Here is a 57,006-nt window from a genome sequence, read left to right as displayed (position 1 = left end):
TCTGGAGCAGATAGGGATAGATGTCAGGTGCCAGCCTGGGCGGCCTGCGCTCGGCCGAGCACAGGACGGGTGCTTCAGTGACATCGACCGATCGACGCCCGGTCAGTGCCTGCTTCACGGCTGCGTGCAGGTCGGCCAGATCGAAGCTTTCCATCAGGCGCAGCGCGCGCAGCGGGCGCGCCAGCCCTGTTCGTCGCGACCTCCATGAGACGGCGCAGTGTGATCGAACGCCTCCGGCAGTTGGCTGCTGCAAGGACCGCCCTGGTCGAGCGCGTTGATCTTCTGCTCGATCAGCGGCAGGTAATACAACGGATCGAAGACAACCTCTTCGCGCTCTAGCTGCGCGGATGGCGGGCAATGATGTCCCCGCCGCAGCCGATCACCACCCGCGTCGAGCGGCCACGATTCAAACGTCCCGCATGTGTGGGCGACGGAACTGGGGTGCGATCGTTGGTCCTGGCGACGCACCAGCGCCTGCAGGACGACGCTGGCCTGGTCGCAGGCCTCGAAGGGCGATGCCGGCAGCGGCCGCATCGCGGCAGATCGCGCAGCAAGCGTTCGCCGATGATCGTCGCCTCGTGCCCGCAGCCGGTCGCTCTGGCGCTTACGGCACTGCTCCTCAAGCCACAGATTGAACCTCGTCCCACGATGCAAAGCGCGGGATCAGCACCGTGAAGTTGCGCCAGGCATGGCGACCAGTCCTTCAACGCTGCCTTGTCGTGTTGCCTTGCCGGGACGGGCATGGCGATCCCGGATCAGATGAGTGGGACAGGAAGCCGCTGAACAGCGCCGCCCGCTGCGTGCCGTCGGGCAGGATCTTCGCCACCGGGCAACGGTGGACCTGTCATGGAAACGTCGACTGCGGCACGGCGCCGAAGAAAGGCGAAGGCATGGATATGGCCGTCCGCAGGCCTCAGGCTGCAGCCGCAGGATAGGCGCGAACATAGAACGGTCGCTATGCGGCAGATCGAGCACGAAGAAGTGCGCCTTCTGCTCCACGCCGCCGATGACCACCATAGCCTCGCCAAAGTCGGCCTGTGCGTGCCCGGCCGGGTGCCGTATTAACCGCGTGAACATCTCCTAACGCGTCATCGATGTTTATGTAGTCCTTGATGATCGTATAGCCGCCGGTGATGCCCGTGCCAGCTCGTGTTGATCGGATCCGTTTGGCCGTATGGCGCTGGCATACGCGGAACCGCCCAGTCCGCCTCAAGCCAACGATCGATGATCGCGATGAACGCGTCCAGCTTCGGACATGAACCGGAGCCTGCCGCCGATAGCCGGGCGGAACCGAATAGAAAGCCATCATCTTGCGAACCGTGTCGCGTGAGATGCTTGAAATGCCTGGATGCCTCGCGCTGGCTCATGCCCCCGTCGCAAGCAACCCGAACCTTCAGATATAATTCCACGGTGTAGATCCCTCATCCCTCCCTGCGCTGCGCAGAAGGGAAATAGGTGGCCGGATTTTACGCCGCCCGCAGCAGGACTATCCCGCCGCTACCGTGGTCTAGTTTTCCACCGCCGTTCTCACTGTGGCAGGACGACTTCGTCGCCTTCGTCATCGGCTGCTCGCTCTCCTTCGAGCAGGCCATCCTCGACGCGGGCGTGCCGATGCGGCATGTCGAGAGCGGCGTCGACTGCCCGATGTACATCACCAACATCGAGACCAAGGCCAGCGGCCCGTTCCGCGGCGGCATGGTCGTGTCGATGCGGCCGTTCTCCCCGGCCAACGTGGTGCGGGTGACACAGGTCACGACCCGCTTCCCCTCCGTCCACGGCGCGCCGGTCCATATCGGCCGGCCCGACCTTCTGGGCATCGACATCGACAAGCACGATTTCGGCGTCGCCTCGGACATGCGCGACGACGAGATCCCGGTGTTCTGGGCCTGCGGCGTCACGCCCCAGAGCGCCATCCGCCAGGCGAAGCCGCGCATCTGCATCACCCACAATCCGAGCCACATGCTGGTGACGGATCATCTGTCCGCAACCCAGGCAATCATCTGAACCGGGCTGTCCCGGCCGCTCCACGGCGACCGGGATGCCTGCCCCGTCCCGCAGGCCGTCCACCCCGGAGGAACCCCATGACAACGCAATTCGACACGGTGATCCGCGGCGCGACGGTCGTCGGCAGGGGCGGCGAGGAAAGGCTGGACATCGGCATCCGCGACGGCAGGATCGCGGCGCTGGGCGCGCTGTCGCCCGACGCGGCGGCGGCGATCGTCGACGCGCAGGGGCTGCACGCCCTGCCCGGATGCATCGACCTTCAGGTTCACTTCCGCGAACCGGGAATGACGCACAAGGAGGACATCGAAAGCGGCTCGCGCGCCGCGATCCTCGGCGGCGTCACCTGCGTCATGGAATCGGCCAACACCAGCCCGCCGGTGGCGGACGCGGCCGGGCTCGAAACGAAGATCGCGCTGGCCGAAGGCCGGCTTCATTGCGACGCCGCCTTCGCCTTCGCCGCGACCGTCGACAATCTCGACCTGCTCGCCGGGGCGGAGGCGACGCCCGGCTGCGCCGGCATCGAGATCTTCATGTCGACGACCACGGGCGGCATCGTCGTCGACGACGATGCCCTGATCAACGCGATCTTCCGGCGCGTCGCCCGGCGCGTCATGGTCCATGTCGGGGACGAAAGCCGGCTCAACGCCCGCGCCGCCGAGCACATCCGCCCCGGCGACGTGCGCTCGCACGGCGACTGGCGCGACCCGCGCATGGCCTGCATCGGTCTGGAGCGCGTGGTCGCCGCCGCGCGGCGCCACGGAAAGCGCGTCCACGTCATGGGCGTGTCTTCAGCCGAAGAATGCGCCCTGCTGGCGCGGAGCCGCGACGTCGCGACGGGCGACGTGACGATCAACCACCTCGCATTCGCGGCGCCCGGCGTCTACGACCGCTTCGACGTGCTGGCGCTGATGAACCCGCCCATTCGCGGCGAAGAGCATCGCAGCGCGCTGTGGGACGCGCTGAATGCCGGGGTCATCGATGCCATCGGCACCGACCACGCGCCGCACCTGCCCGAGGAGAAGCAGGTGCCCTATCCCAAGGGCGCGGCGGGCATTCCCGGCGTCCAGACGTCCCTGCCGTTCATGCTGACGGCGGTGGCGCAGGGGCGCATCACGCTCGGGCGCGCCGTCGCGGCCCTCTCCTCCACGCCGGCCGCTATTCTCGGCTTCGAGGACAAGGGCGAGATCGCCGTCGGCAAGCATGCCGACATCGTCCTCGTCGATCTCGGCAGGACATGGCGCGTCGACGAAACATGGCTCCGCAGCCGTTGCGGCTGGTCGCTCTTCGACGGCGAGGACTTCACCGGCCGGATCGAGGCGACCTTCCTGCGCGGCCAGCTCGTCGCGAGCGGCGGCGAGACCGTCCTGCCGCCGCAGGGCCGCACCGTGGGGCGCTGAGAAGCGCGCGACGGAGCCGGCCCGGTTCGCCGTCGATCCTCAGGGCTGGGGCTTGCGGGCGATCATCATGTCGCTGAAGCCGGTCTGGATCACCTCGTCGGCGGGATCGAGGAGGTCGAACCGGCGCTCGATGATCCCGGTCGCGCCGGACGAGACGAGCCGCTTGCCGGTTATCTCCATCTGCACGATCAGCGTGGTGCCGATCAGGATCGGCTTCCTGAACTGCCAGTCGCGGATGTTGAGCATGGCGAGCGCCGAGGTCTCGAATATGCCCCACTGGTTCATCGCCCCGGTGATGAGCGACAGGCCGAAGATGCCGGCGACGATGCGCTGGCCGAAGCGGCTCCGGCGCGCGTAGTCCTCGTTGCAATGGATCGGGTTCCAGTCGCCCGACAGCATCGAGAACATGGTGCTGTCGGCCTCGGTGACGGTGCGGCCGGCCGTGCGCCAGCGCGCGCCGGTCTCGATGTCCTCGTAATACAGCGTGCTCATGCCTGCAGCTCCCCGGACAGTTCCAGCTTTCCGCCGATGATCGTCTCGCCGCGCTGGTTGCGGACCCAGACGCTATAGTCGCCTGTCCCCTTCGACAACTCGCCCCCGGCCGTGACCGTGTCGCCGGGCCGGACCGGCGCCGTGAACCGCACGCGCAGCCGCGCGGGGCAGACATTGCCGGGGCACAGGTCCTCGATCATGATCCACAGCAGCCCGAGCGACATGGTGCCGTGCGCGATCGTGCCGCCCATCGCCGTCGACGCCGCGAAGTCCGGGTCGGTATGGATCGGATTGGCGTCGTTGGTCAGCCGGGCGTAGAAGTCGATCTCCGCCTGGGTGATCGTCAGGCTTTGCGGTTTCATCGTGTCGTCCTACCTCGCCCAGGCGATCTTCATGGTGCCCGTCGCGTATTCGCGGCCGCTTTCGCCGTCATAGGTGCGGGTGCGGATGTGGATCCAGCGGCGGCCGTTGCGCACCTCCTTGCGGGCGCACTCGACGTCGGTGACGACGGTGTCGCCGATCCTCGGCAGGTCGCCGATGTCGTAGCTCTGCTCGCCATGGATGTTGCCGGGAGGCCTGACCGGGCAGGCCTCCATATAGGCGCACATCTTGATGATGGGCAGGAACCCGATCGGGATGCGCCCGCCCGCGGCGGCGCCGGACGCGCGGCCGTAAAGGTCGCGCCACTGGGCGACGAGGTCCGGGCGGATCCGGTAGCGGCTCTCGCCGAGCTTGCGGTTCTCGACGAAATCGTCAAACAGCATCGGGGCTCTCCACGGCGGCGAAGGGCGCGGGCTGCCCGTCCGGCGTGTCGGCGGCGAAGCCGACCGTGACCGCGGCGCCGATCGCCACCCGCCCCCTGCCCTGCATCATCAGCCGCGGCCCCTCGTCGAGGTCGACGAGGCAGATCACGTAGGGCGTGCGCGCGGCGAAGAAGGCGTTTGAGCCGCGATGGACCTCGGTGAAGGAGGCGACCGTGCCGCGCCCCGACGCCGTGGCCGGTGACAGGTCGCGGCCGCCGCAGGCGCGGCAGGTGAAGAAGGCGGGGAGCTGCCAGCTCGCGCAATCGTCGCAGCGCGCCATGACGAGGCGCTGCTCGGCGCAGCCTTCAAGGTAGCCGCTGTAGGGTGGCGCGTAATCGTCGGGCGCTGGCATGCTCAATCCCTCGCAAGAACAAGGCTGCAATGGGCGGAGAGGATCCCGCCGTCATTGTGCACGAAGCCGATTTTCTGCCCCTGCGCCTGCCGCGCCCCTGCGGTGCCGCGCAACTGCTCGACCACCTCGACGACGTGGAACATCCCGCCCGCCGCGCCGGAATGGCCGAAGGAGAGAAGGCCGCCATGGAGGTTCAGCGGGTGCTTGCCGTAGCGCGAGAAGACGCCGGAAGCGACGGCGCGCCCGGTCTCGCCGGGCTGGACGAAACCCATGGATTCGAGCTGCACCGCCAGCGTGATGGTGAAGCTGTCATAGATGCCCAGCACGCCGATATCGTCGTGGCGCACCCCCGCCTCGGCCATCGCCCGGGCGGCGGCGTCCTTGCAGGCGAACTCAGTCAGCGACCGGGCGGCGACGATGTGCTCGTGGGTGTGGGCCTGCCCCGCGCCGATGACGCGCACCGCCGGGCGGGCGGCGTCGGCGCGCCCGTCCTCGGCGCTGACCACCACCGCCGCCGCGCCGTCGGAGATGAGGCAGCAGTCGAGCATGTGCAGGGGGCTCGCGATCATGCGCGAGGACAGGACGTCGTCCCGGCTTATCGGCTCGCGCATGTGCGCCAGCGGATGCAGCGCGGCGTGGGCGCGATGCAGTACGGCGATGTCGGCGAGGTCTTCGCTGGTGGTGCCGTAATCGGCCATGTAGCGCTGCGCCACCAGCGCGTAGGCCGCCGGGACGCTGATGCCGAAGGGCTGCTCGAACACCGGATGGCCGATGCGCGACAGCAGCGCCACCGTCCCGTCGCGGCCCACCCCGGTCAGGCGGTTGTCGCCCAGCGCCACCAGCACGTTGCGGCAGCGCCCCGAGCGCACGAGATCGACGGCCTGCATCACCAGGATGGCCGCCGTCGCGCCGCCGGCCTGCACGGCGGCGCAGACCTTCGGCGCCAGCCCCAGCCCCTCGCTGAGCACGGACGCCAGCATCAGGTGCGGATAGCTGATGGAATAGGCGGTGAGGAAGCCGTCGATGTCGGCGGGCCCGAGCGCGGCGTCGCGCAGCGCCGCCAGCGCGGCCGAGGAGATGAGGCCCGGCGCGTTGCTGCCTTCCAGCCGCCCGACCGGCGTGATGCCGACGCCCGAAACGAAGGGGGAGATCATCCGCGCGCCCCCCTGCCGTCAGGGCGCGCGGCGGGCCCGGCGCTCAGCGCCTGTCTTCGTAGTCCGGCACCGCGCCGTTGCGGGTCAGCTCCGCGGCAAGCTCCTTGAGCCGGGTGCCGATGGCATCCAGCTGCGCCTCGGAAAAGCGGTTGCCCACCCAGATGGTCGACAGGCCCATGGACGGCACGCCGCTGCGGCTGTCGATCATGACGCCGATGCCGTTGACGCCGATCTGGAAGTTCTCCCGGTCGGTGCCGTAGCCCAGCCGCCGGGCGCTCTCCACGCCCTGCCAGTATTCCTCGAAGGTCGGGGCCGCCTGCCAGCGCAGCGTCCTGAACTGCTCCTGAAGCCCGGCCCGGTCCATGCCGATGCTGGCCGCGAAGCTGCGCCCGATGGCGCCGATGAGCGCCGGGAAACGCTGGCCGATGACGAGCTGGACCCGGATCGCCGCGTCCATCGGCTCGGTCTTGTCCACCAGCGTCAGGCGATAGGCCGACGTCCGCTGCCACAGCAGCACGGTGACGCCGTAGGCCTGCGCGACCTGCTCCATATAGGGCCGGATCAGCGGGATGGCGCCCTGCCTGAGCAGGCTCGACGCCACCTCCAGAACGCCCAGCGCCAGCGAATAGTGCTTGGCGACGGGGTCGAAGCGCAGCCAGCCGAGATGGGTGAAGGTCTTGAGAATGTTGAAGCAGGTGCTGGGATTCAGCCCGAGCGACTGCGATATCTGCGCCACGCGCAGCGGCTCGTTGCTCTGGCTGATGAGACGCAGGATAGCGATGCCGCTGACCAGTGCGGGGACGAGTTTCGGGGGGTTCTGCATCATTCTGCATATAGAATACCGTTTCTGACCTCGTCAAGGCGACCGGAAACGTCGGGATCTGGCGGCTCATCCGTGCTTCCTCAGACTGTCTTCGCGCGGCGCGGACGGCCGAAGACGCGGTGGGCGTCCCACGCCTTGTCGTTCGGCAGGGCGCGCAGCTTGTGGCGCTCGACCTCGCGCTTGGTAGCCGAGCGGGGGAACTCCTCGACCTGCTCGATGAAGCGCGGCAGCTTGAACGTCGCCATGCGCGGCAGCGCCCAGCGATAGAGCTCGGCGGGGTCGACGACGGCCTCGCTGCGGACAAACGCCTTGACGGCCTCCTCGCCGAGCTCGGACGGCACGCCGATGACGATGACCTCCTCGAGGCCGGGATAGAGGCTGAGCACGTTCTCGACCTCGTAGGCCGAGACGTTCTCGCCGTTGACGCGCAGCCAGTGCGCGTGGCGGCCGACGAAGAACAGGTATCCGTCCTCGTCCACATAGCCGAGATCGCCCGTGTGCAGCCACAGGTTGCGCCAGCATTCAAGCGTGCGCTCGGGGTGGTTCAGATAGCCCAGCATGAAGGTGTGGGCCTGTTTGGGCCGCAGGCAGATCTCGCCGATGGTGCGCGGCGGCACCGGGCGGTCGCTCGTGTCAAGGATGGCGATGTCGCAGCGCTCGCCGCCCCTGCCGTTCGATTCCGGCTTCGGCGAGCCGACGGGGTTGTGGACGATCAGCACGCCGCCGCTCTCGGAGAGGGAGTAGACGTTGACGGTCTCGACGCCGAAGCGCTCGCGGAAGGTCTGGCCGACGCCTTCGGGCACCTGCGTCAGGACGCCGATGGCGACGCGCGCCCGGTGGTTGCGGTCCTGCTCGGACGGCGGCTGCTGGCACAGCAGCGTGACCATGGTGCCGATCGGGTCGAGGACCGTCGCGCCGGTGTCGCGCACGCGCTCCCAGAAGCGGCTGACGCTGAACCAGCGCTCCAGATGGGTCGGAATGCCGGCGACGTAGGGGCCGATCAGGCCCAGCATCAGCCCGGAATTGTGGAACAGCGGGCAGACGCTGTAGTGGCAGTCGCCGGGGCGGACGTCGAAGGCCTCGATGTAGCGGTAGCCGGCGGCGATCCAGGCGAATTGCGGCAGCAGCACGCCCTTGGGCATGCCCGTCGTGCCGCCGGTATAGATCACCACCGCCGGATCGCCCGGCCCGAGCTCGACATCCGGGCACGGGCCCGCGCCCGCGAGCAGCGCGGCGAAGGGTTCCGGCCCATCCTCTACGCCGTCGATCAGGACGACCGGAAAGGCCGGCGTCCGGTCGGCGACGTCCTTCAGCTTGGGAAAGTTCTCGGCATCGACCACCATCAGCGACGGCGCGAGGTCGCGCAGGCAATAGGCGAGGTCTTCGCCCAGAAGGCCGACATTCAGCGGCGCCCACACCGCGCCGAGCTTCATGCAGCCGAACCAGGTCAGGACCTGCTCGGGGCAGTTGTAGGCGAAGCTGACGACGCGGTCGCCCCTGGCGATGCCGCGCGCGGCGAGGCCGGCCGCCACGCGGTCCGAGGCCGCGTCGACCTCGCGATAGCTCATCGCGCGGCCGGCGATCTCGAAGGCGAGGTCGTCGGGCCGTTCGCGGCCCCGCGCCCGCACGAGCGCGGCGATGGTGTCCCACTGGGCTGTCATGGGCGCGGTCATGGCTGCGGTCTCACCTCGGCAGGATCTTGCGGTTCTGGAGCTCGCCGAGCAGCTCGACGAACATCGCCTCGGTGTCGATGCAGTCGGCGAAGCCGGCCTGCCGGATCTTGATCGTGCTCATATGGTGCGGGTTGGGGCGCTGGCCGTAGCCGAGGAGGAAGTCGGCGAACTGCCAGGACGGCACGATCTCCTTGTACTTGTAGGGCTGGAGGCCGTATTTCGCGACCATCGCGTCCCAGACCGGCTCGTTCTCGGGCATGACGCGCGCCAGCGAGAAGGGATGCGCGGGCGCGAGCTCCATGCCGAACAGCTCGGCGACCTTCGGCCAGACATTGTGCCAGACATAGACGTCGCCATTGGTGATGTTGAACACCTCGTTGTGGCTGTTGGGGCTGGTGGCCGCCCATTCGATCGCCCTGGCGATCAGGCGCGCGTCGGTGGCCTCGCCGATGCGCTCGACGCCGCCCGGGAAGCGCAGCGGCATGCCGTATTCGCGCGAGACCGAGGCGAACACGCCGATGGCGGTGATGATGTTCAGCGGCGAGCCGATGGCGATGCCGCAGACGATCTGCGGCCGCAGGATCGACCACGTCCAGTCCTTGCCCTGCTGCTCCTCCGCGATCCAGTCCATCTGGTTGTAGTAGAAGTTCGGCGGCATGTAGCGCGGGTCGCTCTCGCGGGCCGGCTGGCGGAACGGCCCGAGATGGCCGCCATAGGCCTTGGTGCCCTGGAGCAGCGTGATGTGCCGCAGGCCCGGATTGTTCTTCTCGACGTTGCGCACGAGGTTCTGCAACATGGCGAGGTTGGTCGTCACATGGTCCATCTCGGACCAGCCGCGCGTCACGTCGCTCTTCTCGTAGACCGCGGTATAGGCGATGTGGGTGATGCCGCGCAGCTCGGAAAGCTTGGCGGCCGAATCCGCGTCGTCGCGCAGGTCGACCTGCACCCAGTCGGCGCGGGTCGGGAAGTCCGGCGCGCGGCGCGCCGCGCCGACGATCTGCCAGTCCTGAAGCGTCTCGAAATGCTCGAGCACGCAGCGCCCGACAGCGCCGAGGGCGCCGACAATCAGAATCTTCTTCACGCGATGTCTCCTGTCGTCAGAAATATTCGATGAGGCGTCGGCGATCCGTCAGCGGCTCGGGCGCGCCGGCATAGACGACGCGTCCGGTGCGCAGGATCATCACGCTGTTGGCGATGGGCAGGCTCTTCTCGACGTTCTGCTCGACGAGGAGGATCGCCGTGCCGAGCGCGTCGCGGATCGCGGCGACGCTTTCCATCACCGAGCCGACCAGGCTGGGGGCAAGGCCGATCGAGGGCTCGTCGAGGATCAGGAGCCGCGGCGACAGCACAAGCGCCATGCCGATGGCCAGCATCTGTTGCTGGCCGCCCGAAAGCGTGCCGGCGCTCTGCCTGCGCCGCGCCGCGAGCACCGGGAACAGCGCGTAGACCTTGTCCATCTCCGCCTGCACCCGCGCCTTGTCGTTGAGCACGAAGCCGCCGAGACGAAGGTTCTCCTCGACCGTCAGCCGGCTGAAGACGGGATGGCCCTGCGGGACGAAGGCGAAGCCCTGCAGCACGTTCTCGCGCGGGTCGCGGCCGCCGATCTCCTCGCCGGCGAGGCGGACATGTCCCGCGCGCGGCCGGATCAGGCCGAACAGCGACTTGACCAGCGTCGACTTGCCCGCGCCGTTGTGGCCCAGCATCAGGAGGATGGCGCCGGCATCGATGGAGAAGCTGACATCGGTGCAGACGGGGCGCTTGCCGTAGCCGACCGAGAGGTTGGATACGGCGAAGAAATGGGGTGCCGTGGTCATTGGATGTAGTTCTCCAACACGCGCGGATTGTTCATCAGCTCCTCGGCGCTGCCCTTGGCCGCCACCTCGCCGGATTCGAGATAGAGAACCTCGTTGCAGACCTCGCGGATCACCTCGAGATTGTGCTCGATCAGGCAGATCGTGCGCCCCTTGGCCGCCATCTCGCGCAGCACCGGCAGCACGCGCGCCAGCGTGTTCGGATCGAGGCCCGACAGCGGCTCGTCGAGCAGCGTCACCTCGGCCTCGGTGGCGATGACGCGGGCGATCACCAGCAGCTTCTCCTCGGCATAGGACAGGTTGTCGGCCAGCTCGTCGGCGCGGTGGCCGAGGCCGATGAAGGCGAGGATCTGGCGCGCCCGCGCGGTCAGCCGCCGGTCCTCGGCGTCGACGCTCCACGGCGTGCAGATGCTGCGCACCAGATTGTCGCCCCGCTGGCGCGGGAAGGCGACCAGCACGTTCTCCAGCACGGTCATGCGGCGGAACAGGCGCAGGTCCTGGAAGGAGCGCGCGACCCCCCTGGTGACGATCCGCGACGGCGGCGTGTCGGTGATGTCCTCGCCGCGCAGCCTGATGCGCCCCGACGACGGCTTGAGGAAGCCCGTCAGCATGTTGAACACCGTGGTCTTGCCGGCGCCGTTCGGCCCGATCAGCCCGGTGATGCGCCGCGCGGGCAGCGCGAGGTCGACGTTCCGCGCCGCGACCACGCCGCCGAAGGTCTTGTTGAGGCCCTCACAGGACAGCGTCGTCTCGCCCTCCGGCGCGGCGAAGGCGGTGATCGCCATCGCCTCGGGCTGGCTCTCGCCGCCCCTGGCCGAGCGCTTGCCGAGATTGCTGGTCTCGGGCAGCAGGCCGCCGGGCCGGAAGCGCAGCATCAGGATGAGGATCAGCCCGTAGATGACGTTGCGCAGGAGGTCGGCCGTGCCGAGCGGCAGCGGCAGGAACTTCATCGCCTCCGGCAGCAGCACGAGGATGAGCGCGCCGAGCACCGAGCCGGTGAAGTTGCCGATGCCGCCGAGGATGATCATCGCCAGGATGAGGATCGTCTCCTCGGCGCGGTAGGAATGCGGGCTGACGAAAACGATGTAGTGGGCCATCAGGCTGCCGGCGAGGGCCGCGAAGCCGGCCGACAGGGCGAAGGCGGCGAGCTTGAGCCTGAGCGCGTTCTTGCCGATCGAGATCGCCGCGCTCTCGTTCTCGCGCATCGCCCGCATGGCGCGGCCGAAGGGCGAATGCCCGAGCCGCTGGCAGACGAGGTAGACCGCGACGGCGACCGGCACGGCCAGGAACAGCATCTCGCGCGCGGTGTCGAAGACGATCGGGCCGATGACGATGCGCGGAATGCCGCTGATGCCGTCGGGGCCGCCGGTCAGGCCCGGGACGTTGCGCAGGAAATCGACGGAGATCACCTGGAGCGCGAGCGTGATGATGACGAGATAGTGCCCGCCGACGCGCAGGGCCGGCAAGGCGGTGGCCGAGCCGAGCAGCGCGGCGAAGGCGACGCCGAAGCCCGCGGCGGCGACGGGCGGCCAGCCATACATGGTGGTCAGGATCGCCGAGCTGTAGGCCCCGGCGGCGTAGAACACCGCATGGCACAGGGCGAACATGCCCGCCAGGCCGATGACGATGTTCATCGACGTGGCCAGGATCGAGTAGATGCAGATGACGACGAGGATGTGGTAGAGGTAATCCATCGCTCACTGCCCCTTCAGCAGGCCGGTCGGACGCCACAGGATGACGACGAACAGGACGAGGAAGGCGATGGTCGACTGCCACTCGGACGGCAGCTTCCACATGCCGATGCTTTCGAGCAGGCCGAGGGCGAGGCCGCCGATGACCGCCCCCCAGATCGAGCCGACGCCGCCGACCACCACGGCGATGAAGGCATAGAACACCGACAGGAAGCCGACATGGGTGGAGGCGCCGTCGCGCAGGAGCAGGCAGGCGGAGGCGAGGCAGGCGATGCCGGAGCCGGCGGCGAAGACCATCAGCACCACCTTGTGGGTGTCGATGCCGACCACGCGCGCCATTTCCGGGTTGTTGGTCACGGCGCGGATGGCCTGGCCCCAGCCGGTGTGTTTCAGGAACAGTTGCAATAGCAGCGCCACCGCGCCGAGCAGGATCACCTGCGCGATCTGGATGCCGCTGACCACGGCATCGCCGATGAAGTAGATGCCATAGCCGACATTGTTCAGCGTCTTGGCGTCGGTGCCGAAGATGATGCTGATCAGGTTGGTGATGATGATGAACAGGCCCAGCGACGTCACGAGGATGACGAAGGCCGAGCTGTCCCGTTCAACCAGCGGCTGGTAAACCAGAACGTAGCTCGCCATGCCCAGCAGGGCGGAAACGGCGACCGCTATCAGGATGGCCGGCACGAAGGGGATGCCCATCATGACGAGCCACCAGATGATATAGGCCGAGGCCGCGAACAGGGGGCCGTACGCGAAATGGGCGATCCCGGTCGTGCCGAATATCAGGGCGAAACCGATGCCCAGCAGCGCGTACTGGCTGCCATTGGCGATCCCGTTCACCAGCAACTGGATGAAAAGGTCCATAAAACTGCTCCGAAAGGCGCTGGAAGACGGGCGTTATTCTTCCCGTACAGGCATGAACTTCACCAGTTCGAAGCCTTCGTCGAGCACCTTGAGGATGGCGACGCGCTTCATCGCGACGCCGTTCTCCTTGAAGCGCATCTTGCCGCCGTAGACGCTGTCGAATTCGGGATTCTCCAGCAGCGAGGCGGTGAGCTCGGCGCCCTTGGTCGCGTCGGCGCCGCGCGCCTGCGTGCGGCGCAAGAGCTCGGCGATGACATAGACCGCCTCGTAGTAGTTGGCGGCGTAGAAATCCGGCTCCTCGCCATAGGCGGCCTTGTAGTCGTCGTAGAAGCGCTTGCCCATCGGGTTGTCGTCGGTGACGGCGAAGTAGTCGGTGACGATCTCGAGGTTCTCGAGCTTGTCGTTGCCGGCGACCTTGGTGTCCTCGGCCGTCCACTCCATCGCGAGGACGGGCTGGGTCATGCCGAGCTCGCGCACGCGCTTGACCACGAGGCCCGACTGGGGCGTCGTCGGCCAGGACAGGACGACGTCGGGCTTGGCCGCGCGCAGCTTGGCGACCTGCGTGTCGATGTTGGTGGCGTCGGTCGCGAACTGCTCGACGATGACGACCTCCATGCCGAGCTGCTTCGCCGCCTCGTTGGAGGCGGCGATCACCGCGTCGCCGAACTCGGACTTGCCGGCGATCTGCGCGATGCGGTTGTAGCCGAGCTCCTTGGCGCGGTGGACCGCCGCGACGCCGAGGTCAGCGGCGAGCGAGCGGTTGTGGAACATGTGCGGGGAAACGCCGACCATGCGCGGGCTGACGCCGCCGCCATTGAGGACGAGGATGCCCTTCTCCTTCGAGATCGGCGCGATGGCGACGGTCGGGCCGGAGAAGGACGACAGCACCATCTCGGTGCCCTCGACCGTGATGAGGCGGTTCATGCCGGCGACGGCCGCCTGGGTGTCGCCGCTCTTGTGATCCTCGATCACCAGGGCGAGCTTGCGCCCGTTGACGCCGCCGTCGGCGTTGATCTCGTCGATCGCGGTCAGCGCGCCGCGGCTCATCACCGTGCCGTAATGCGGCGCCGCCCCGCTCATCGAAAGGATGGCGCCGATCTTGTAGGGCGGCTCCTCCGCCGAGGCGGGAACGGCCTGCCCGGCGAGGGCAAGCGCGAACAGCGAGGCCGCGACGGTCTTCATTCCTCCAAAGAAACCCATTCATTCCTCCCAGAGACTGTGGTTCTTCTAAGAGAACCATAAGAGGGGTTTGTTCGCGCTGTCAACGAGATTCGTCGTACAAATTCGCGCGCCGGTGCATTTCACCGGAAAATGTTCAGAACCTAAAATTGATTATTGACTCATAAATCATAATCAACTAGGCTTGCCCTTCAGAGTCAATCTGACAGGCGCGATTTCAGGGGTGCCTCGCTGGTGCGCGGGCCGCCGATCGAAGCTGCCGCGCCGGCACCCGCTCTCTGCCCGACATGTCAACGGCGGAGCAAAACCAGGCCATTGGGCGGCGCAAAAGTAGGCCACTTGGCGGCGCATTCGGGGAACGTCGGGAGGGCGTAGCCCGACCAGAGTTTCCCGAATGCGGCGTCGGCGTTCTTATGGGGTGGTGTCGGCGGCTTTTCGGGCCCTGCTTTGCGCGAGGCGATAGCTGTCGCCATTCATCTCGAGGATGCTGACGTGGTGGGTCAGGCGGTCAAGGAGCGCGCCTGTGAGGCGCTCGGACCCGAAGGTTTCGGTCCATTCGTCGAAGGGCAGATTGCTGGTGATCAGCGTCGATCCGCGTTCGTAACGCTGGGAGACCAGTTCGAACAGCAGCTCCGCTCCGGTCTTTGACAGCGGCACAAAGCCCAACTCGTCGATGATGAGCAGCTTGTAGCCGGCCATCTGCTTCTGGAAGCGCAGCAGACGACGTTCGTCGCGGGCCTCCATCATCTCGCTGACGAGCGCGGCCGCCGTGGTGAAGCCCACGGACAATCCCTTCTGGCAGGCTGCCAGGCCGAGACCGATCGCAACATGGGTCTTGCCCGTGCCGCTGGGCCCGAGCGCGATGACGTTCTCGCGGCGCTCGATCCATTCGCAGCGCGCCAGTTCCAGCACCAGCATCTTGTTGAGCTTCGGGATGGCGGCGAAGTCGAAGCTGTCGAGGCTCTTGGCGGCCGGGAACTTCGCAGCCTTGATGCGGCGCTCGACCATCCTGCGCTCCCGGTCGATCAGTTCCAGCTCGACCAGCCTGGCAAGATAGCGAACATGATCCACGCCCTCGACCGCGCATTGCCGGGCAAGCTTCTGGTGCTCGCGCAGGAAGGTCGGCAGCTTCAAGGTCTTGAGGTGATGAACGAGCAGGAGTTCGGGAGCATCGCTGCTCATGCCGGTTCCTCCTCACGGTCCAGCAGGCGCATATAGGCCTTGGCCGACGTCGTCTCGACGGTGGCTCTGGGCAGATAGGGATAGATGTCGAGGTCCAGCCTGGGCGGCCTGCGCTCGGCCCGGCACAGGACGAGGTGCTTCACGGCATCGAAGCTGATGGCGCCCAGATGCAGTGCCTGCTTCACGGCTGCGTGCAGGTCGGCCAGATCGAAGCTTTCCATCAGGCGCAGCACCTGCACATAGGCGCGCCGGCCCTGTTTGCCCATCCGCGCCTCCATGAGACGGCGCAGTGTCGTGAACGCCTCCGGCAGTTCCCAGCCCTGCAAGGGGGCCGCCTGGTCGAGCGCGTTGATCTTCTGCTCGATCAGCGGCAGGTAATGCAGCGGATCGAAGACAACCTCTTCGCGCTCATAGCTGCGCGGATGGCGGGCAATGATCTCCCCGCCGCAGCCGATCACCACCGCGTCGACATAGCCACGGATCCAAACGTCCTGGTAGCCGAAGGCGACCGGAACGGAGTAGTCGTTGGTCCTGTAGCGCACCAGCGCCTGCGAGGAGACCCGGCCGCTGGCCTGGTCGCAGGCCTCGAAGGGCGATGCCGGCAGCGGCCGCATCGCGGCCAGATCGCGCAGCAAGCGTTCGCCGATCGTCTCGCTCTCGCCGCGCAGCCGGTCGCTCTGGCGCTTACGGCACTGCTCCTCAAGCCACAGATTGAACTCGTCCCACGATGCAAAGCGCGGGATCGGCACCATGAAGTTGCGCCGGGCATAGCCGACCAGTCCTTCAACGCTGCCCTTGTCATTGCCCTTGCCGGGACGGCCATAGCGATCCCGGATCAGATAGTGGGACAGGAAGCCGCTGAACAGCGCCGCCCGCTTGCGCGTGCCGTCGGGCAGGATCTTCGCCACCAGGCAACGGTCGTTGTCGTAAACGATCGACTGCGGCACGGCGCCGAAGAAGGCGAAGGCATGGATATGGCCGTCCACCCAGGCCTCGGCCACAGCCGCAGGATAGGCGCGAACATAGCAGGCGTCGCTATGCGGCAGATCGAGCACGAAGAAGTGCGCCTTCTGCTCCACGCCGCCGATGACCACCATAGCCTCGCCAAAGTCGGCCTGTGCGTGCCCGGCCGGGTGCGCCAGCGGCACGAACATCTCCTGGCCGCGCCGCGCCCGATCGCGCATGTAGTCCTTGATGATCGTATAGCCGCCGGTAAACCCGTGCTCGTCACGCAGCCGATCGAACACCCGTTTGGCCGTATGGCGCTGCTTGCGCGGAACCGCCCGGTCCGCCTCAAGCCAACGATCGATGATCGCGATGAACGCGTCCAGCTTCGGACGCCGAACCGGAGCCTGCCGCCGATAGCCGGGCGGAACCGAATAAGCCATCATCTTGCGAACCGTGTCGCGTGAGATGCCGAAATGCCTGGATGCCTCGCGCTGGCTCATGCCCCCGTCGCAAGCAACCCGAACCTTCAGATATAATTCCACGGTGTAGATCCCTCATCCCTCCCTGCGCTGCGCAGAAGGGAAATAGGTGGCCGGATTTTACGCCGCCCGCAGCAGGACTATCCCGCCGCTACCGTGGTCTAGTTTTCCACCGCCGTTCTCAGCTTGGTCACATGCAGGTGTTGACCCTGCCTGCCTGCACAAGCTCCTGCCACTTATCGCCAAGCACCTCGCGTGCCGGAACGGCCTGATGCGCACCCGGCTCGCCATTACGGAACATGTAGATCGCGAACGCCTGCTCGTGCCTGCCGTAGACCATCGGCATGCCGGGCTGGTAGGTGGTCGTCCCGCTGTAGAAGCCACGGTTGTAGGTGCCGGAATGGCGATATGTTCCCGGCCCCTGCACGACCTGCACATTGTTGGCGCTTGCCATGTCCACGATCATGTAACGGTCGAAGCCCGCCCTGATCGTCTCGATGGCTGCCTGCTGCTGCGCAACCCGTGCAGCGCCCATCCCACCGCAGACGGGAGCCGCGCTGGTGCGGACAATCGCTGTGTTCGCTGAAGTGCGTATCGTGTCAGACGAGGTGCAGGCGGCGAGCGTCAGCGCCGACAGCAACGCTGCGCAGGTGAGTGTTCCTTTAATCATCGTATCCCCCAAGCCATTGGACAAAAAGCGAAAACCGAAACATGGGAGAAAATCGGCGTCAATCATCCGGCGGGCAGCGACGCACGGCCGAGATACTCACCGCGCACGAAGGACGGATCGAGTTGCCCGCAGGCTTCCATCGCCGAAATCGCCAGCCGCGCGGGGCTCTCCGGGTGGACGAGCAGGAAGAACACCACGAAGGAAGTTGTGAAGGTGAAGATGGCCGCGTCGGGCATCGTCGCCCGCAGCCGTGCCAAGGTGTCGGCCACGAACTGTTGCTTCGGCTTCATCATGGGGAAGTGCTGGTAAATCAGCACCGACTTGCCGTCGCCGTAGAAGGCGGCCACCTCGTCCAGAAACACGTATTTCAGCGCAGCCTTATGGCCCATCTTGACGGCCGGCGCTTGGATGCCGTTGTCGGGATCGAAGAACACCAGATCGGCATCGGCGAACTTCGCCCGGCCCTCGGCAATGTAGGTGGCTCGATCATCCACCGCCTGCGGCAGCGTCTCATTATGATAGAGAGCGCCGGCAATCGCTCCGCTGTCTTCGATGCTCTGCAATCGGCGGCGATCCGGCTCGCCAGCAGCGTGGGCCAGGGTGTCGAACAGCTCGGGGTCGAAATGGCGGAAGCGATCAGGCTGCTTCAGGTAGCTCAGCTTGCCGCCGTCCGTGCCACCATCGTCTGGCGTCAGCATCCAGCACACGCCGATGCGGTTCGCGCCGCCCACAGACAGCGCCCGCAACAGCGCATACTTCCGGTAGTCGTTGATGTCCCCGACGTATTGATGCTTCACCCCATGCCCCACGAAATGGCGTTATAGATGACGCCAGAACGTACATAGCCCCGTGGGGGATGTCATGAACAATTCGTTCTTATGGAGCTATTTGCAGCGAATCTCAGGAAGCGCGCAGGGGAACTTGGCCTCTCCAACGCAGAAGTTGCCCGGCGTGCTGGCCTGAGCGAGCGTCGATACGGAAATTACGTTAGTGGCCGGCGTGAACCGGATCTCGCCACGCTCGTGAGGATAGCGTCTGTTCTGGCTACTACACCTAATGACCTCTTGACCGGCCAGGCCCCGAAGGAGGCACCAGCGGACTTGGCCCGGCAGCGTGCGATGGCTGCTCTAGCTGCATTACGAAGCGATGATCTTGAGCGGGTGGTTGTTATGGTTGAAGCGCTAGCTGCCAATCGGGCATAGGGGCGTTTGTCTAATTTTCACTAGCAACAAAGAGCGTCCCGCGCGAGACACCGTGTATAGTTCTAGCTGTTGAGCACACCTTCAAGCAAATCCCGCAAGTCGTCAGCCATTTGGCCCGACAAGGCTACGGGAACAATTAATGAGTAGCTCTGCCCCCCTTTCAGGCCCGCCCTATGCGCTACGCTGCGGATCGCATTTCGCAGATTTTTTCCGAGAACTGCGTACTGTTTTCCATGCTTAGCGGCCTCCGCTTCAACCTCTGAGTCGCTGAATTGCGGTAGACTGCCTTTTTTATTGAACTTGTTTGCAGCATCGTTGCGTTTTCGGCGGCGCATTTCTAGCGCGACATCATTTGCCGAAGCTTCCGCGACTGCGTCATTCAGTAATTGGCTGGCAGCTTCTTCGGGGATTCCGAAATGCGAAGCGATCGCCTGTTCATTGGTCCAGTATGCTTCCATGTCTGAGCACTTCGTGAACCAAACGACATGACCTTTGTCGGCATACGGACCGCCAAGAACGCCTAACTCGCCGGGCATCAGAAAATCACGGTCTCGATGTATCACAACCTTTAGGCTGCCAGCGGTGAGTTCAATAAAGTCTTTGATGACCTCCGCTTCAGGCACTTTCCCTGATCCGCGCACTGGCCAAACGGCGACGGCGCGGTCAAGGTGGGGCCACTGAGACAGTAGCGTTCTTATCATGCCGGCATCTTCATCCTCCGTCAGCATGAGGATTTTGCGATCCAACAGACCCCAGCCCATTAACTGCCGGCCTTCGGTATCACCGCCATCCTGAACCTTCCCTTCCTTCATCCAAATGACTTGCGCACCACTTGGAAGGGCACGAACCACGGATGGGCTATGGGTTGTCAGAACAACTTGTGTATCCGTTCTCTGAGACGCCGCCACCAATACCGGCACCAACCGCTCTTGCGCTGTGGGATGTAGATGGGCGTCAGGTTCATCAACCAGCAACAAGGCGGGCCGAAAATAAAGGAGGTAGGCAAATATCTGAATGACCTGCAGGAAGCCAACACCAGCGAGTTCGAGTGGCTTCCATTTCTTCTCTGACAATTGCATATCAGCCGTCGTAAAGCGGGCTGAAATCGTGGAGTCCCGTTCGTCGGTGAACTCCACGTTGAGCGAGATTTTCTCCATTACCTGCGACACGTACTCTTCAAGCAGCTTGAGGCCATTCTTGCCGTCGATTTCAGTGCCTTTTAGGAGGTGGAGGACGTTGCGTAAGACTGTATTGGCGTCGCCAGCTGCGGCCAAGCGGTGAACGATTGCTCGACTTCGCTTCTCCTCGCTGAGAGGAATGCCGGCTAAACCGGGAATGTACGCGCTAAACTCTCTCGATGAGTCTCGAAGCTTAGTGATGAACGCATTGCCGCTGGGAATATGAACTAGGATACCCTCGTTGCGAGCTGACTTGATCCAAAGCTCCGCTGTCACCTCAGAGCCATCTTCCATGACAGCCACTACGCTCATATCAAGCTGAGGGGTGCCCGTCTTGTTACCATATTCTGACGAATGACCGGCGTTTCGATAGTCCGGGGATGGCATGTATGTGGCATTTTTTTCGGAAAGCGTGACACCATCGGACGGCTTTGAGCGGGCCTCAACTCCACGGTTGCGCCCCGACTGAAACATCCAGTGCATGGCTTGCAGTACGGAGCTTTTGCCAGAGCCATTCGCCCCAACAATCACATTGAAGTCTACTAGATCGACCTTCGTCGCGTCGATGGCTTTGAAATTGCCAATCTCAATGGTTTTGATTCTCACTTGTCGCCCCTCCCGCCGCTATCATTAGGCATGCAGCGAGTAGCTATCAATGAGTCATCTGCGGTCCGTTCATTTCAATGTCTGCTTCGGGCTCAATTGAAGCGTTCATGGCCGGGCTGTGACGGTTTAGGTTTGTATTGCATGAACTCCGCTCCATCGCCGCGCACCCCAGCGACGCCTCGATTTCACGCTGCGTCGAATCCGAAAAGTGGTAACCCGCGTGTAACCGCGACCCTTTCGGCCGCTTCCGCGCCTTGCGATTTCAACCGCCCTGAAACGACAAAAGCCGCGGTGTTCCGCGGCTTTGGACTGGTTGAGAAACTGGAGCGGGCGAAGGGATTCGAACCCTCGACCCCAACCTTGGCAAGCAATAAATTACATTGTCAATGTATTCGAACAGAATATCGCAGATTCCATTCCAGTGCGCAAGAGGGCGCGGTCTTCCGGTGTTTAGCAGGGGAGGAGATTTTGAACTGTGCGATACTCAGATGAACTGGCGTGAACTGCAGCGGAATGTGGAGGCGGTGACCGCGTGGTAACCCGACGCGCATTTGTGGCCGCGTTTGGAGGTCGCTTCCAGACAAGCGGCTTTCAGGCGTCTATAGTGGAACAGCTGCCATTCGTTGAGCTGCGACATTGCAAGGATCGGACGCCAATGACCTATGACGAGGGGGAGCATGTCAAGGAGGTCTTCGCCTATTTTGGCCGCGCATATTACGAAGCGGGCGTGTTGGAAACGGGACTAGCGATTGCGCTCATGCAAATCAATTTCCTTGGCCGAGTCCGCGATCAATATTTAGCTGATCGGGGGAAGTCCTTTGATCGGACACAATACGAAGCTGAATTCGATCGCTTTATGGAGAACCAACACGCGCAGACACTAGGTAATCTGATTAAGCGCGTTTCGGCATTGCCCGAGCTTAGTGATGGCCTAAAAGAAAGGCTCGGGGATGCCAAAAAGCGCAGGGATTTCTTGGGCCATCACTATTTTAGGGAAAGGGCAGTCGAGTTCAGCAATCGCACCGGCCGCGACAAGATGATAGCTGAACTGCACAATGACGGTGATATTTTTGAAGCGATCGATCGCGATCTTTACGCTGAATTGGCCCCAATCCGTAAGAAAATCGGAATGAGCGGCGAAAAATTCCAAAAGTATCTCGCGCAGGTTTACGCTGCACACGGCGTCGACTCTTCGACGGAATAGCTCACGCTGCTAATAGGGGACATGAAAATTCTTGGGGGGGTAAAATGCCTTGGTCTGATGGGTTAGCGGTAGGAAGTCCTGCTTACCAGATTGCGTCGTCAACGAATCTTCGCGTGCGCGTCGTGGCAGGTCCCGGCACGGGGAAATCGTTCGCGATGAAACGGCGGGTGGCACGACTCTTGGAACAAGGAATCGCGCCAGCGTCGATCCTGCCGGTCACGTTTACTCGTGTCGCCGCAGAAGACCTCCATCGTGAGCTAGTCAGCATGGACGTGGTAGGTAGCGACGGATTGACGGGCGTTACGCTCCACAGCCTCGCCATGCGTATGCTGATGCGAAATCATGTGCTTGACGCAACCGGCCGAGTGCCAAGACCGCTTAACGATTTTGAACTGGAGCCGCTCATTTGCGACTTGATGGGCGCATATGGAGGAAAGAAGGCTGTAAAGAAGTTTAAGCAAGCGTACGAAGCGGCTTGGGCTCGACTGCAACATGAACGGCCGGGATATGTCGTCGATCCCGCAGACGCGGCGTTTCAACAGGACCTACTAAATTGGCTCCGCTTCCACCGCGCTATGCTAATCGGCGAGGTGATTCCTCAGCTATACCAATATCTCCGAAACAACCCGGCAGCGCAGGAGCGCAGCGAGTTCCAGCACATTCTGGTTGACGAATATCAGGACCTCAACCGGGCGGAACAATCGGTCATCGAGCTTCTTTCCAATCACGCACACGTCTGCATTGTCGGTGACGATGACCAGTCGATCTATAGCTTCAAGCACGCTCATCCGGACGGGATTCGCGAATGGCTTGTTGCAAATGCTGGCGCGGATGATCTTGGGCTAGATGATTGTCGCCGCTGCCCGACTCGCGTCGTTCAGATGGCCAATAGCCTAATCGGCCACAACCAAATCAGACCAGTCCCTCGCGCGCTTGTCCCGCTGCCCGCCAATGGGCCAGGCGATGTGCGGATTATTCAATATCAGTCGCTCGCAAATGAGGTGAACGGTGTTGCGAACATCATCGCGGCGTTGGTTGCGAACGGCACGCCACCCGGCGACATATTGGTGCTTGCGCAGCGTGGCGTGATCGGAACGCCGATCTATGAGGCGCTTGTCGCCCGACAGATTCCAGTGCGGTCCTACTATGCGGAAGCGGAACTGGACGCATTGGAAGCCCGCCGCGCGTTCGCGAAGCTGAAACTCCTTATCGACAGAGACGACCGTGTCGCTCTGCGATGGCTGGTCGGCATTGATGGCAATAATTGGCACGCAGCAGGCTACCGTCGTGTGCGCGACCATTGCGAGGCTTCCGGTCTGACGCCGTGGCAGGCGCTAGAGCAGATCGCAGTCGGAAACCTCTCCTTGCCTCATACTGGCGGGATCGTCGTTGCCTTCAACGACCTCGTGGCTGAGCTTGATGCCTTGGAGGCACTTCCCGACCTAGCGTCTATCGTGGATGAGCTATTTCCGGCCGGGCAGATTGCAACACGCGATATCCGGCAACTGTCGCTCGACATTCTTGCCCAAATGGACATGGAAGAAGGCATTCACGGCGAGGACATCAAAAGCGAGTTCCTGTCGCGACTTCAAGAGGCGATAAACCAGCCTGATATCCCTTCGGAAATTCAAGACGTGAGGATCATGAGCCTTCACAAGAGCAAGGGACTCAGTGCTCCTGTCACAATCATTGCGGGCTGCATTCAAGGCCTGCTCCCAAAGCAGCCTGACAACACCCTCCCCCCTGCGCAGCAAGCCCTAGAAATGGAAGAGCAACGGCGGCTGTTCTATGTCGGCATCACGCGAGTGAAAGCATCGCCAGATGCTGGCAAGCCGGGCACGCTGATTCTGACCTACTCACAGACCATGCCGATGGCATCCGCCCTTGGGGCTGGCATCGCACCAGCGCAGGTGCAGTATGGCCTCGCATCCCTTCATGCGAGCCAGTTTATTGCCGAGCTAGGTCCGGCAGCACCACAACCAATCGCGGGTTAGGGCATTGGCGACACGCGATGAACTCTACGCAAAGTTTGGCAAAACGGCGGAAGCCGCACAGCTATTCGAGGTTGAACTAGGCTCGCTGCTTCTGTGCGCCCGCGCGATTGGACAGGGCTGGAGGTTCAAAGCCGACTCCGACAAGGCGCGGAAGGCAACACCGACGAGGCGGTCGAGTTCCTCGAACATATGTATCCCGGCCAGCGCCGTCACCTTGTTTCCATCCCGCTCAAAGGGCGTCTGGAGGCCAGCACGTTCCTTGCGCACGAAACCGACGAGATGCGCGCTTGGATCGAAGCCCGGCAGGGCGAGGCGAACCTTTATTTCCATGTGAACGACCTGCGGCCCGCTGTCGCGAACAAGAAGGCGAGCAAGGACGATGTTTCAACGGCGCTGTTCGTGCATGTCGATATTGACGACCCGGACGCCGAGGAGCGTGTTCTCGGCTTCTCGCCGCCTCCGACTGTCGTGGTGTTCTCGGGCGGCGGGTATCACGCCTATCCGCCCGAGCCGTTCAAACGGGAGTCGAGGTCCATCAGGCTCCCGGAGAGCATGTCCTGCATCGTCTTTTCGAACGCGTCCAGCAGCGCGTAGCTCTTCGCCGACTTCTGCCTGATGATCCAGACGCCGAAATCGACCTCGGGCAGGAACGGCCGCACCGATATCCGCGGGTCACGCAAGCCGCCCTGATTGTAGACGCACAAGGGATCGACGACGGAAAGCCCCGCGCCGGCGGCGACGAAGGAGTAGATCGTCTCGGATTGCCCGCTCTCAATGGGGATCTTCCTGCGCACGGTCAGCTGATCGAAGACGCGGTCGACGATGCTCTTGGAGCTGTCCTGTAAGCCCAGCGAGATGAACGCCTCTCCCTCCAGGTCGCGCGCGTGAACGTAGGGCCGCGCGGCAAGCCGATGCCCGGAGGGCAGAAGGCAGATGGCCCTCATCGTATGCACGAGGACCGACTCCACCTCCGGCCGGTCGCCGGCGATCGAGCTGACGCCGATATCGACGTGCTGCGCGGCCACGGCGTCGACCACGGTGCGCGATCTCATGCTCTGGATGTGAAAACGCGTCGCGACGTGATCCTTCTGGAACTCGAGAATGATTTCCGGCATCAGGCATCGGGCGATCGCCGGAAAGGCCGCGACGCGCAAGGCTCCCCAGCTGTTTTCCCGGATTGCGGTGGCGACGCGCGAAATCCGGTCGACGTTGACGAACATGCGATCGACCTCGGCGTACAACACCTCCGCCTCGCGGGTCAGATGGATCTTGCCGCCGCGCCTGTCGAACAGCTTGAACCGGCACGCCCGCTCGAGCTGGCCTAGCAACTGGCTTACCGCCGGCTGGGACACGTTCATCCTGTTGGCGGCCGCCGTGACGCTTCCCATGAGCACCACCGCCTGGAACGCTTCCAATTGCCGAACTTTCATGGCTTTCCCATAAGATTTGCTTATTTAACTCATAATAGGTTTAATTTGCATTATATTGCAAATTCAGATGAAATCACAACTCAAAATAATGATTCTTAAAGTGGGAGATACCAATGAGAATTAAACTAAAGCCGGCAATAACCGCAACAATTTCCGCAATTCTTTTTGCATCGTCCACGCACAGCACGCTCGCGGATCAACTTGATAAAATAAAAGATCGCGGGAAAATCATCATCGGCATCAAGAACGACTACAAGCCTTTCGGATTCCTGGATTCCGACGGCAAACTGCAGGGATTCGAGATCGAGCTCGCCAGGTATATCGGCACCGAAATCGCGGGCTCGGAGGACAAGATCGAATATGTCCCGGTGGTGGCCTCGAACCGCATGGAGCTTCTGAATCAGGGTCGCATCGACATTATCGTCGCGACGCTGGGACGGACCGAGGAGCGCGCCAAGGTGCTGGATTACGGCGACGACTACTACATGCTGGGAGAGGGCTCCGTTGTCGCCCCCGTCGACTCGAAGCTGACAAGCTGGGACGCGATAAGGGGCGTGAAGCTTTGCGGCATGCTCGGAAACTCGTTCAATCGCGTCCTGACCGAGAAGTACGGCGCCGAGCTGGTTCTGTTCCAGGGTACCGCCGAGCTGTTCAAGGCGTTCGAGGACAATCGCTGCGAGGGGGTCGGCTTCGACGAGCCCATCCTGCAGCAGAAGGTCGCCGAGCCGGCATGGCAGGGCAAGTACGAGATCACCATCCCGGCGGACAGCTTCATTCCGATCGCGATCGGCGTGCGCAAGGGCGAGACCGCGCTGCGCGACGCGGCCAACCGGGCCATCGAGCACGCGGCCGCGGAAGGCGTCCTCACATCGGCGGCCGAGCGCTTCAACATGGGCAAGTCGCAGTTCCTGGAAGATCAGCAGGCCAAGGCGAAAGCGGCCCGATAGCGCGATTCCGAAGGAACGCGGCGGTGAACCTCGACTTCACGTGGCTGACCAACCCTGTCTATCAGGGTTGGTTGCTGACGGGCATCTCAAACACGCTTCTGCTCAGCCTCTTCGGCCTCGTCCTGATGCTCGTCATCGGTGTGCTGGGAGCGGCGTGCGTCCACTTCAGGACGCCGGTGATGGCGCCCGTCGTCACCATCCTGGTCGAGCTCTACCGCAACACGCCGTCTCTCGTGCAGCTCTTCTTCCTCTACTTCATGCTTTCGGAGATGGGGCTTCACTTCATCGACCCCGAAACCGGACGCAACATACCTCTGTTTTCCGGCTTCACCTGCGGCGTCATCATGCTGGGCCTCTACAATGGCGCGATCGCCGTCGAGATCATCCGTTCTGGCCTTCTCGCCGTTCCGAAAGAGACGATCGAGGCGGCGCATGCGCTGGGCTACAGCCGTTTTCAGATCTTCACCCTGGTCGAGTTGCCCATCGGCATGCGGCTCACGATCCCTCTCATGACCAACAATGTGGTGACGCTGATCAAGACGTCGTCCCAGGCCGCGCTCGTGGCGGTCGCCGACCTCATGTACTCGGCCACCCAGATCATCAGCGAGACCTTCCGAAGCATGGAGGTCATGATGACCGTGCTGGTCATATACGTCATCATCGTGACCGCATCGGTGGTCGTCATCGGCTGGATAGCGAAGGCGACCAGGATGCCGGGATACGGCCAATGAACGACGCGACACCGGAAATCAGGTCGTTCGTCTTCGGCATGGCCGGCGTGACCGCGACGCTTTTCCTGATCCTTTTCCTCATCTACGTGGAAGAGACCGGCCCGGCGCTATCCGCCCTCGCGTCGATGTCGTCGATGCTGCTGACGGGCGCGACCGGGTTCCGCTCCATAGGCGGGGGGTTTTCCGCGAATGTCCTCGTCAGCCTCGTCGCGATGGCGATCTCGCTCGTGGCCGGAACCATCCTTGGCGCGGGATTGATCGCGAAGAGCAGGATCGTCCGGCTCGCATTCAGTTTCGTGATGAACTTCCTGCGGAATTCGCCATGGCTCGTGATCCTTTACGCCATGCTCTATCTCATTCCCTATGAGGTGAGCCTGTTCGGACGGCTGTTCACGCTGTCGCCCATGGTGAAGGCGATCATCGGCCTGTCGCTTCCGATCACCGCCAACGTGGCCGAGGTCTTCAGGGGCGGCGTGGAATCGATCCCCGAGGGGCAATGGGAGGCGTCCCGCTCGCTCGGCTACAGCCGCAGCCAGATCCTGCGCGAGGTCATACTTCCCCAGGCGCTTCCGCTGATGATCCCGAGCATCATGACCGTCTATGCGGCCCTGTTCATCGGAACGAGCCTCATCGTCGTCACCGGCACCGACGATATCATTTCCATCGCCAGGGTGCTGATCGCGAGCGGCGCCGATCGGTACGCCACGGCGATCTACCTGTTCATTCTCTTCGTGTTCTTCGCGTTCGCGTTCCCGATCGCCATGGCGACACGCTGGTTTGAACGTCGTCTCAGGAGCGTATCCGCATGACTCCGCCAAATACGAAGCCCTTGGTGCAGATGGAAAACGTCCACAAGAGCTTCGGGACCGTCGAAGTGCTCAAGGGAGCCAGCCTGTCCGTCAACGAGGGCGAGGCCGTCTGCATCATCGGGCCGTCGGGCTCCGGCAAATCGACGCTGCTGCGCTGCATCAACGCGCTCGTGCCGATCAACAGCGGCAGCATCCGCGTCGGCGATTTCCAGGTCGACAGGCTGTCGCGCGAGAAGGACCTGATCGCCCTCCGGCAGCAGGTTTCGATGGTGTTCCAGCAATACAACCTGTTTCCGCACAAAAACGTGCTGGACAACGTGTCCATGGCGCCGATCAAGGTGCTGCGCCAGGACAGGGACGAGGTGCGCGAGCGGTCGCGCGCGATCCTCGAAAAGGTCCAGCTTGCGCACAAGGCCGACGCGTTTCCGGGCCAGCTGTCCGGCGGCCAGCAGCAGCGCGTCGCGATCGCCCGGGCGCTTGCGATGCAGCCGCGGATCATCCTGTTCGACGAGGTGACCGCGGCGCTCGACCCCGAGATGGTCAGCGAGGTTCTCGCCGTCATCAAGCAGCTCGCGAAAGACGGCATGACCTGCATCCTGGTGACCCACGAAATGCGGTTCGCAGAGGAAGTCGCGGGCCATGTGTTCTTCACCGACAAGGGCGTGATCGTGGAAAGCGGGCCGCCGAAGACTCTCTTTCACGCGCCGAGGGACCCAAGGCTGAAATCCTTCCTCGAGAAGGTTTTGTGAGAATACAAGGAAAACACCAATGCCCGTTTATCGTGTTCTAATTCCCGACGCGCACCTTGACGATCAGGAGATCGAGAAGTCCGTTTCTGGAGACAGGCTCGACTATGCCGTCTATCGGGAAAGGGACCCTTCGGCGGTCCCGGACGAGGAATGGCGCACCTGCGACGCCATCCAGATCTGGCACAAGATGAAGCTGACGGCCGACGTGATCGCCAAGCTCGACCGCTGCAAGATGATCGTGCGCGTCGGGGTCGGTTACGACAATGTCGACACGGTGGCGTGCGCGAGAAAGGGCATTCCCGTCTGCAACGTGCCGAATTACGGCACGACCGAAGTTGCGGATCATGCGCTCGCCCTGCTGCTTTATCTGGTGCGCGGCATCGGCACCTATGAAAGGCAGCTCCGCGCCGATCCCGTGAAGGGCTTTCTGGCGGAGGGCGCGCCGGTGGTGCGGCGAATCCGCGGGGCCACGTTCGGTGCCATCGGCCTGGGCCGGATCGGCACGGCGGTCGCGCGGCGCGCCCAGGGCTTCGACATGAAGGTCATCTATTACGACCCTTACGTTTCGGAGGGTCACGAGCTCGGGCTCGGCATCGAGCGCGTCAAGACCGCCGAGGAGCTTTACGCGCGCGCCGACATCGTCAGCCTGCATACGCCCTTGTCGCCGGAGACGCGGAATTACATCGCCGCCAGGCAGCTCGCCCAGATGAAGAAGGGCTCGATCCTTCTCAACATCGCGCGCGGCGGCCTCGTCGACATCGACGCGGTGTATGACGCCCTCAAGTCCGGTCATCTCGATGCCGTCGGCCTCGACGTCCTTCCCGTCGAGCCGCCCCGGCCGGACCACCCGCTGATTTCCGCCTGGCGCGGCAACGAGCCGTGGATTGCCGGCAGGGTCGCCTTCACGCCCCACGCGGCGTTCTTCTCGGAGGCGGGCTACATCGACACGCGCGTCTTCTCGACGGAAATCGTGCTCGACTTCCTGTTCCACAACCACCTCCGCAACAACGTGAACCCGGGCTGGCGCACGCCGATCCTGGGCTGAGCGGCGGTTTCCCTTCCCATCATCGCAAAGGAGATGATCCCAAATGATCAAGGGCGCCATTGCCTCCCTCGTCACCCCGTTCCAGGCGGACGAGACGCTGGACTTGGACGCCATGACCGCGTTCAGCAACCGGGCTGCCAATGCTGGATTCGACGTCGTGTGCTTTGCCGGCGGGACCGGCGAATTCCTGTCGATGGATGCCGCCGAGAGGGAGGCCGGCCTCAAGGCCGTGATCGACGGCGCGGGCGGCAAGCCCGTGCTGGCGGCCGCCCTCCTCACGGGCCAGAAGCAGATTCTCGATGCTTCCGAGCGCTATGCGAAGATCGGCGCGAGCGCGATCATGGTCATCCCGCCCTACTTCTACGCAATGGACCAGAATTCCATGTTCGCGCACCTTTCCTCGATAGGAAAGGAGTCGGCGCTGCCGGTCCTGCTCTTCAATTCGCCGGCCCGCGGCGGCAAGACGATGTCTCGCGCGACGATCCTGCGGCTTGCCGAGGCCTGCCCGAACATCGTCGGCGTGAAGGAAACCACCGAAGACATGAACGAGATCGGCGCGCTCGCCGCCGGCGCCCCGGAGAATTTCCGCGTCATCCAGGCGCACGAGCCGATGATCCTGCCGTCATACGCCGTCGGCGCCACCGGCAGCTTCGGCTCGCTCTGCAACCTGATGCCCAGGACGGTGGTCGCCCTTCATCGCGCCATCGACCGCGGCGACGCCACTGAAGCACGCCGATTGACGAGGATCCTGAGCGACGTGGGCGACGTCGCCTATTCGGTGACGATCCCGGTCGGCATCAAATACCTGATGAGCAGGATCGGGATACACCAAGGCGGCGTCCGCTCGCCGCTGTCCCTGTCGACCCTCGACGAGACGGCGACGGCGCGGCTGGACCTGGTCGCGGCAAGAATTTCGCAATCGGAGGCAACCGCCTGAACATCCGAGCCGCGCGCCGTCCCCGGGCGGCCGGCGAAGCCCGGAAACGACGATAGCACGGCATCCTTCGGACCCGCGCATGGCGTCGGCCGTAGAGGCGGCCGACGCCGGCTTTCATCCCCCGGTAAAGCCCAACGAACCGGGCGCGACGCGCGGGGTCAAGCGCGGCGACAGGTTTCAATCGGCCGCCGCCCTCAAGACGGCGCGGGAGGCCGGGCCGGATTGCTTGTGGCGAAGCCGGACCGCTGGAGCCGCGAGGTCTCATTCACCACGGCCCTCACGGACGCCCCCCGAGGTAAGCTTCGGGAGGCCTCCATGCCCCACGCCGACAAGTTCCGGCTTCAGGCCGCGAATGTCCGGGATTGTATCGCAGTCAATCGCAGCGGCAGGATCGAACTCGCAGAGGCCTTGCGAGTTCCCGTGAATTTCTCGTTTCCAATTGGTGTCGAGCTCATGGGCGCTGCCCAAATTAAGAAAGGCGGTGAAGACAATATCCACGGGGATGTAAGCATTTTTTGCTCAGCAGAGTTGTCTTCTTCTCCCGATCGTATGCAGTTTGACGGATTCCGTCCGATTGCCCGAGTAAGCTGGAAGGATCGAAGAATCTCTGGCTTTGAAGGCGTGTCCGTGATTCCGTCCCCTTTGGTGCTTTTGGGAATTGGATATGGATCAGCCGGGTTTCTTTGACATTGATGATCGACTGGCGCGACTGAGCGGGCTTGGAGACCAGCTCGAAGGGTTCTCTCGCGCCGTTGATTTCGAGCTGTTCCGCCCTGAACTGGCGGCCGCGCTCTCCTACAGCGATGGCAGCAAAGGCGGCCGGCCGCCTTTCGATCCGGTGATGATGTTCAAGATCCTGGTGATCCAGACGATCAACACGCTGTCTGACGAGCGCACCGAGTATCTGATCAACGACCGTCTCTCCTTCATGCGTTTCCTTGGACTTGGGCTGTCGGATCGTGTTCCTGATGCCAAGACGATATGGCTGTTCCGGGAACGGTTGACCGGCCGACGAAATAACCGAAAGGAAACTGCTTTGCTATCCCAGCGACACCGGCGGCGCAGCTGCACCGGCGCGCGTGGGGCAGCGCCCCGGCACGTCCCCCTCTCCAGGCTACCCCGAACTGGCGCACGGCAGGCGCGTCATCGCGTCGCCGCGCTCCCGGGTCTTTCGTCTCCATCTCAGGGGTGGAGCAGAGGGGGGTAGTGGAGCAAGATAGTGGAGCATGTGTCACAGTATAGCACAGGGCGCGGAGCGACGGGGCCGAAGGCGGAAGCAGGAGTACTCTTGCTCCACTATCTCCACTGAGGAGGGCCAGTTTCGCGGGGACGCGGCGGTGTATAGGTCCTCGGGGGTATGGTGCATGTATCCAGGTAGTCCGACAGGGCACGGCATCCGTCCCCTGTCTCTACCCCGGGGCCGGTATAGTAGAGACGCTGCGCACCACGGCACCGGGCGCGCGAACACAGTCTCGAAAGCAGACGGCCCTACAGGGGACTACTATTCGAATGGGTTTCGCGCGCGCATGAGCCCGGGGGAATATGGTGCATGCGGGGATACGGCGCGCATCCGTATGGTTCGGCTAGACCGGACGGTCGGACGGACGGACGCCCGTGCGGCACGGGGGGAGGGGGTCTACAGCGGCAGCGGCCGTATACCCCCCTCCCTCTCCCATAGTACTCAGGTGTCCGTCCGTCCTATCAGGCAAATGTGTCCCACCGCATCTATGAAGGCCGATTTGGAACTTCACGCAGTTTCATCGCGATGCCGTTCCGTCCGAGGATTTCCCGGATGCTTTCCAAACTCTGAAACTCGATCGTTTCCGGAATGTCGTCATGGTATTTGGCGTCATTTAGCCATTTGTCCTTCTGAGAGGTGAATTTCTTTCGGATTCTTTCCTGATCGCTATCAGTCAGTTTGAAGACAACGGCAGCTTCGTCTACGAGCTTGCGGGCAGAACGAGGCTTTTTACCTGCGGACATTTTCATCAGGAGCCGCGCGTTACGGTTTGCGAGGTCCTTGTAGTGTTGGCAGCCAATCCAGCGCAGGATTTCATCGTCGGAAACGGCTGGCCGTCCTTCCGGTGAGGTTTCACCGAGCAACGCTTCTTTGGCCGCCCTCAATCGGTGGCGGCGACGCTGGGCATCGGAAGCGGGCGCGTTGCTCGGTTCCGAGTGTGCGTCGATGATTGCGAGCAACAGCTTGTCCAGAAATCTCGGACCGATTGCCTCGCCGTACCATTCTGGTTCGGCATTATCTCGCTCATCGTCATGCGCCATGTTCGTCCTCCGGCGAGTTTTTCCCCAAACAGGGGAAGATTTTCCGGTTAATTGAGGAGTCCTCTTCAACGCCCATATGAGGACAACATCATGGAATCGTTACTGAATAGTACGCAGTCACTCGACGTACCAATTACCATTGGCCAGGCTGCCGAGGCGGTCGGCGCAAAGTATTGGCAGGTTCAGCGGCTGGCGAAGGCCGGACATATACCTGTCTACCGCCCCTATAACTCGCGCCCGCTGGTCAAGCTGTCCGAGGTGATGACATACATCGACTCCTGCCGGCAGGGAGGCTCCGATGAGAGCTGATTTCTCCCTCGCAGACTTCTTCACCGAGTTCTGGGGTCCGCAATTTGACGGTGCGCTGAAAATCTGGAGCCGTCAGAGCAAGATGACGAGCTCATTTGGACCGGGGGAGATCCCCCGGCTCATTCTCGATGTCGAAAAGCGCAAGCATATCGAAGATCTGTATGTTGGGCTGAGTACCCAGCCGGACGACCTCGCATCCACCGCGCGCGGCTCGAACGAGACCGCCATCTTGTTGCCCGGCTTCATCGCGGACATCGATTTCGCAACCGCAAAGGACAGCGCCAAGCGGTATCCGCCAGATTCCAGTACCGCGCTCGAACTGACCCATTCATTCGAGTTCCAGCCGTTCTTCATCCAGAACACCGGTAATGGGCTGCATGCCCTGTTCAAACTTGAAAAGCCGATTTTCATGGACAATCGAGAGGCGCGGCGCAGGGCTCAGGCCCTTTCGCGGCGCTTTGCCCGCGCGTTGGCGACCCATTTCGAGCGCGCCGGCTACGAGATCGACAATGTGAGCGATCTCGCCCGCGTCTTCCGCGTGCCGACGACGTTCAATCACAAATCGGGCACGCCGAAGCCGGTCGTCGTCATCGAATATAATCCGGATAACCGGCTGTCGCTAAGCGATCTGGAACGAGAACTGCCCTCGGCTGACAGCGAGCCGCCGAAAGCGGTTTCGGCAAATCGTGCCGACCATTTTGCGATCCAGCAGGAATGCCCGTGGTACGGCCACTATACCGGGGAAGGTGCAGGCTCGGCCGATGAGCCTAACTGGTACGCAACGGCGTCGATCACGGCGCGCTGCAAGGACGGCGATCAGGTTTTCCATGAATATAGCGCACGGCATCCGGGCTATAGTGAAAAGGAAGCCGACAAGAAGCTCAGGCGGGCGCTTGAGGAAGCCGGTCCCCGCACCTGCGATGCCATCTGTGCGGAACTCGGGAACGAGCGCTTCTGCGACGGCTGCCCGCATCGTGGCAACATCACGTCGCCGATCCAGCTCGGCATAGTCTACGATCCCGGTCCTTTCGAGCCGAGGCCGCTGGGCTTCACGAAGGACGGCCATTTCGCACTGCTCGATCCAGTTCGGAAGATCGTTATCCCGGCATCCGCGCAGCAGCTTCTTTCGGGGCAGTATCTGCTAGGCTTGGCCGAGTCCGGTTTCTGGCGTCAGCGGTTTCCGGGGAAGAAGCCCGGATCGTTCAGCCCCAGCGCCGCTGGTGAAGCGTTGATGAAAGCCTGCCGACGCGCAGGGCCGTTCAATCCATTGCGCATTCGAGGTCGCGGCATCTGGCTTGAGAACGGCAAGGTCATCGTCAATCTCGGCCAGCCCGTCGAAAGCTCGAAGTTCCTCTACCTGTGCTTCGAGGGTATCGTGCTGGATGACGGGTTGAGCTTCGACACCCAGCGTCTCCGGGACCACCTTCAGCTCTACAACTGGCGCAACCCGCAGGATGCCGGCCTGCTGTTCGGTTGGCTCGCGATGGCGCCGATTTGCGGCGCTCTGACTTGGCGGCCTCATGTCTTTGTCTACGGCCCCGCCCGGTCGGGCAAGACCACCATCCATACGGTCGCCTCCGTCGTGCTCAGCCCGCTGGCAATTTCCGCTGATGGCCAGAGTTCCGAGGCCGGCATCCGCCAAATGGTTGGCCCCGATAGCCTGCCGGTGCTGGTGGACGAGTTTGAGGCCGACCAGAAGGACGCCACCCTACGCAACGTCCTTCGGCTCGCCCGCAGTGCCTCGTCCGCCGACACGCCGGTGCTGAGGGGAACGCCAGACGGCAAGGCGATGAGCTTCAGCCTGCGCACCACCTTCCTGTTCAGCGCTATCAACCCGCGTGGCATGTCGCCGGCCGATCAGTCGCGTATCTCGATGTTCGAGTTGCTGATGCACGAGAACGACCGGGAGGTGGCGAAGCGCATCGCCGAGGACGAGGTATATTTCCGCTCCACGGGCTCGGCATGGTGTTTCCACATGATCGGGCTCGCCCCTCTGGTGCAGCCGGCCGCCGACGCCATCGACATCCACCTGACGGGAGATCGCCGGCATCGCCAAAATATGAGCATCCTGATCGGAGCGGGCTTCGTCGCCCTGAATGGCCGGGTTCCCACGGACGAGGAAGCGCAGGCGCTCGCCGCCGAATACGCCCCTGCAATCGAGCGGCACGCCCTTGAGGTCTACCGCGACGATGCGCAGGAATGCCTCGACCACCTCCTGTCCTTCGTCGTAGACGGCTATCCCCTCGGTCATTGGCTCGCCTGCCTCCGCGATGAGCAGCAGCGGCGCGGCAACGATTTCGCGGAAGCCGCACGCATCGTGGCGAACTACGGCATGCGGGTGGAAACCGGGGGCGAGGCCGCAGGCTTCTACATCGCCAACGGCGCTCCGGCGATGGAGGAGGTGTTTCGGGGCACGCCATGGGCTCAGAAGGCTTGGGAACGGGCTCTCCGCAAGCTGGAGGATGCCTTCATCCCGCCAAACCCCATTCAGTTCAAGGTGCTGGGCAAGAAGCGGGCGACAGGCATTCCTCTGTCTTACCTGCCCGACGAGCCATTGCCGGGCATGGAGGTGCCGTATTGATGTGCCCGGACGGACGGACACCTACGCACTATGGGAGGGGGAGGGGTAGGTATGCGCCTGCCGCGCGTCGCCGCCGGCCCCCCTATACCGGTGCCCGCAGGCGTCCGTCCGTCCCGCCGTCCCGCCCGACTGGAACGCTGCCGCATCGTTTCGGCGAACGACGAGCCGCTTCCCTCCTTCCCTTGCCGAGGTGTTCGAGGCTGCGATTTCACCCTTCACCAGCATGGTTTTTGAAATATCCGAGGCCGCCTTCTCTCGCGGCTTTGCCCCTCAACAACAGGCCAAGGTTACGCGCGTGGTTACAATTCGGGCCGTCCTGGCGGCTCTCAAGCACAATTCGCGATTTATTGTGCTGGTCACCGCGCCGTGGTTCCCTCGCCGCTTTTTTTCCTGAAGTGTGAGTATGGTCATGAATAAGTTCAGAGTTTCAATCACCAGCACCACCCGCCGCCGCAAGCTGAGCAACGGCACAGTAGCATTGTACCCGCAATGGTACGCAGAATTTCGGGACCCTCTGACCCGGCAGCGTCGTCGCCGCGCCTTCAACCGCAAGAAGGACGCGGAGGCGTTCCGCAACGCCCTGCTCCTGAAGGTGGCAGAGGGCAGCAACTTCATTGACGAGCGCAAAGCCCCCACGGTCGCGCAGGCGATCGACCATTGGCTGGCAACCAAGGAGGGGAGCGTGAAGCCCTCAACGCTGAAGGGCTACAAGGTGTCGGTGAATGGCGCGATCCGTGGCCCGCTGCTGATCGGGACGAAGCAACAGCGCGCCGACTACACCGAGAAGGGTGTTGCGCCGAAGAATGCTCGGTTCCTGAAACTCTTGGGCCACGTCAAGCTGACAGACTTGAATACTGCTATGATCCGCCAGTGGCACCGAGCCGTCTCTGAGCACTGCGGCCAATACACTGCAAATCGCGCGAAGTCGCATTTGAAGAGCATCCTGGCTCTCGCCGAGGAGGATTTTGGCACCCGCGCCCCTAGCCTTCCCACCGGCCTGCCGCGCGCCCGGCACAAAGCCAAGAAGGCGATCCTGATGCCAGAGCATATCGCCAAGCTGATTGCAGCCGCCAAGGACGATCCCGAGCATGGTATATACTACGCCTTCCCGTTCCTCGCCGGAACGCGCCCCTCGGAGCAACTCGGCCTGCTGTGGTCCGAGGTGGATTTCGAGCGCAACGTGATCCGCATCCGCCGCATTCAGGAGCGCGACGGCTCGCTCACCGAGATGACGAAAACCGAAGCCGGGACGCGCGACATTCCCATGAGCGCGGTGCTGCGCGAGATGTTGCTGGCGTGGCGGGTCCGCTGCCCGCGCAAGGGTAAGGAATTGCACCGCGTCTTTCCCGGTCCCGGGCGCCTGCAAGAATGGCCGAAGCCGCGCCTCGGCGGCGGCGGGCCGCTGCTTTATCAGAACTTCCGCAAGCGTTATTGGGCGCCGGCCTTCAAGCGTCTCGGTATCAGCTATGTCACGCCCCATTCTGCTCGGCACTCGTTCATCTCTGCGCTTCAAGCAGAGGGCATCGAGGTCGGTCTGGTTGCGCAGATCGCCGGCCATGCCAATCCTACGGTTACGCTCGGCCACTACACGCAGGCCGTCCGCGACGGCAGTGCCGCCATCGAGGCGCTGGACAGGGCCTACGCCCGCTGACCGAGCGGCGGCGCGATACCATATGGTAGTCGTGAGCCGGGCGGGGCTTTCGGCACGCCCCTGCGCCGGTCTTGCCCCTCCGACCATATTTTCGTGGGCGCTGGCGCACCGTCGGCCCTACATACCCGCCCACCGGCAGCGCCGCTCGGTAGTACCTCTCCGGCCCGAGGAGAGGCATGTGGCGCTCCAGCACCATGTAGGCGCCCACGGACTGGCCCTGAAACACCGATAATTATGTGCCGGCTCCCGGCATGGTTTCCTGTTCTGTTGGACACAGGAGACCGCCCATGCACATCATGCTCAGGGACAAGCGCACCGGCGCGGAGGAATGGATGCCGTTAGAGCAGGTCGCGAAACTGATGAGCCTCACGGCCGACGAGATCGAATGGGCGCTCGAAGAGTTCGGCGAAATCGAAATCGGTGACTACATCGCGCTCGAGCAAGAATGGTAGGCGTTACTGCCTGGCTTTACGCCATCCCGCCTTACGGGCTTCCTCCTCACTGCAGAACCTTCGTTCTCCGTGGTCTGGCGAGATGCGGGTGGCATGGTAATATTTTTGGCCGGGAACATGAAAAATGCGCTCCCCAGTCTCGATGCTGATGTTGCCCTTTATGTTGCAGTTTGCCCGCGGCAGCATCGCCTTGACGCTGGCGCTAGAAATCCCGTCCCATGTGTAGCCGATACCGAAAGCGCTTACGATCATCAATCCGGCGAGCAATCGGGGTATTGTCACTGCGAGCTTTCGCCGAGGCGATGTGTCTTGCGCCGCTCGACCGATATCTTCAGCGAGCACCTTAAGCTTCTGTTCTGGGTCGCCCCATTTGAGACGCCGGAGCTTATAGATGTTACGAGCCATCGAAGCAAAGTACACGAAAGGAAATAAAGCAGCCGTTCACATGCCCCTTGAAATTTTAAATATACCGGTTCTGAAACATTACCCTTCGACCAGATAGATCCTGCATATTTAGCATTCGGTTACCGATTCTGGATTTCTCTCGGGAGTTCAGTGAGCTGCCTCGTCAGGAAACACAACGCATGCCGGTTTATCAGTTTGCCCGGGACAGAATAATCCCTCTACGTAAGACGACGTTTGGCTTGATGCAGATCCATGAGCGTCGCGATCTTCAACGGCTTCTGCGCGAAAGCATCAGCGTAATCGCCCCCGATACGCTCGTTATCGCGGAGGAGTTCGGCGAATGGGACGATTCACGACGACGTATCGATTTGCTGGGGGTTGATCGTGACGCCAATCTGGTTGTTATCGAACTGAAGCGTTCAGAGGACGGCGGCCATATGGAGCTTCAGGCCCTTCGCTATGCCGCTATGGTCTCGACAATGACCTTTGAACAGGCAGCAGATGTCTTTGCGCGGTATCTCCATCAGCTGGGCCGAGAGGAAACTGATGCGAGGGTTGAGCTGCTGGAACATCTTGGATGGGTTGAGCCCGACCATGACCAGTTCGGGCAAGACGTGAAAATTGTGCTCGCATCGGCAGAATTCTCACGCGAGTTGACGACCTCGGTGCTCTGGTTGCTGGGCCGGGACATCGATATCAGGTGCGTCAGACTCCAACCATATGACTATGACGGACACGTTCTGGTTGATGTCCAACAGATCATTCCCTTGCCTGAAGCGGCGGAGTACCAGATTCAGGTTCGAGAGAAGGCGCGAAAAGAGCGCGAGTTCGTGCGCACTACGAGCGCCGATTTTACCCGGTACGATTTAACCCTCGGCCAGTCACGTCATGTATCGGTGCCGAAGCGCCATGCGCTTTATCTCCTGTTCCGGCATCTTGTGGATCGAGGCCACGATCCATCGGAGGTCGCCGAGCACTGCGGTCCACGCAAAAACCGCGCCCTTTATTCGGTGGAGGGAGAGGTCGAGCGAGATGAATTTCTGCGCCTCGCGGAAATAGCCATGGCGGCTGGCGGCAGGAAGTTCAGGCCGCCACGTTTCTTCTGTGAGGAAACCGAACTGGTGCGTTACAACGGCCGGACCTATTCTTTCTCAAATCAATGGGGCGGTTCAGAATGGTTGGCGGCGATGACGGAGCTAAAAGACGCGTATCCTGATGCCGGAATTGACTTTCAAGCTAGCGGATCAGATTTGCCCTAATTAACGTAGTGTAGGCGGCGGAACTCACGCCCCGTTCCATCCGGTCCCTAGATACTCGCCGCTGACGAAACCCGGTTCCCAGCGCCTACACGCCTCCATGGCCGCCACCGCCAGCCTCGCCGGGCTGTCAGGATGCACGAGCAGGAAGAACACGACGTGCGCCGTGGAGAATGCCCAGATCGCTGCGCCGGATCCGCTAAAAATCTTGGTCGTGTGCGACATGCTGCTGACCGGTTTTGACGCCCCGGTAGAGCAGGTTCTGTATCTCGACGCGCCTTTGCGGGAGCATACGCTTTTGCAAGCGATTGCTCGCGTCAACCGTACCGCTGACGGCAAGACCTATGGGCTGGTTGTGGACTATTGGGGAGATAACCGGCGCATCGCAGATGCCTTGGACATGTTCTCCGACGAGGATGGAATCGCCAGCGCGCTTCGCCCGCTGTCCGAGAAAATCCAGCTTCTGGAAAGTCGGCACCGGGCCGCCATTCGGCTCTTCGAGGGCCTTGGCCGTCAGGACGATAACGCATGCGTTGAACTGCTGCGTCCGGATGACGTTCGCGCCAAATTCGAACTCGACTTCCTGCGCTTCGCCGAAGCCATGGACATGGTCCTGCCCGATCCGAAGGCATTGGAAGAACCCTATACATCCGACTTGAAATGGTTGTCACGCATTCTGGCGCGCCAAGCCGTTCCAATGCCCCGACGTAGGTTACGGCGACATCCCGGCTCACGGTCACGATCTGAGCTTTGAACCCGTTCGGTTCAATCGTGCTTCGATAGTGCTCGAGAATATCTCTGGCGATGGCCTCAACGCGAACCGGCGCTCCAGCTAGCTTCTCCTGAAGGCCGGTGCCACGTCTGAGTTTTGCAATCTCGTCTTCGGATAGTTCCGGGAACGCTGCCCGAACTTCCCGTTCAAAATCGCGTCCGTCGATCCTAATGCGGGCATCGCGCATCTCGTAATAAATCGGGACGGTCGCTCCATCTTTCACAGCCTGGTCGATCAGGTAGCGGTGCAGATAATCGCCGAAGACCTCGCGGGTGCTCCGGTCTTTTTTGTCGATTGGCGTGCCGGTGAAGGCGATCATACAGGCATTGGGCAACCCCGCGCGCATCCGGGCGGCAAGCGCGCCATATTGCGTCCGGTGCGCTTCATCGACCATGACGAAAACATTCCGCGCCTTGGAGATATCCGTCGCGGTTTTCCGGGGGCGTGGTCGCCCAACTGACTGGTTCTGGTTACAAAGGCATCAGGGGTCGCTGGCTGCGACGGTGGAACGAGCTTGCCAGCTCGCAAAAGGAGCCTTTCAGGGGTAATCGTCCTGTTGCACGGTGTGAATTGCGCTGGAGTCGCGAGGGAATAAAACCGGTACGGATGATTTTCATCATTATTGACGTGAACCGAGGATTGTCTTTCTTCGGTTCTTCAAGATAGCGCGATTACATTTAGGTAATGCGTTGCGCCGCGCAGGGGACGCTGACTTTCATAGAATTAACTGCAACGTTATCGTTCGTTCCCCAGTATGAGGATAGGAACGCCCGCGAGTATGGTAGTGGTGTGCGGCCCAATCTCGCAGAACGGTTCCAGATCAGCGACCCGTAGGCGAATATCTGAATTGGCCGCATCCGCCCTTGGGTGAGCGTAGCGGCGAGCATGTCAAGATCGGCGTCTTCCAGCATCCGCAAGCCCGGATCGTGCAACGGCCCTTCGACCGGAGCGACACGGGCAAGATGGTCGTCGTTCAAGATGATGGGAAACCGATCAAGCATTGGATTTTCGCCAGACGATGATTTTTCCACTCCACATGGTTTCGGTGGCGATATGTGAGAATTGTTGTTTCAACAAATCCGCCATCTTCCGGGACACGACTTCAAATGGGGTGCAAACCCAGCGGCATATCCCGTGAGCCTGTCAACTGGCGGGCTGCCTCCTGCAAAGCGCTTTGCAGGATCTCCTCCATCACCGGATGGTAGAAAGGCATTTGCAACAGGCTGGCGGCAGTCTCACCACGCCCGATTGCCAGGGCGAGCAAATGCGCCAGATGCTCCCCGCGGGGCCCCAGCATCGCCGCGCCAAGCAGGCGACCATCGGCCTTGTCCGCGTAAACGCGCAATATGCTGCGAGGCTCATGCAGGATACGGGCGCGGCCATTGCCCTGCCCCTCGGCGGAACCGATGACAATTTGTTTGGGATCGAGTTCGCTTAACGAGGCGCCAACAACAACGAGATCGGGATCTGTGAAGGCAATGGCCAATGGTGTCTTGCGGGCAAAAGCTTGCGCCTTCATTTCAGGATTGCGAGCGACGCGCGCCGCGTTGAACCCCGCGATCACGCCCTCATCGACCGCTTCATGCATCAACTGGCGACTGCCATTGACATCCCCGGCGAGAAAGACCGGCAAATCTCCGGCCTGCATTGTGTTGGCGTCGAAGTGGGGAACGCCTTTGCTGTTCACTTCAATGCCGGCTTCCGCCAGGCCGAGTCTGTCAATATTCGTTCGACGACCGAGTGCGGCCAGCACAAATTCCACATCGGCACGGCGATTGTCATCAGCCTCCATCACGATGCCGCTGTCTTTGAGCGTCAGGCGCGTTTCAGTCTGCAACCACATCTCAAACTCGGAGCCAAACCGCTCGACGGCGCGTGCCGACACTTCGGCGTCGGTCATGCCGCCGATGAATGGTGCGATATCAGCGCCAGTCACCTTGACGCCCAACCGCGACAGCGCCATGCCCATTTCCATCCCGATCGCCCCGAGGCCGAGAATGCCGATCGACGCAGGCAGCGTCTCCAGTTCGAACAGATCGTCGGTGGTGATTACACGCTCACGAACATTATCCAGCCACCCGGGCACGATCGGGCGCGAGCCGGCGGCAATGACAACCGCTCTGGCCTTGATCTGGCGGTGTCCGCCATCATTCAATTCCACGGCAAGACGATCGGTCGAAAGAAAGCGCGCGCGACCTTCCAGCAACCGATCACCGGCAATCTCGCGCGACCTGTTGGCGGTGGGATTTGCAAATCCATCGCGCTGTTTGCGCAATGTTGCCCAGGCAGCGCGGTGGTCGAGCCGCAGGTGCTCCATACCACTACCGCCGATCTGGTTGAGCTGCAACGCAGCTTGCCACCGGGCGCCTGCATGCAGTGCAATCTTGGATGGCATGCATCCCACCCGGGCGCAAACTGTCCCCAGCGGGCCGTGATCGATCAGGACAAAATCCAGCCCGGCGCGTCTGACCTCGCGCAGTGCGTACATTCCGGCGGTTCCGGCACCGATGATTGCGACATCGACCTCAACCGTTTGTGTCATGGCAAGCATTCTCCCGAGATAAATATGAGCCTGTTCTCGCGGCACTGATCCGACGGTTTGCGGGTCAGGTGATCTGCAACGAACCCTTGGCAGCCATCATCAGGTCGATGACGTCGGGGGCTGACACGATTTCGTAACCCGCCGCCATCTGCGCTTCTGTGAAGCCATTATGGATCATGCAGGATTTGCAGATGCCAATCCGTCCACCGCCGAGGATAAATTTCGCCAGCAGGTCAGAAACAGGTTCGAAGGGCTTGCCAACATCGATCCCTTCGGTGGCGCCTGGCTGGCCAAGCTCAACCGCCTCAACCATCAGAAGCACCATGGTATTGTGGCCCTTTTCGAGCGCATTCAGCGCCATGGTGAAAGCCACGGTAACCTTGGCAGGATTGGAACGGCCATCGAACAGGGTGGCGACAAAATCAGCGGATTGCATGGGTTTTCTCCTAGTTTAAGAGCGAAAGCCGAAATGATGTCATGGATATTGAAGTCGAAACCGTATCGACACGTCTCATGTTCGCAGCACACGATAGATCGCCGGGATGACGAGCACGGTCAGCAGCGTGGATGAGGCAAGGCCGAACAGCAGCGAGATCGCCAGCCCCTGAAAGATCGGGTCGGTGAGGATTACTGCTGCGCCGATCATCGCCGCGAGCGCGGTCAAGAGAATTGGCTTGAAGCGGATCGAGCCGGCCTCGATCAGGATTTCCGTCAGTGGCCGGTCCTTGGCATCGGTGTGGCGGATGAAATCGACCAGCAGGATCGAGTTGCGCACGATGATGCCGGCAAGGGCGATGAAGCCGATCATCGAGGTGGCCGAGAACGGTGCTCCGAACAGCCAGTGGCCACCTAGAATGCCGATAAAGGTCAGCGGCACCGGCGTCAGGATAACCAGCGGCGCCTTGAATGAGCCGAACTGCGCAACGACGAGGATATAGATACCAAGCAGTGCCACCATGAAGGCTGCGCCCATGTCGCGGAAGGTCACCCATGTCACCTCCCACTCGCCATCCCAGAGCAGCGTCGCGTTGCGCTCGTCGTCTGGCTGGCCGTAAAGCGAGATAACGGGTTTCGGCAAATCACCCCAATCCTGCGCATCGAGCGCGTCCTGCACCGCAATCATGCCATAGAGCGGGGCCTCGAACTCGCCCGCAAGCTCGGCCGTAACCATTTCTGCGGCGCGACCGTTACGACGGAATATCAGGTAAGAGGAGTGTTCCTCGGCAACACGCACCACGTCGCCAAGCTCAACAACGCCACGATCACCCGGCAGCACATTGGCCGGGATCGGCGTTGTCAGGAAGCGCTCGTCGAGGCGGCGTTCCGATTTTGGCCGCTCGATACGCAGCGGGATCGGCTGGCGGCCTTCGCCGCGATGCGAATAGCCGACCGTCATGCCGCCATTGAGAATGGCGATGGTGTCGAGCACGTCGCCTTCCTCGACGCGGAAGAATTCAAGATCGTCGGTGGAGATGGTGGCTCTAAGCCGCCGCGCCGCAACGCCATGGGAATTGTCGACATCGACGATATAGGGAACGGAGCGGAAGGCGGCTTCAACCTTTTGCGCCACTGCCCGCCTTGTCGCGGCATCGGGACCATAGATTTCGGCCAGAAGTGTCGCCATCACCGGTGGTCCCGGCGGCGGCTCAAGCACCTTGAGGCTGGTTCCCGCCGGCACGTCGAGCGCCGCCAACCGCTCTCTGATGTCGAGCGCAATGTCGTGGCTGGCGCGGCTGCGCTCGCCCTTCGGCAACAGGTTGATCGCCACCTCGCCCAGATGCGGATCGGTGCGGTAAAAAGAATGGCGCACCAGTCCGTTGAAGTTGAAGGGGGCGGCAGCACCCGCATGGGTCTGCACCGATTTCACCTCTTCCATATCGAGCACGATGCGCGCGATGGCTTGCGCGATCGCGTCCGACGCTTCGAGCGAGGCGCCTTCGGGAAGGTCGATGGTGACGGAAAGTTCAGACTTGTTGTCGAACGGCAGGAGCTTCACCGTCACGGCCTGCGTGTAAAACAGCGTCAGCGAACCGAGTGTGAGTGCGCCGACACCGAGCAGGAACAGCCAGCTCCGCGCCTTGCTTTTCAGGATTGGCCGCGCGCTGGCGGCATAGATGCGCCCGAGCAGCCCGCCACTGCCGTGACCATCTCCGTTGTGAGAATGAGCCTGCGCCTTTCCGGCCACCTTCAGCATCAGCCATGGCGTCACCATCACCGCGACGAAGAAGGAAAAGATCATCGCCGCAGACGCATTGGCCGGGATCGGGCTCATATAGGGGCCCATCATGCCTGACACGAACAGCATCGGCAGCAGTGCCGCCACCACCGTCAGCGTGGCGACGATGGTCGGGTTGCCCACTTCCGCCACCGCTTCGATGGCCGCCTGGCGACGCGACCGGCCATCCTTCATCGCCCAGTGGCGGGCGATGTTTTCGATGACAACGATGGCGTCATCGACCAGGATGCCGATGGAAAAGATCAGCGCAAACAGCGAGACGCGGTTCAGCGTATAGCCCATTATCCATGACGCAAACAGCGTCATCAGGATGGTGACGGGGATGACCACCGCCACCACCAGCGCCTCGCGCCAGCCGATTGCAAGCCATACCAGCAGGATGATCGAAACGGTCGCGAGCGCCAGATGAAACAGCAGCTCATTGGCCTTTTCATTGGCGCTCTCGCCATAATCGCGCGTCACCTCGACCGCGATCTCCTGCGGGATCAGCGATCCTTGCAGTTCATCAACCCGGTGCAGGATCGTCTCGGCGACGGTGACGGCATTGGAGCCGGCGCGCTTGGCAAGCGCCAGCGTCACCGCCGGAACGCGGGCGATCTGGTCGCCATCGCGCGTCACCGTCGAGACCAGCGCCTCCCCCGGTTCGGTCACGAATTCAACTGTCGCGACATCGCGGACATAGACCGGGCGGCCATCGCGGGAGGTCAAAAGCAGATTGCCGATCTGTGCCGGTGTCGACAGCGTCTCGCCGGCGACCAGCATGATCTGTTCACCACCATCGCGCAGATTGCCCACCGGAAAGGCGCGGTTGGCGCCCTGCACCTTGCCGGCAAGCTGTTGCAGGGTGACGCCATAAAGCGCCAGCCGCGCCGGGTCGGGCGCAATGCGGATTGCCTCGTCAGCCGCGCCGACCAGATAGGTCAGGCCGACATTGTCGATTTTGGCGAGTTCGGTTTTCAGCTCGCGGGCAATCCGTGTCACTTCATTGGCGTCGATGCGATGGGCTGCCGCCGGGGCCAGGGTTGGGTTTGGCGTCAGCGTCAGTGACACGATGGCAACGTCGTCAATGCCACGCCCGATGATCTGCGGTTCGGGGATGCCGACGGGAATACGGTCCATATTGGCGCGCAGCTTGTCGTGAACGCGCAAGACGGCTGCGTCGGCAGATGTACCGACCAGAAACCGTGCTGTCACCAGCGTACTGTCATCGCGGGTTTGCGAATAGACATGCTCGACACCGTCAATGCCCTTGACGATCACCTCCAGAGGTTCGGTGACGAGCTTGACCGCGTCCTCTGCCTTGAGACCATCGGCGCGCACGAGGATGTCAACCATCGGCACGGAGATCTGCGGTTCTTCCTCGCGCGGCAGGGCAATGAGCGCCAGAAGGCCGAACGCCAGCGAGGCAATGAGGAACAGCGGCGTCAGCGGCGAGGTGATGAAGGCACGGGTCAGCGCGCCCGCCATGCCCAGACGATGGGAGGGCGTTGTCATGGCACGATCACGCTGTCGCCAGCTTCAAGGCCGGTCAGGATTTCGACATGGGTTTTTCCATCCTGCATGATGGTTTCGCCTGGAACCACGACGCGCTCCACCTCGGTTGCGCCCGCCATGACACGGACAAAATCGAGCCCGGCGCGGGTAGCAAGTGCCGCTTGCGGCACAAGCAGTGCCGAGCGCAGGCCGACCGGCACCTCGACCAGAATACGGGCATCGACAAAGGCGTCATCCAGCCCTTCGACCTCGACATCGGCGATGACGCGGCCATTTTCGATGCGCGGATAGATTTTGGCGAGGCGACCCTGCCTGGCTTCTCCTGCCGTGACGATCCTTATCGGCGCGCCTTCCTCCAGTTCAGCGGAATGGCGCTCGGGGATGGCAAGGCGCAGGAAGAAGCCACCGCCGCCAATGGTGGCAACAGGCTCTCCGGGCATGATGACGGCACCCTTCGTCAAAGGCACGCTCAGCACACGCCCTGATGCAGGGGCCAGAACGTCACCTTCCTCGCCCTGCTGGACGATAACGGAACGCTGCGCCTGCGTTGCTGCGATCTGGTTTTGCGTTACATCGACATCAGTGGAAAGCTGCTCCAGCCGCTGGGCGGTGATGACACCGCGTTCGACCAGCGAACGCCCGCGTTCAAGCTCTGACTGTGCGCGCCCAAGCTGGGCTTCGAGCGCGCGCAATTGTGCATCGATAGCAGCGATCTGGAAATCGATCTTGTCGTCACGCACAATGGCGATCCGGGTCCCGGCCTCGACCTCGTCGCCTTCTGATACCAGAAGCTCGACCACGGTGCCGCCGATGCGCGCCCGCGCCGGCACCAGATCGCGCGCCTCGACACGGCCATAGACGGCCTTCCATTCCGGCACGTTCTGCGGCGAAAGCACGAATGTTTCGGCAGCAAAGGAAGGGGCGGTCGCCACAAGCGCGGCGACCAGGATGACAATACGCATGATGACAGGTCTTTCAGATAAGACGGGCAGATCAGACGGAGCAGGCAGGCTTGAAGCCGAGGCGCTTCAGAACAGCCGCAGCGGGGCAGAAGCCGGTGAAAGCCGACTGGAACATATTGAGTCCGACAAACACTGTCAGCCAGATGAAATAGGGCGAGACCCAGACGGTCAACGCCACGGAAACGAGTACCATGACGCCGGCAAAGGCAAGGACGGAACGTTCGAGGGTCATTGGGAATACCTCCTGTAAAGTGCGTATATTGCTATATACGCAGATATGAATGTAAAGGCAAGCCCAATTGACACTCACGGCTTCGCAAATCAGTCATCAGTTCACTCAGCGGGAGCAATCGACGCTTTGCGGGCGCTTTGCCAGACAAGCGGCACGAGGATAAGCGCGACAGCGGGGAAGATCAGCCAGTTGATCGTCTGCCAGCCCGAGGCGTGCAGCAGCGCACCGGCAAAGAAGGAGGCACCGGCGACCGTGCCGAAGATCAGGAAGTCATTCGCTCCTTGCGCCTTGCCGCGTTCGGCCTCGCTATGGCAGTCGGTGACCATGGCGGTCGCGCCGATGAAGCCGAAATTCCAGCCAATGCCCAGCAGGATCAGCGATACGTAGAAGTGAATGAGTTGCAATCCAGCGAGTGCAAAGACGGCTGAAACCGCGATCAGCAGCAGGCCAAGTGCCGTTATGCGCTCCTTGCCGAAGCGCGCCATCAGATGGCCGGTAACGAAGCTCGGCGCAAACATTGCCAGCACATGCCACTGGATGCCAAGCGCAGCGTGATCAACCGAATGGCCATGACCGACCATGGCGATGGGGGCTGCCGTCATCACGAACACCATCAGCCCGTAGGAGACGACGCCGGCTGCTACCGCCAGCACGTAGCGCGGCATCATAAGAATCCGGATCAGCGGTCGTCCGGTATCCTGCACATTGCCCGTCTTAGTTGCCTTCGGCGTGCGCAGCAGAAGAAGAACAGGCACGGCCATCAGCGCCAGTGCCGCCTGACTGAGAAAACTGCCGACATAGGGTGTTCCCGGAACCGCATCGCGAGTCCAGATGACGAGTTGCGGTCCGATGATGGCCGCAATCAGGCCGCCGATCATCACCCAGGAAATTGCCTTGGCCTTCAGTTCGCCGGTTGCTGCATCAGTCGCCGCGAAGCGATAGCTCTGGACATAGGCGGCGTAGAAGCCGGCAATGAAGGTGCCGAGACAGAAGATCAGGAAAGAAGCCGAAAAGATGCCGAAGGCGGCGACCAGGCCAGCTGCCATGCCAAAGCCGGTTCCGAGCAAATAGCCGTTGCGCCGCCCGACCTGTCGCATGACAAACGCTGCCGGAAGCGTGCCGACGGCAAGGCCGAGATTAAACAGGCTGACGGGCAGCGTCACCAGTGCCGGGTCGGAGGAAAGCTGCTGACCGACCAATCCACCCAGCGAAATGATGATCGGCGGGCTTGCCGCCCCCAGCGCCTGGGCGGCAGTCAATACGAAGATATTCCTTTTGGCGATGGCCTGATCAGTCATGTCAAACTCGTTGAGCAGGCACGTCTGGATTACGGGACAGGATGCCTAAGGGATGAGGGATTAGCAGTCCGCCTGCTGACAGAAGGAGCCGTACAACACTTCCACTACGCGTCGCGCGACATCGCTTTCGATGCGGTACCAGATGGTCTGGCCATCCCGGCGACCGGCAATAAGCCGGTCCCGACGCAACAGGGCCAGATGCTGCGATACGGTTGAATCGCGGATGCCAAGGAATTCGGCGAGTTGGCCGACCGACTTTTCCCCGTCGATCAGCCGGCACAGGATCAACAATCTATGCTGGTTTGAAAGCGCCTTGAGCAACTCGCTTGCTTCACCGGCTGCGTCACGCATGGCATCTGCATCTATTTTCATTTTTAAGTTCATACTTGCGTATCTACCATTATTCGCATATGTAGTCAACAATCGCCTGCTGAGGCAAGGCCCGGTTTGCAGATATGGAGGGAGTATCAGTCAAATGCCCGTCAGTCGCCAGATCGTCTGTCCGCATTGTTCCGGCATCAATCGTGTGCCACTGGACAGGCCTGCCAAGGCAGCCCGATGCGGCCGCTGCAAGGACCGGCTGTTCACCGGTCGCCCGCTTGATGCCGATGCCACGACATTCAAGCGACAGACGCAACATGGCGACCTGCCGGTTCTGGTCGATGTCTGGGCGCCATGGTGCGGTCCCTGCCAGATGATGGCGCCGGCTTTTGAGGCCGCCGCAGCCGACCTTGAACCGCAGATGCGCCTGCTGAAGCTCAATTCCGATGCCGAGTCCGGGGTTGCCGCACAACTGGGCATACGTGGCATTCCGACGATGATCCTTTTTGCCGGTGGCCGCGAGGTCGCCCGCGTTTCGGGTGCGATGACACAAAAACAGATCGTCGACTGGGCCTGCGCCAGAAGCAGCGCCGTACAGTCCGACAGCTGACGCAAGAGGAGCGCACAAAATGAACAGACGCAAATTCCTGATTGCAGGCGGCGGGGCGGCATTGCTCGTCGGCGCACCTCTTTCCCTGACTGCGACACAGGCACAGGCCCGAACCTCGGACACACGTGCCCATATCGTGATCGCTGGCGCAGGCGCGGCCGGGCTGGCGCTTGCCTCGCGCCTGCGGCGCTCCATGCCCAACGCAACCATCACCATCATTGACGCCAAGAAGGAGCATCACTTCCAACCCGGCTTCACTCTGGTCGGTGCCGGCATCTGGTCGCCTGCCCAGGTGACGGAACGCAATGAAGATTACATGCCGCGCGGCGTCGAGTGGGTCGAGGCCGCCATTGCCGAGTTCGATCCCGACGCCAATGCCGTGGTGACCACCACCGGCCAGCGGATCGACTATGATTTCCTTCTGGTCGCGACCGGGCTCAAGCTCAACTACGAAGCCATCGAGGGCATGGATGCATCCCTGATCGGCCGCGACGGCATTGCCTCGATCTATGCCGGGCCGGAGCAGGCCAGGGCATCAAGCACCGCGATTGACCGTTTCATCGAGACTGGCGGTGTCGGCCTTTTCGGGCGGCCTGCCGGCGAGATGAAATGCGCCGGCGCGCCGTTGAAGATCACCTTCATCACTGATGACAAGGCCCGCAGCCAAGGCCGTCGAGGCGGGGTCGAACTGATCTATAACGCGCATAACCCCGCCGTCTTCGCGGTTCCACCGGTCAATGAAAAGGTCAAGGAAATGTTCGCGGCCCGCGACATCGCCGTCAATTACAGCCATGTGCTGACGGCGATCGATCCCGGCACGAAGCAGGCAACCTATGCCACCGAAAGCGGCGATGTCACGCTCGACTATGATTTCATCCATGTCGTCCCGCCGATGCGCGCGCCGGACGCCGTGAAAAACAGCCCGCTGCCCTGGCAGGAAGGTGCGCTTGCCGCCGATGGCTGGATCGAGGCCGACAAGGCGACTTTGCGTCATCCCCGCTTTTCCAACGTCTTCGCCGTCGGCGACATTGCCGGTGTCCCGCGCGGCAAGACAGCAGCCAGCGTCAAGTGGCAGGTTCCGGTCGTCGTCGACAATCTCGTCGCCGAAACGGCGGGCCGAACATCGCAGGCAGTCTATAATGGCTACACCTCCTGCCCGATGGTCACCGGCATCGGCAAGGCGATGCTGATCGAGTTCGACTATGACGGCAATCTGATCCCCTCCTTCCCGTTCATCGATCCGCTGAAGGAATTGTGGGTGTCGTGGCTGATCGAGGAAAAGGGCCTGCTCGGCGCCTATCGCGCCATGCTGCGCGGTCGTGCATAGGGAGAAAAAACCATGAGCGATTTCGATCTAACAACGATTTATTTCATTCTCTCCGAGAGCATGGGCGGCTGGCTCTGGGTGCTCGTCGCGCTGGCCTTCATCCTTCTGATAGGCATTGTTTCGGGCGGGGCAAAATTACGAAAAGCAGGAAGACCGGCCAGGCGTCCGCTCACTGCCGCTCTAGTGGCTGGTTTGGCTGTAACGGCGATTTCTGCTTTCCTTGTCCCCGTCTGGACATTGGCGGGTCCGGGGGCACTGGTGGCTACGGTAGATTACGCTGCGGCCATCCTTCTTGCCCTGGTGCCCGGAGCCAGCGCCGGAGCGCTTGTTTTCTTCCTGGCAGCCAGCAAATGTGCTGCCAGATCGGCATAACTCTTGAAAAGATCTGATGCTTCCGTCAACGCCGCTCCGGCGGGAGCACAGAGGCGACGCGAAACGTCGCCCCCGTGCCCTGCGGACTTCCCCGGCCGCAGGGCATTCATTGTCCACTCCACGGTCATTGGTGAGTTCAGGTTATAAATGACGTGGCAGCGGTTGCTTGATCATCAGCTATCGAGGTGAGAACCGCCAATCCATATGACGAATTTTGCAGCAACGGAGTTAGGAGAGACTTTTTCCGCCAGGACTGCGATATTTACCCTGATCTCAGCAAGATTCGCGCGTCTGCGCGCTTGTGGATTCCACGACCCGCTTTCTTGGCCTCAACTCACCGACATGAGCAACCGTGTTCCATCTTCCAATATCAGGGGTGAGCGGCGCAAATTGTCCCTGATGCGGGTGCAGATTTGTTCGGCATTGGCAATGCCGGTATCCGGCAGGAGCAGCATGAATCGTCGCCCCCGATCCGACCCAGCACGTCATCGCTCCGCAGATGACATGGGGCTACCGTGGCCAGATGGCGCAATGCATCGTCCCCGACATGGTGTCCAAAACTGTCGTTGATACGCTTGAAGTGGTCAACGTCGATTGCAATCAGGCCACTCTGTCGGCCTTGCGATTCAGAAAGCGCCTGATCCGCATGCTCGACAAAAGCGGGTGCGGTTCACCAAGCCCGTCAGCGCATCCGCTTCCGCTATGTGGGAACTCCCTTTATCGACGGCCAGGGGCCGCTATCGACCCCGTCCTCGACATTGTTGTGGTTGTTTGCGCAGGATCAAGGAGCCGGGTCGTCAAATGACGACAATGAATATGGGATGCTTTCCAAGAGAGGTTGCCGGTGATGGCAGACGCTGGAAGCAGCATGATGAAGGGCGTGCGCATTCTTTGCGCGCTCGCTCTTCTGTTTGTCAGCTTTGCTCACAAAGTTCCCATGCTGAACGAAGCGTCCATCCAACCCATTGAAGTATCCCAATATGTATTTCCCGATGGTACGCAGCATGTGCTTTGTCTTACGGACGAGGCCGGCAACGGTGAACATGACCATTGGGACCTCGGCTCGCCTTGCCGATGCTGGATGAACTGCGGATCGAGTTTTTGACGAAGGTCTGCTCGAACCCTTCCGCCCTCGCCATGGCGGAAGGCGGTCCCGACCTGAAGGCGCATGACCTGATGCTGGCGCTTACGTCGTCGGGCATCGCCATGCTCGACCTCGATCTGGGATGGATGGCGCATTGCCTGAACGGTCTTCTGCCGCCGGGCTATCGCGGGAACACTGCCGACGAAACGCTCGGGATGCTGAAGAGCGCGCGCGAGAAAAATCTCGGACAGGGTGGAGCATCCTTTGGAGACTATGAGCCCGGCGAATTGGGACCGATTCCCTTGGGCTATCTGCCGGATGGCCGGTTCGTGTTCTTCGAGCAGACCCGCCACCTTATCGTCGTGGAAACCAGCACGAGGCTTGTCGTCCTCGGCACGTTGCTCAATCTCGCTCCGCCGACAACGCTCGCAGCAGCGCATATTTCCGATAGTCGTTGATGTCCCCGACGTACTGATGCTTCAACCCAAACTCCACGTTATGACGCGAATTACCGCGTCATAACGTATATAGACCCGTGGAGGATGTCATGGACATTTCGTCCGCATGGAGTTGTTTGCATCCAACCTCAGGAAACGCGCGGAGGAACTCGGCATTTCGCATGCCGAAGTGGCCCGGCGCGCCGGTTTGAGTGAAACCCGATATGGCAACTACGTTAGCGGCCGGCGTGAACCAGACCTCGCTACGCTGGTCAGGATCGCGTCGGTGCTGGCAACAACGCCCGACATATTGTTGATCGATCAGCAAGATTCAGTCGTTCAATCACCCCGGCAACTCGCACTGGCGAGAATAGACGCAGCTTCTATGGCTCTGCGCGACGACGATCTTGAAAGGGTGGTCGTTATGATCGAGGCACTTGCGGCAGCGCGAACCTGAAGAATTGCTAGCGCTTTAGCTGCTTCCCTTCCCTTTTGGCCCCTGTCGTATAGTGATCGAGATGCTTGTTGTCGCCCGAAGACAGATGGGACAGCAGAACTCGTTTCGAGACGATCGACAGTGCCAGACAATTCTGTTCTAGGTTACATTTAGGGGGAGAAATGCTTTTAGACGGCGACCAGCTTCGGCGGTTCATGATTTTCCATCCATTCGCGGTCGCAAAGTACCAAGAAATGCTGGGTTCAAAAGCGCGCTTCGTTCACTATTGCAGTGCAGAAGCGGCCTACTACATCATAAAATTAAGACGCATGCGGCTGCGAAACGCTGTCGTTATGAATGATTTCCTTGAAATCGAGCACGGCGCAGAATGTCTCGCAAACGCTTGGCGGAGCGCGACCGGAGAAAAGTTCAAAAAGCTAATCGACGGGATGTATCCGGGCTTGCCTGATGAACTCGCCAAACTTGTTGACGGGTGGGCTCCCATCTTCCGATCAGATACGTACATCACTTGCCTTTCCCAGCATAACGACACAGAGGACAATCTAGGCAGGTTATCAATGTGGCGAGCCTACGGGGGCGCTGCGGGGGTTGCCGTGGTGTTAAATCCGAGTGTCTTTCTGAGTGTCAGTGACGCTCTGCCAGCCTTCACGTCGCCAGTCGCATATCTAACGCTAGAGGATTTTGAGCGAGAACTGGCAAAGGTAACGGACAGCATAGAGACAAACGCAGATTTCGTGAAACAGGACGGCCGCGAGGGTATGCTGAACAGCCTTTATCATGCCTTCCGATTGGCTGTTCTATGCACCAAACATCCTGGTTTCGCGGAAGAGCGAGAGTGGCGCATCGTCTACACACCTAGTCACGGAAGCTCCGACAGGATCGTGCGTAGCGTCGAATTGATCAAAGGCGTTCCGCAAGTTGTTCATAGCATACCTTTCGTGGACTACCCGGAGGAAAACCTTGAGGGGGCTGAGCTACCCAAGCTGATTGATCGAGTCATTGTCGGCCCGACGGAATTCCCCGACCAAGTACGCTTGGCAATGGTTGAGTTATTAAGTGAGGCTGAGGTCCCTGACGCTCAAGCTAAGGTCGTCTGCTCGACGATCCCGCTGCGGCAGTAGAGTTTTGGACTCCGCAGCATTGCTGCGCAGTCCAGCGACACCGCGATTTCACGCCGCCTCGATTCCGCAAACTGGTAACCCGCGTGTAACCGCGGCCTTTTTTGCCGCTTCCGTGCCTTGCGATTTCAACCGTCCGGAAAACACGAAAGCCGCGGAATTCCGCGGCTTTGGACTGGTTGTGAAACTGGAGCGGGCGAAGGGATTCGAACCCTCGACCCCAACCTTGGCAAGCGAGAAATTGCGATGTCTCCACACTTGAGACCATTACGCCCAAATGCACGCCAATGCACTAGAGGCGCGGTTCGACGGGTTTCGTTGGCCGCGAGGCCTGTGAACGGAGCGGTGCTCTGATGAACTGACGTGAAGTACAACGAAACAGCGAAACGGTGACCGCGTGGTTACCGTGTGACATCATCACTTCATTCGGCGTAGCTTTCTGACCACCTTCGTCAGGGCATCTGCGTCGCTGATCCTTATAAAGACGTCTTTCAAAAGCGAAGCATCAGAAAACCGCCCCATTGCCATTCCTATTCCGCTGGTTGGGTCCGACTTCGAAAACAGTAAGCGCACTCTGGGGGTATCGTCATCAGGGTCGCGTTCTGGCGGGACGTACTCGATCTCATGCTTAAAGCGCTGGTAATGCTCGCCCCTGTGATTGATACGCCAACCAATGCCTTTCAACGCCGCGTTAATTTCCATGAACCGCTGAGTATGACCCAGCGCTTCGATGATAGCCCGTACTTTTGCCCATCTGCCGATGTTGTCCTCTGGCCATATCTCTGAGCAAAAGTCAGCTTCGGCTTCGAAAGCTTCGTCGATGGTCATAGCACACTCTGGGAGTTCGATTCTCCCTTCGTCGAAGACATCGACCCACATGATCCTGGCGCGGATTTGTGACAGTGGGTTTGATGACCATGAGCGTGCGGTCGTATCAAAATGTCCTTCGGGCTCGAAGTCGAGACCGCGGGCAATGAAATCCTTGACGCGGCCGAGGACATCCTCAAAAACGAAGACTATTCGATTAAGATGTAGCACATCAGGACGCGTCGGCGACCTTGATCCGCAGTTCTCCAACGCCGCTTCTGCTGCCTCAAACATATAGTCTAGCGTCGATTTAGCGTCGTCCTCATCCAAGCTGATCCGGTGTTCGATGGGAACCGGGATCAGGACAAGACGTGAGGGGCCAGCGTCAACGGATCCGAACATTCCGTACTTCGTCTCCGCTATCGACAATTCTGCAACCGCGTCGCCCATACGGCGAACTATTCCTTCCAACTTCGCCGAGGCCATTCGAGAAAGTTCACGCCGTATCCCCGCCCCCATAGCTCCGACTAGCGCCCGAGGTTTCGCTGAAACCTCGACTGGGTCAAAGTTTGCGGTCAGAAACGAAAGTCCGACCACCTTCTCTCGGTCATTTTTGACCGGCCAAACGCGGTCCAGGTACCTTTGGTCAAGCTTCAGGTCCGTTGCATAGGCGATTTCCTCGCCATCCGCATCAAGCACAACGACGCTGTTGTTAGGGCGGGGAAATATCTCAACGGTATAGGATTCTTGGATCGGGGCCGCACTATAAGCCTCGTCGCTTTCCACCTCTCCAACGTTGGCTCTGGCCGCCAACTCGGGTTCGCGGACGGTGCAGGGGTGTTTTGGCCACGGGGGGCCAAGCGGAGGATCGAAGAAGACCCGCCCCCCATCACGAGCTTGAAAGAAGAAAACCGACTCGCCGCAAACCGGGCATTTGGCGTTTGGGAAGGTGATTCCAAACTCCGAGCCTCCGCCAGACGTCATAGTCTGGCGCGGAACTATCGTTTGCTGCCAATCGGCCCGACGAACTCCGTGTTCACTAACCCAAAAAGTAGTGCCATAGGCATTGGTGCGATAATGGCCGGCTCGACGAAATCCAGTCATGCCTGCATGCTCCGTTAACTATAGAGCTCGTTCAGCTATTCTTTATCTAAATAATAGTTCCAGCACTTAACATCATTAATGTCGCTGCATTCCATACGGTCATATCGGATTCCAGCGACATTCATCCGGCCCGGTATCCAGTGTACCGTGGCGGTCCAGTCTCGCAAACGCATTCGTAGGGATCCGCCGTACCTCGATCCTCTTGGTAGGCACATGGTGCCGGGTAAGGCGCCTCTTCGACAGCGGCATAGCTGGCCGAGGTGCCCACCAAGTCCTAAGGAATCAATCCCAATTCCTATGACGATCAAACGGATTGGTACCAATACGAAGTTCAAAACGCCGGCACTTGGGGCAACGGAAATGATTGTCGAGCAGCAACTTCTCTCCCCACCTCACAATGACATGCTGTCCGTCACCCAGGCTGTCCCCGTCGAGGTCCAATTCAGTCACAGTATCCGACGCGCATTCCCTACAGCGCAACGTGATTTCTTTGAAATTGGCGGTCGTTATCTCATTGCACCTCGTACAGAGCACTGGCCAAA

The 57,006-nt window shown here is 61.7% G+C and carries 55 protein-coding genes and 5 pseudogenes (1 of these 60 only partly in view); 28 read left to right on the top strand and 32 right to left on the bottom strand.

Translation table 11 applies throughout. The features are described from left to right. Positions 1-1,367 (bottom strand): annotated as a pseudogene (istA, locus tag M9945_RS17730) (IS21 family transposase); its annotated part reaches 45 nt to the left of the window's first position; the annotation flags it as partial. 88 nt (positions 1,368-1,455) lie between these two features. Here istA (M9945_RS17730) and M9945_RS17725 point away from each other — a divergent pair. Beyond that, a complete protein-coding gene (locus M9945_RS17725) occupies positions 1,456-2,004 on the top strand; it encodes a DUF1445 domain-containing protein (RefSeq protein ID WP_367945665.1) in 549 nt (182 codons plus the stop codon). Positions 2,005-2,081: 77 nt separating this feature from the next. Continuing rightward, positions 2,082-3,401 carry a dihydroorotase gene (locus M9945_RS17720; RefSeq protein ID WP_367945664.1) on the top strand — a complete coding sequence of 440 codons (1,320 nt, stop codon included), beginning with the start codon at positions 2,082-2,084 and terminating at the stop codon, positions 3,399-3,401. A gap of 39 nt (positions 3,402-3,440) precedes the next feature. On the opposite strand, the gene M9945_RS17715 is transcribed toward M9945_RS17720, so the two are convergent. The 16 genes from M9945_RS17715 to M9945_RS17640 all read right to left on the bottom strand — a co-directional run bounded on the left by M9945_RS17715 (position 3,441) and on the right by M9945_RS17640 (position 18,322). Next, positions 3,441-3,893 carry a MaoC/PaaZ C-terminal domain-containing protein gene (locus tag M9945_RS17715; protein WP_367945663.1) on the bottom strand — a complete coding sequence of 151 codons (453 nt, stop codon included), beginning with the start codon at positions 3,891-3,893 and terminating at the stop codon, positions 3,441-3,443. Further along, positions 3,890-4,255, bottom strand: coding sequence for a MaoC family dehydratase (locus M9945_RS17710; protein WP_367945662.1), 366 nt, complete (start codon positions 4,253-4,255; stop codon positions 3,890-3,892). Before M9945_RS17710 ends, M9945_RS17715 begins: the two co-directional genes overlap by 4 nt. Positions 4,256-4,264: 9 nt before the next feature. Further along, positions 4,265-4,657: a hypothetical protein gene (locus M9945_RS17705; RefSeq protein WP_367945661.1), complete on the bottom strand. Its 393-nt coding sequence runs from the start codon at positions 4,655-4,657 to the stop codon at positions 4,265-4,267. Beyond that, on the bottom strand, positions 4,647-5,048 hold the full coding sequence (locus M9945_RS17700; protein WP_367945660.1) for a Zn-ribbon domain-containing OB-fold protein: 402 nt from the start codon (positions 5,046-5,048) through the stop codon (positions 4,647-4,649). Before M9945_RS17700 ends, M9945_RS17705 begins: the two co-directional genes overlap by 11 nt. A 2-nt stretch (positions 5,049-5,050) precedes the next feature. Continuing rightward, on the bottom strand, positions 5,051-6,202 hold the full coding sequence (locus tag M9945_RS17695; RefSeq protein WP_367945659.1) for a thiolase family protein: 1,152 nt from the start codon (positions 6,200-6,202) through the stop codon (positions 5,051-5,053). Between the two features lie 43 nt (positions 6,203-6,245). Beyond that, positions 6,246-7,028, bottom strand: coding sequence for an IclR family transcriptional regulator (locus M9945_RS17690; RefSeq protein WP_367945658.1), 783 nt, complete (start codon positions 7,026-7,028; stop codon positions 6,246-6,248). 77 nt (positions 7,029-7,105) lie between these two features. After that, positions 7,106-8,698: an AMP-binding protein gene (locus M9945_RS17685; RefSeq protein WP_367945657.1), complete on the bottom strand. Its 1,593-nt coding sequence runs from the start codon at positions 8,696-8,698 to the stop codon at positions 7,106-7,108. Positions 8,699-8,708: 10 nt separating this feature from the next. Next, a complete protein-coding gene (locus M9945_RS17680; RefSeq protein WP_367945656.1) occupies positions 8,709-9,779 on the bottom strand; it encodes an SDR family oxidoreductase in 1,071 nt (356 codons plus the stop codon). Positions 9,780-9,795: 16 nt separating this feature from the next. Beyond that, positions 9,796-10,512, bottom strand: coding sequence for an ABC transporter ATP-binding protein (locus M9945_RS17675; RefSeq protein ID WP_367945655.1), 717 nt, complete (start codon positions 10,510-10,512; stop codon positions 9,796-9,798). Further along, complete coding sequence (locus M9945_RS17670) at positions 10,509-12,203, bottom strand: ATP-binding cassette domain-containing protein (RefSeq protein ID WP_367945654.1); 1,695 nt, start codon at positions 12,201-12,203, stop codon at positions 10,509-10,511. Before M9945_RS17670 ends, M9945_RS17675 begins: the two co-directional genes overlap by 4 nt. A 3-nt stretch (positions 12,204-12,206) precedes the next feature. Next, positions 12,207-13,067: a branched-chain amino acid ABC transporter permease gene (locus M9945_RS17665; RefSeq protein ID WP_367945653.1), complete on the bottom strand. Its 861-nt coding sequence runs from the start codon at positions 13,065-13,067 to the stop codon at positions 12,207-12,209. Between the two features lie 33 nt (positions 13,068-13,100). Then, a complete protein-coding gene (locus M9945_RS17660) occupies positions 13,101-14,267 on the bottom strand; it encodes an ABC transporter substrate-binding protein (protein WP_367945652.1) in 1,167 nt (388 codons plus the stop codon). 390 nt (positions 14,268-14,657) lie between these two features. Further along, positions 14,658-15,428: an IS21-like element helper ATPase IstB gene (gene istB / locus M9945_RS17655; RefSeq protein ID WP_367945651.1), complete on the bottom strand. Its 771-nt coding sequence runs from the start codon at positions 15,426-15,428 to the stop codon at positions 14,658-14,660. After that, positions 15,425-16,918 carry an IS21 family transposase gene (istA, locus tag M9945_RS17650; protein WP_367945650.1) on the bottom strand — a complete coding sequence of 498 codons (1,494 nt, stop codon included), beginning with the start codon at positions 16,916-16,918 and terminating at the stop codon, positions 15,425-15,427. The genes istB and istA (M9945_RS17650) overlap by 4 nt, the downstream gene beginning before the upstream one ends. Before the next feature lie 127 nt (positions 16,919-17,045). After that, positions 17,046-17,591 (bottom strand): hypothetical protein, encoded by a 546-nt coding sequence (locus M9945_RS17645; RefSeq protein ID WP_367945649.1) that lies wholly within the window; start codon positions 17,589-17,591, stop codon positions 17,046-17,048. Then, entirely contained in the window at positions 17,588-18,322 is a 735-nt protein-coding gene (locus tag M9945_RS17640) for a hypothetical protein (protein ID WP_367945648.1), read from the bottom strand. The genes M9945_RS17645 and M9945_RS17640 overlap by 4 nt, the downstream gene beginning before the upstream one ends. An 81-nt stretch (positions 18,323-18,403) precedes the next feature. Between M9945_RS17640 and M9945_RS17635 the strand changes: the two genes are divergently transcribed. After that, positions 18,404-18,727, top strand: coding sequence for a helix-turn-helix domain-containing protein (locus M9945_RS17635; RefSeq protein ID WP_367945647.1), 324 nt, complete (start codon positions 18,404-18,406; stop codon positions 18,725-18,727). 62 nt (positions 18,728-18,789) lie between these two features. Here M9945_RS17635 and M9945_RS17630 read toward each other — a convergent pair whose 3' ends face one another. Then, the gene (locus M9945_RS17630; RefSeq protein ID WP_367945646.1) at positions 18,790-20,511 is read right to left on the bottom strand and encodes an ATP-dependent endonuclease; all 1,722 of its coding nucleotides are present in this window, start codon (positions 20,509-20,511) and stop codon (positions 18,790-18,792) included. 655 nt (positions 20,512-21,166) lie between these two features. On the opposite strand from M9945_RS17630, the gene M9945_RS17625 reads away from it, so the two are divergent. The 3 genes from M9945_RS17625 to M9945_RS17615 all read left to right on the top strand — a co-directional run bounded on the left by M9945_RS17625 (position 21,167) and on the right by M9945_RS17615 (position 24,303). After that, a complete protein-coding gene (locus tag M9945_RS17625; protein WP_367945645.1) occupies positions 21,167-21,715 on the top strand; it encodes a hypothetical protein in 549 nt (182 codons plus the stop codon). Between the two features lie 44 nt (positions 21,716-21,759). After that, a complete protein-coding gene (locus M9945_RS17620) occupies positions 21,760-23,709 on the top strand; it encodes an ATP-dependent helicase (RefSeq protein WP_367945644.1) in 1,950 nt (649 codons plus the stop codon). A gap of 93 nt (positions 23,710-23,802) precedes the next feature. Further along, entirely contained in the window at positions 23,803-24,303 is a 501-nt protein-coding gene (locus M9945_RS17615) for a hypothetical protein (protein WP_367945643.1), read from the top strand. Here M9945_RS17615 and M9945_RS17610 read toward each other — a convergent pair. Further along, positions 24,207-25,139, bottom strand: coding sequence for a LysR family transcriptional regulator (locus M9945_RS17610; protein ID WP_367945642.1), 933 nt, complete (start codon positions 25,137-25,139; stop codon positions 24,207-24,209). The genes M9945_RS17615 and M9945_RS17610 overlap by 97 nt on opposite strands. Positions 25,140-25,252: 113 nt before the next feature. Here M9945_RS17610 and M9945_RS17605 point away from each other — a divergent pair, with 113 nt between their 5' ends. The 8 genes and pseudogenes from M9945_RS17605 to M9945_RS17570 form a co-directional block, all read left to right on the top strand. After that, positions 25,253-26,086, top strand: a complete 834-nt coding sequence (locus M9945_RS17605) for a transporter substrate-binding domain-containing protein (protein WP_367945641.1) — start codon at positions 25,253-25,255, stop codon at positions 26,084-26,086. A gap of 23 nt (positions 26,087-26,109) precedes the next feature. Beyond that, positions 26,110-26,817 carry an amino acid ABC transporter permease gene (locus M9945_RS17600; RefSeq protein WP_367945640.1) on the top strand — a complete coding sequence of 236 codons (708 nt, stop codon included), beginning with the start codon at positions 26,110-26,112 and terminating at the stop codon, positions 26,815-26,817. 38 nt (positions 26,818-26,855) lie between these two features. Next, positions 26,856-27,626: an amino acid ABC transporter permease gene (locus M9945_RS17595; RefSeq protein WP_367945639.1), complete on the top strand. Its 771-nt coding sequence runs from the start codon at positions 26,856-26,858 to the stop codon at positions 27,624-27,626. After that, a complete protein-coding gene (locus tag M9945_RS17590) occupies positions 27,623-28,375 on the top strand; it encodes an amino acid ABC transporter ATP-binding protein (RefSeq protein ID WP_367945638.1) in 753 nt (250 codons plus the stop codon). The genes M9945_RS17595 and M9945_RS17590 overlap by 4 nt, the downstream gene beginning before the upstream one ends. 19 nt (positions 28,376-28,394) lie before the next feature. Continuing rightward, positions 28,395-29,420, top strand: coding sequence for a C-terminal binding protein (locus M9945_RS17585; protein WP_367945637.1), 1,026 nt, complete (start codon positions 28,395-28,397; stop codon positions 29,418-29,420). Positions 29,421-29,463: 43 nt separating this feature from the next. Then, entirely contained in the window at positions 29,464-30,357 is an 894-nt protein-coding gene (locus M9945_RS17580; protein ID WP_367945636.1) for a dihydrodipicolinate synthase family protein, read from the top strand. Between the two features lie 315 nt (positions 30,358-30,672). Next, on the top strand, positions 30,673-31,044 hold the full coding sequence (locus M9945_RS17575) for a hypothetical protein (protein ID WP_367945635.1): 372 nt from the start codon (positions 30,673-30,675) through the stop codon (positions 31,042-31,044). After that, positions 31,022-31,363 (top strand): annotated as a pseudogene (locus tag M9945_RS17570) (transposase); the annotation flags it as partial. The gene M9945_RS17575 and the pseudogene M9945_RS17570, both read left to right, overlap by 23 nt. A gap of 719 nt (positions 31,364-32,082) precedes the next feature. On the opposite strand, the gene M9945_RS17565 reads toward M9945_RS17570, so the two are convergent. After that, positions 32,083-32,637, bottom strand: a complete 555-nt coding sequence (locus M9945_RS17565; protein WP_367945634.1) for a hypothetical protein — start codon at positions 32,635-32,637, stop codon at positions 32,083-32,085. Between the two features lie 90 nt (positions 32,638-32,727). On the opposite strand from M9945_RS17565, the gene M9945_RS17560 reads away from it, so the two are divergent. The 4 genes from M9945_RS17560 to M9945_RS17545 all read left to right on the top strand — a co-directional run bounded on the left by M9945_RS17560 (position 32,728) and on the right by M9945_RS17545 (position 37,630). After that, positions 32,728-32,946 (top strand): hypothetical protein, encoded by a 219-nt coding sequence (locus M9945_RS17560; protein ID WP_367945633.1) that lies wholly within the window; start codon positions 32,728-32,730, stop codon positions 32,944-32,946. Continuing rightward, entirely contained in the window at positions 32,936-35,527 is a 2,592-nt protein-coding gene (locus tag M9945_RS17555; RefSeq protein WP_367945632.1) for a hypothetical protein, read from the top strand. The genes M9945_RS17560 and M9945_RS17555 overlap by 11 nt, the downstream gene beginning before the upstream one ends. Before the next feature lie 409 nt (positions 35,528-35,936). Then, positions 35,937-37,178: a tyrosine-type recombinase/integrase gene (locus M9945_RS17550; protein WP_367945631.1), complete on the top strand. Its 1,242-nt coding sequence runs from the start codon at positions 35,937-35,939 to the stop codon at positions 37,176-37,178. A gap of 287 nt (positions 37,179-37,465) precedes the next feature. Further along, entirely contained in the window at positions 37,466-37,630 is a 165-nt protein-coding gene (locus M9945_RS17545) for a hypothetical protein (RefSeq protein ID WP_367945630.1), read from the top strand. Between the two features lie 3 nt (positions 37,631-37,633). On the opposite strand, the gene M9945_RS17540 is transcribed toward M9945_RS17545, so the two are convergent. Next, positions 37,634-38,035, bottom strand: a complete 402-nt coding sequence (locus M9945_RS17540) for a hypothetical protein (RefSeq protein WP_367945629.1) — start codon at positions 38,033-38,035, stop codon at positions 37,634-37,636. Between the two features lie 179 nt (positions 38,036-38,214). Here M9945_RS17540 and M9945_RS17535 point away from each other — a divergent pair, with 179 nt between their 5' ends. Beyond that, the gene (locus M9945_RS17535) at positions 38,215-39,294 is read left to right on the top strand and encodes a hypothetical protein (RefSeq protein ID WP_367945628.1); all 1,080 of its coding nucleotides are present in this window, start codon (positions 38,215-38,217) and stop codon (positions 39,292-39,294) included. A gap of 190 nt (positions 39,295-39,484) precedes the next feature. Then, positions 39,485-39,982, top strand: a pseudogene (locus M9945_RS17530) (DEAD/DEAH box helicase); the annotation flags it as partial. On the opposite strand, the pseudogene M9945_RS17525 reads toward M9945_RS17530, so the two are convergent. From M9945_RS17525 to M9945_RS17490, 8 genes and pseudogenes are all read right to left on the bottom strand, one after another. After that, positions 39,963-40,505, bottom strand: a pseudogene (locus tag M9945_RS17525) (DEAD/DEAH box helicase); the annotation flags it as partial. The pseudogenes M9945_RS17530 and M9945_RS17525 overlap by 20 nt on opposite strands. A gap of 660 nt (positions 40,506-41,165) precedes the next feature. Beyond that, positions 41,166-42,605, bottom strand: a complete 1,440-nt coding sequence (locus tag M9945_RS17520) for a dihydrolipoyl dehydrogenase (protein ID WP_367945627.1) — start codon at positions 42,603-42,605, stop codon at positions 41,166-41,168. A gap of 64 nt (positions 42,606-42,669) precedes the next feature. Beyond that, positions 42,670-43,041 carry a DsrE family protein gene (locus M9945_RS17515; RefSeq protein WP_367945626.1) on the bottom strand — a complete coding sequence of 124 codons (372 nt, stop codon included), beginning with the start codon at positions 43,039-43,041 and terminating at the stop codon, positions 42,670-42,672. Positions 43,042-43,116: 75 nt separating this feature from the next. Beyond that, on the bottom strand, positions 43,117-46,335 hold the full coding sequence (locus M9945_RS17510) for an efflux RND transporter permease subunit (RefSeq protein ID WP_367945625.1): 3,219 nt from the start codon (positions 46,333-46,335) through the stop codon (positions 43,117-43,119). Next, positions 46,332-47,297, bottom strand: a complete 966-nt coding sequence (locus M9945_RS17505) for an efflux RND transporter periplasmic adaptor subunit (RefSeq protein ID WP_367945624.1) — start codon at positions 47,295-47,297, stop codon at positions 46,332-46,334. Before M9945_RS17505 ends, M9945_RS17510 begins: the two co-directional genes overlap by 4 nt. Positions 47,298-47,328: 31 nt before the next feature. Next, positions 47,329-47,529 carry a DUF2892 domain-containing protein gene (locus tag M9945_RS17500; RefSeq protein WP_367945623.1) on the bottom strand — a complete coding sequence of 67 codons (201 nt, stop codon included), beginning with the start codon at positions 47,527-47,529 and terminating at the stop codon, positions 47,329-47,331. A 101-nt stretch (positions 47,530-47,630) separates the two neighbouring features. Continuing rightward, a complete protein-coding gene (locus tag M9945_RS17495; RefSeq protein WP_367945622.1) occupies positions 47,631-48,827 on the bottom strand; it encodes an MFS transporter in 1,197 nt (398 codons plus the stop codon). Between the two features lie 60 nt (positions 48,828-48,887). Next, positions 48,888-49,199 carry an ArsR/SmtB family transcription factor gene (locus M9945_RS17490; RefSeq protein WP_367945621.1) on the bottom strand — a complete coding sequence of 104 codons (312 nt, stop codon included), beginning with the start codon at positions 49,197-49,199 and terminating at the stop codon, positions 48,888-48,890. A gap of 103 nt (positions 49,200-49,302) precedes the next feature. On the opposite strand from M9945_RS17490, the gene trxC reads away from it, so the two are divergent. The 3 genes from trxC to M9945_RS17475 all read left to right on the top strand — a co-directional run bounded on the left by trxC (position 49,303) and on the right by M9945_RS17475 (position 51,457). Continuing rightward, positions 49,303-49,758, top strand: coding sequence for a thioredoxin TrxC (gene trxC / locus M9945_RS17485; RefSeq protein ID WP_367945620.1), 456 nt, complete (start codon positions 49,303-49,305; stop codon positions 49,756-49,758). Between the two features lie 61 nt (positions 49,759-49,819). Beyond that, positions 49,820-51,085 (top strand): FAD/NAD(P)-binding oxidoreductase, encoded by a 1,266-nt coding sequence (locus tag M9945_RS17480; protein WP_367945619.1) that lies wholly within the window; start codon positions 49,820-49,822, stop codon positions 51,083-51,085. Positions 51,086-51,097: 12 nt separating this feature from the next. Continuing rightward, positions 51,098-51,457 carry a hypothetical protein gene (locus M9945_RS17475; RefSeq protein ID WP_367945618.1) on the top strand — a complete coding sequence of 120 codons (360 nt, stop codon included), beginning with the start codon at positions 51,098-51,100 and terminating at the stop codon, positions 51,455-51,457. 329 nt (positions 51,458-51,786) lie between these two features. Here M9945_RS17475 and M9945_RS17470 read toward each other — a convergent pair whose 3' ends face one another. Together M9945_RS17470 and M9945_RS17465 are read right to left on the bottom strand one after the other, a co-directional pair. Further along, a complete protein-coding gene (locus M9945_RS17470; protein ID WP_367945617.1) occupies positions 51,787-51,912 on the bottom strand; it encodes a hypothetical protein in 126 nt (41 codons plus the stop codon). Positions 51,913-51,926: 14 nt separating this feature from the next. Next, positions 51,927-52,103, bottom strand: a pseudogene (locus tag M9945_RS17465) (diguanylate cyclase); the annotation flags it as partial. Between the two features lie 222 nt (positions 52,104-52,325). On the opposite strand from M9945_RS17465, the gene M9945_RS17460 reads away from it, so the two are divergent. From M9945_RS17460 to M9945_RS17445, 4 genes are all read left to right on the top strand, one after another. Next, entirely contained in the window at positions 52,326-52,562 is a 237-nt protein-coding gene (locus tag M9945_RS17460) for a hypothetical protein (protein WP_367945616.1), read from the top strand. Then, a complete protein-coding gene (locus M9945_RS17455) occupies positions 52,532-52,999 on the top strand; it encodes a hypothetical protein (RefSeq protein WP_367945615.1) in 468 nt (155 codons plus the stop codon). Before M9945_RS17460 ends, M9945_RS17455 begins: the two co-directional genes overlap by 31 nt. Before the next feature lie 106 nt (positions 53,000-53,105). Then, the gene (locus M9945_RS17450) at positions 53,106-53,435 is read left to right on the top strand and encodes a helix-turn-helix domain-containing protein (RefSeq protein ID WP_367945614.1); all 330 of its coding nucleotides are present in this window, start codon (positions 53,106-53,108) and stop codon (positions 53,433-53,435) included. 161 nt (positions 53,436-53,596) lie between these two features. Further along, positions 53,597-54,556 (top strand): DUF2971 domain-containing protein, encoded by a 960-nt coding sequence (locus M9945_RS17445; RefSeq protein WP_367945613.1) that lies wholly within the window; start codon positions 53,597-53,599, stop codon positions 54,554-54,556. A 414-nt stretch (positions 54,557-54,970) separates the two neighbouring features. Here the strand turns inward: M9945_RS17445 and M9945_RS17440 are convergent, their stop codons facing one another. Then, positions 54,971-56,344: a hypothetical protein gene (locus M9945_RS17440; protein ID WP_367945612.1), complete on the bottom strand. Its 1,374-nt coding sequence runs from the start codon at positions 56,342-56,344 to the stop codon at positions 54,971-54,973. 417 nt (positions 56,345-56,761) lie between these two features. Between M9945_RS17440 and M9945_RS17435 the strand changes: the two genes are divergently transcribed. Beyond that, the coding region (locus M9945_RS17435) for a hypothetical protein (protein ID WP_367945611.1) at positions 56,762-57,006 on the top strand (245 nt) is incomplete at its 3' end.

This window comes from Aquamicrobium sp., assembly GCF_023954335.1.
Classification (GTDB): domain Bacteria; phylum Pseudomonadota; class Alphaproteobacteria; order Rhizobiales; family Rhizobiaceae; genus Aerobium.
This window is presented reverse-complemented; position numbering and strand designations above follow the sequence as displayed.

Coding starts and splice junctions, on each gene's coding strand:
- M9945_RS17720 (WP_367945664.1), top strand. CDS start 2,082: ATGACAACGCAATTCGACACGGTGATCCGCGGCGCGACGGTCGTCGGC.
- M9945_RS17715 (WP_367945663.1), bottom strand. CDS start 3,893: ATGAGCACGCTGTATTACGAGGACATCGAGACCGGCGCGCGCTGGCGC.
- M9945_RS17710 (WP_367945662.1), bottom strand. CDS start 4,255: ATGAAACCGCAAAGCCTGACGATCACCCAGGCGGAGATCGACTTCTAC.
- M9945_RS17705 (WP_367945661.1), bottom strand. CDS start 4,657: ATGCTGTTTGACGATTTCGTCGAGAACCGCAAGCTCGGCGAGAGCCGC.
- M9945_RS17700 (WP_367945660.1), bottom strand. CDS start 5,048: ATGCCAGCGCCCGACGATTACGCGCCACCCTACAGCGGCTACCTTGAA.
- M9945_RS17695 (WP_367945659.1), bottom strand. CDS start 6,202: ATGATCTCCCCCTTCGTTTCGGGCGTCGGCATCACGCCGGTCGGGCGG.
- M9945_RS17690 (WP_367945658.1), bottom strand. CDS start 7,028: ATGATGCAGAACCCCCCGAAACTCGTCCCCGCACTGGTCAGCGGCATC.
- M9945_RS17685 (WP_367945657.1), bottom strand. CDS start 8,698: ATGACCGCGCCCATGACAGCCCAGTGGGACACCATCGCCGCGCTCGTG.
- M9945_RS17675 (WP_367945655.1), bottom strand. CDS start 10,512: ATGACCACGGCACCCCATTTCTTCGCCGTATCCAACCTCTCGGTCGGC.
- M9945_RS17670 (WP_367945654.1), bottom strand. CDS start 12,203: ATGGATTACCTCTACCACATCCTCGTCGTCATCTGCATCTACTCGATC.
- M9945_RS17665 (WP_367945653.1), bottom strand. CDS start 13,067: ATGGACCTTTTCATCCAGTTGCTGGTGAACGGGATCGCCAATGGCAGC.
- M9945_RS17660 (WP_367945652.1), bottom strand. CDS start 14,267: ATGGGTTTCTTTGGAGGAATGAAGACCGTCGCGGCCTCGCTGTTCGCG.
- istB (WP_367945651.1), bottom strand. CDS start 15,428: ATGAGCAGCGATGCTCCCGAACTCCTGCTCGTTCATCACCTCAAGACC.
- M9945_RS17645 (WP_367945649.1), bottom strand. CDS start 17,591: ATGATTGACGCCGATTTTCTCCCATGTTTCGGTTTTCGCTTTTTGTCC.
- M9945_RS17635 (WP_367945647.1), top strand. CDS start 18,404: ATGGAGCTATTTGCAGCGAATCTCAGGAAGCGCGCAGGGGAACTTGGC.
- M9945_RS17625 (WP_367945645.1), top strand. CDS start 21,167: ATGACCTATGACGAGGGGGAGCATGTCAAGGAGGTCTTCGCCTATTTT.
- M9945_RS17620 (WP_367945644.1), top strand. CDS start 21,760: ATGCCTTGGTCTGATGGGTTAGCGGTAGGAAGTCCTGCTTACCAGATT.
- M9945_RS17610 (WP_367945642.1), bottom strand. CDS start 25,139: ATGAAAGTTCGGCAATTGGAAGCGTTCCAGGCGGTGGTGCTCATGGGA.
- M9945_RS17605 (WP_367945641.1), top strand. CDS start 25,253: ATGAGAATTAAACTAAAGCCGGCAATAACCGCAACAATTTCCGCAATT.
- M9945_RS17595 (WP_367945639.1), top strand. CDS start 26,856: ATGGCCGGCGTGACCGCGACGCTTTTCCTGATCCTTTTCCTCATCTAC.
- M9945_RS17590 (WP_367945638.1), top strand. CDS start 27,623: ATGACTCCGCCAAATACGAAGCCCTTGGTGCAGATGGAAAACGTCCAC.
- M9945_RS17585 (WP_367945637.1), top strand. CDS start 28,395: ATGCCCGTTTATCGTGTTCTAATTCCCGACGCGCACCTTGACGATCAG.
- M9945_RS17580 (WP_367945636.1), top strand. CDS start 29,464: ATGATCAAGGGCGCCATTGCCTCCCTCGTCACCCCGTTCCAGGCGGAC.
- M9945_RS17575 (WP_367945635.1), top strand. CDS start 30,673: ATGCCCCACGCCGACAAGTTCCGGCTTCAGGCCGCGAATGTCCGGGAT.
- M9945_RS17565 (WP_367945634.1), bottom strand. CDS start 32,637: ATGGCGCATGACGATGAGCGAGATAATGCCGAACCAGAATGGTACGGC.
- M9945_RS17560 (WP_367945633.1), top strand. CDS start 32,728: ATGGAATCGTTACTGAATAGTACGCAGTCACTCGACGTACCAATTACC.
- M9945_RS17555 (WP_367945632.1), top strand. CDS start 32,936: ATGAGAGCTGATTTCTCCCTCGCAGACTTCTTCACCGAGTTCTGGGGT.
- M9945_RS17550 (WP_367945631.1), top strand. CDS start 35,937: ATGAATAAGTTCAGAGTTTCAATCACCAGCACCACCCGCCGCCGCAAG.
- M9945_RS17545 (WP_367945630.1), top strand. CDS start 37,466: ATGCACATCATGCTCAGGGACAAGCGCACCGGCGCGGAGGAATGGATG.
- M9945_RS17540 (WP_367945629.1), bottom strand. CDS start 38,035: ATGGCTCGTAACATCTATAAGCTCCGGCGTCTCAAATGGGGCGACCCA.
- M9945_RS17535 (WP_367945628.1), top strand. CDS start 38,215: ATGCCGGTTTATCAGTTTGCCCGGGACAGAATAATCCCTCTACGTAAG.
- M9945_RS17520 (WP_367945627.1), bottom strand. CDS start 42,605: ATGACACAAACGGTTGAGGTCGATGTCGCAATCATCGGTGCCGGAACC.
- M9945_RS17515 (WP_367945626.1), bottom strand. CDS start 43,041: ATGCAATCCGCTGATTTTGTCGCCACCCTGTTCGATGGCCGTTCCAAT.
- M9945_RS17510 (WP_367945625.1), bottom strand. CDS start 46,335: ATGACAACGCCCTCCCATCGTCTGGGCATGGCGGGCGCGCTGACCCGT.
- M9945_RS17505 (WP_367945624.1), bottom strand. CDS start 47,297: ATGCGTATTGTCATCCTGGTCGCCGCGCTTGTGGCGACCGCCCCTTCC.
- M9945_RS17500 (WP_367945623.1), bottom strand. CDS start 47,529: ATGACCCTCGAACGTTCCGTCCTTGCCTTTGCCGGCGTCATGGTACTC.
- M9945_RS17495 (WP_367945622.1), bottom strand. CDS start 48,827: ATGACTGATCAGGCCATCGCCAAAAGGAATATCTTCGTATTGACTGCC.
- M9945_RS17490 (WP_367945621.1), bottom strand. CDS start 49,199: ATGAAAATAGATGCAGATGCCATGCGTGACGCAGCCGGTGAAGCAAGC.
- trxC (WP_367945620.1), top strand. CDS start 49,303: ATGCCCGTCAGTCGCCAGATCGTCTGTCCGCATTGTTCCGGCATCAAT.
- M9945_RS17475 (WP_367945618.1), top strand. CDS start 51,098: ATGAGCGATTTCGATCTAACAACGATTTATTTCATTCTCTCCGAGAGC.
- M9945_RS17470 (WP_367945617.1), bottom strand. CDS start 51,912: ATGCTGCTCCTGCCGGATACCGGCATTGCCAATGCCGAACAAATCTGC.
- M9945_RS17460 (WP_367945616.1), top strand. CDS start 52,326: ATGATGAAGGGCGTGCGCATTCTTTGCGCGCTCGCTCTTCTGTTTGTC.
- M9945_RS17455 (WP_367945615.1), top strand. CDS start 52,532: ATGCTGGATGAACTGCGGATCGAGTTTTTGACGAAGGTCTGCTCGAAC.
- M9945_RS17450 (WP_367945614.1), top strand. CDS start 53,106: ATGGAGTTGTTTGCATCCAACCTCAGGAAACGCGCGGAGGAACTCGGC.
- M9945_RS17445 (WP_367945613.1), top strand. CDS start 53,597: ATGCTTTTAGACGGCGACCAGCTTCGGCGGTTCATGATTTTCCATCCA.
- M9945_RS17440 (WP_367945612.1), bottom strand. CDS start 56,344: ATGACGTCTGGCGGAGGCTCGGAGTTTGGAATCACCTTCCCAAACGCC.